The following is a 57671-nucleotide window of genomic DNA, read 5'->3' on the forward strand; positions in this document are numbered from 1 at the left end:
AAAACGCAAACGCGCGGAAGAGCTGATTATCGCCAATAAAGAACTGGCTTTTCAAACCGAAGAAAAAGGAAAGCGGGCTAAGGAGCTAATTATTGCCGACAAAGAACTGGCATTTCAAACTAAGGAAAAAGGTAAACGCGCCGAAGAATTAATCATTGCCAATAAAGAGCTGGCCTTTCAAACCGAAGAAAAAGGAAAGAGGGCGAAAGAGCTAATTATTGCCGACAAGGAACTGGCATTTCAAACTAAGGAAAAAGGTAAACGCGCCGAAGAATTAATTATAGCTAATAAAGAACTGGCTTTTCAAACTGAAGAAAAAGAGAAGAGAGCCGAGGAATTACTAATTGCTGATAAAGAACTGGCTTTTCAAACCAAAGAAAAAGGAAAACGCGCCGAAGAATTAGTGATAGCTAACAAAGAGCTCGCCTTTCAAACTGAAGAAAAGGGAAAGCGGGCAAACGAGTTAAAAATTGCTGACAAAGAGCTGGCTTTTCAAACCAAGGAAAAAGGGAAACGGGCCGAAGAACTAATTGTAGCTAATAAAGAACTGGCTTTTCAGAATAAAGAGAAGAAAAACCGGGCTGCTGAGTTAATTATCGCAAACAAAGAGCTCATCTTTCAGAATAAAGAAAAGGAAAAGCGTGCAGCCGAACTGATTGTTGCCAACGAGGAGCTGGCTTTTCAAAACACAGAGAAGGAACATCGTGCGGCCGAGTTAATTATCGCCAATAAAGAACTCATTTTTCAGAATGGGGAAAAAGAGAAACGCGCCGCCGAGTTAATAATAGCAAACAAAGAACTCGCCTTTCAAAATACAGAAAAGGAAGATCGCGCAGCGGAGCTGATTATTGCCAACAAGGAACTTATTTTTCAGAATAAAGAAAAGGAAAAACGGGCAGCTGAGTTGATTATAGCTAACAACGAGCTGGCATTTCAAAACACTGAAAAGGAGCACAGGGCAGCGGAATTGATTATAGCCAATAAAGAACTTGTTTTTCAAAATGAGGAGAAAGAAAACCGCGCAGCCGAGTTGATTATTGCTAACAAAGAACTTGCGTTTCAAAACCAGGAAAAAGAAGACCGGGCCGCCGAACTGATAATTGCCAATAAAGAACTTGTTTTTCAGAACGAAGAGAAAGAAAAGCGGGCCGGCGAATTGATTGTAACCAATAAAGAGCTTAAAAAAGCAGAAGAAGAGGTTAGAAAGTTTAATGAAAAACTGGAAAAGAAAGTAGTTGAGCGCACTGCGCAACTGGAAGCCGCCAACAAAGAACTGGGGTCATTTTCATATTCAGTGTCTCATGATTTGCGTGCTCCCATAAGGGCCATAAACGGTTACGCACGTATTCTGGAGGAAGACTACTCGGAAAAGTTTGATGAAGAAGGAACGAAAGTGCTGCGCTCGATTATGCGAAATTCAAAAAAAATGGGGGAGCTGATCGACGACCTGCTGGCTTTTTCGAAATTGGGCCGGAAACAGGTGGCGGTTACGGACATTAATATGAATGCCCTGGTAACCACCGTAAAGGACGATTTTTTATTTGAGGACAACGAAAAAAGGACAACGTTTAAAATGGCAGTGCTGCCGCCGGCAAAAGGCGACCCATCGTTAATTAAACAGGTTTGGATAAACCTTATTTCGAATGCAATAAAATATTCAAAATATAAAGATAAAACGTGTATTGAAATTGGCGCCTATGAGGAGGGAAACTTAATTGTTTACTACGTGAAGGATAACGGCGCCGGTTTTGATATGCAATACTACGACAAGCTTTTCGGGGTTTTTCAGCGCCTGCATTTGCAGGAAGTGTTTGAAGGAACCGGTATAGGACTGGCCATTGTACAAAAAATCATTCAAAGGCACGGCGGCACGGTTTGGGCGAAATCGGTGATTAACCAGGGGGCCGAATTTTATTTTAGCCTGCCAAATATTAATGCTTAAAAATCAAAAAATATATGCCTTACAGCAACATAGAGATTTTATTTGTTGAAGATAGCACTGACGATGCGATGTTGACAATAAGAGCCCTTAAAAAAAGCGGCTTTGCAAACAACCTGCATCATGTTAGCGATGGCGCCGAAGCGCTTGATTTTATTTATTGCCGGGGCGTTTACGCTTTGCGAAACATAAATGAGAACCCAAGACTAATATTGCTTGACCTTAAAATGCCCAAAATATCGGGTATGGAAGTGCTTGAAAAAATCAAATCAGATCCTGCTACCAGTTCAATCCCCGTAGTAATTCTAACATCATCAAAAGAAGACCCGGATATTCAAAGATGCTACGCCCTGGGCGCTAACAGCTACATAGCCAAACCCGTTGAAAGTGACAATTTTTTTAATACGATAAAGGAAATAGGCCTGTACTGGATGATACTGAGCCAATTGCCCAACTAAATAAACATAAATAATTTGAATACCATTAACACGCTGATTTGCCAACCCTAATTTGCAGATGCCGAATAATTTTAAATGTTGGCAGGCATAATACATGCCTGCATAACAGAGCTGATTCCCAAATTTAATTTTCATGATCAACACCTGTAAAATACTTATACTAGAAGATAATCAGAGCGACGTTGACCTGCTCTGGCGTGAATTAAAAAGGAACGGATTAAACTTTAGTAGTGAAGTTGTTCAAACCCGCGATTCGTTTGTAAGCGCGCTTGATAATTATATGCCTGACATAATACTTTCGGATTATACGCTACCTGCCTTTGATGGTGTTGCGGCTTTCAAAATAAAGCAAATAAAATCGCCTGATACCCCGTTCATAATCGTTTCAGGCTCAATTGGTGAAGAACGGTCGGTTGAGTTGATTAGGGACGGCATAACCGATTACGCCCTGAAAGAAAAGCTATTTTCTTTATGCCCCAAAATTAACCGCGCGCTAAAAGATGCCGAAGAAAAAAAGGTTAAACGAAACACCGATGAGGAGTTAAAAGCACAATACGAAAAACTGTTAAAAATTGCGTTTTTACAATCGCACCAGGTTAGGGTATCAATAGCTAATATACTCGGATTACACAACTTGTTTAATTTTGATGATCCAACAGACCCTGTGAATGGCAAAGTGCTCAATATGCTAAAGCTTGTGGCTGAAAACCTGGATATAACCATCCACGAAATTGTGAAGAATACTAGTGAAATAAGGGAGATCATGAAGTAATTTTTGCTTGTTGACCCGTTGCAAATGTTTCTTTTCATTTGCGTAAAACACAGTTTTGATATAGTAATCCGGCTATTTGGAAGAGATGGTGAATTGTTTCCCATAGCGTCCCGCCCATAATTCCAGCCATACATCAGCGAAATCAACGTAATCATTACAAATCAGCGGTTCAAATCTGTGTAATCCCCATAAAAAATCATAAATTTGCCGCATAACTAACAAATCACTTTGTAGGTGATTAATAACAATTCAATTTTTATAAACTTTAAATCATAGTTGTAGATGATTAACATTACTCTCCCTGATGGATCCCTTCGTCAGTACGAAAAAGGAACATCGTCCATGCAGATTGCGCAGTCAATCTCCGAAGGATTAGCTCGAAACGTATTAGCGGCCGAAGTTGACGGCCAGGTTTGGGATGCAGGCCGCGCCATTGAGCAGGATGCCCACGTAAAACTATTAACCTGGAACGATTTACAAGGTAAGGCTACATTCTGGCACTCATCAGCACACTTAATGGCCGAGGCTTTAGAAGCGCTTTATCCGGGCACTAAATTCGGCATAGGCCCAGCAATCGAAACAGGTTTTTATTATGATGTTGATTTTGGCGACCGCGTGTTCTCATCTGACGAGTTTAAGCAGATTGAAGACAAGATGCTGGAACTGGCCAGGACAAAAGAAGAATTTTCGCGCAAAGCAGTAAGCAAGGCCGATGCCATTGACTATTTCACCGAAAAAGGCGACGAGTACAAACTTGACCTGATAAAGGATTTGACAGATGGCTCCATCACTTTTTATACACAAGGTAACTTTACCGACTTATGTCGCGGGCCACATATACCCAATACCAGCTTTATAAAAGCTGTAAAACTGATGAGCGTTGCGGGCGCCTACTGGCGTGGCGATGAAAGCCGCAAGCAGCTTACCCGCATATACGCTGTTACCTTCCCTAAAGCCAGCGAACTAACCGAATACCTGCACATGCTGGAGGAGGCCAAAAAACGCGATCACCGCAAATTGGGTAAGGAAATGGAATTGTTTGCCTTCAGTGAAAAAGTGGGCATGGGCCTGCCTTTGTGGTTGCCTAAAGGTGCTGCTTTGCGTGAGCGTTTAACAAACTTTTTGCAAAAGGCACAAGTAAAAGCAGGGTATGAGCAGGTTATCACCCCACATATCGGGCATAAAAACCTGTATGTAACTTCGGGCCATTATGAAAAATACGGCGCTGATTCATTCCAGCCTATAAAAACACCGCAGGAAGGCGAGGAGTTCTTTTTAAAACCGATGAACTGCCCGCACCATTGCGAAATATACAAAACCAAACCGCGCTCGTATAAGGATCTCCCGGTACGATATGCCGAGTTTGGCACTGTTTATCGTTACGAGCAAAGCGGCGAATTGCACGGTTTAACCCGCGTGCGTGGCTTTACACAGGATGATGCCCACTTATTTTGCCGGCCCGACCAGGTGAAGGATGAGTTTAAAAAGGTCATTGACCTTGTATTATATGTATTTGGTGCTTTGGGTTTTGAGGACTATACCGCTCAGGTATCGCTTCGCGACCCTAATAATAAGGCCAAGTATATCGGTACCGATGAGAACTGGGCGTTGGCCGAATCGTCAATTATAGAAGCGGCGGCGGAGAAAGGCCTGCGTACGGTGGTAGAGTATGGCGAAGCGGCGTTTTATGGGCCGAAACTTGATTTTATGGTGAGGGATGCACTAGGCCGTAAATGGCAGCTGGGCACCATTCAGGTCGACTATAATTTACCTGAACGCTTCGAGCTGGAATATACCGGTAGCGATAACCAGAAACACCGCCCGGTGATGATTCACCGTGCTCCGTTTGGCTCACTGGAAAGGTTTGTAGCTGTGCTAATTGAGCATTGCGCGGGTAATTTCCCGTTATGGCTTTCGCCCGAACAATTTATTATTTTGCCTATCTCTGAAAAATATGAAGATTATGCAAAAAAACTTTCAGAATCGTTAAAAGATTCCGATATTTGCGGGCTTATTGATTTCAGGGACGAGAAGATTGGTCGGAAGATCAGGGACGCTGAAGTCAAAAAAATTCCTTACATGTTGATTGTGGGCGAAAAAGAGACTGCCGAAGGCTTGGTTTCTGTACGTAAACACGGCGAGGGCGATTTGGGCAGTATGAGCATTGAAGAATTTAAAAAACAAATAATTAAAGAAATAACAGTATAACTTGGCATTAAACAAACCTTTCAACAGAGGACCCAGGCTACCATTTAAGAAAAAGGAAGCCGAACACAACATTAATCAATTTATTAGGGCCCAGGAGGTCCGTTTGGTAGGCGATAACATTGAACAGGGGATTTACTCCCTTCGTGATGCGCTGGCTTTAGCTGAAGAGCAGGAATTGGATCTTGTTGAGATATCTCCCAACGCGGTACCACCAGTTTGTAAAATAACCGATTACAATAAGTTTATTTACGAGCAAAAGAAAAAGCTTAAAGAGATTAAAAGTAACGCCAAGCAAACCGTTATTAAAGAAATACGGTTTGGACCGAATACTGATGATCATGACTTTGAATTTAAATTAAAGCATGCCATTAAGTTTTTGGAAGCTGGCGAAAAGGTGAGGGCTTACGTACACTTTAAAGGCCGTGCGATAGTTTACAAAGAGCAGGGCGAGATATTGCTGCTGCGCTTTGCACAGGCACTGGAAGATGTGGGTAAGGTTGAGCAATTGCCGAAACTTGAAGGAAAACGGATGTTTTTGACCGTTACGCCGAAAGCAGCGAAAAAATAGATTCAAGAATCAAGAGTCAAGAACCAAGAAAGAATTTTAAAAAATCTTGACTCTTGGCTCTTGGCTCTTGGCTCTTGACTCTTGACTCTCAAAAGAGTAATTAATTAAAATAAATATATACAAACAAGGTTATGCCAAAAATGAAAACCAATTCCAGTGCCAAAAAGCGCTTTAAGCTTACTGGAACAGGTAAAATCACAAGGAAGAACGCCTATAAAAGCCACATCTTAACCAAGATGTCGACAAAACGTAAGCGTAACTTAACTCACACCAGCTTAGTTTCTGATGCTGATATGGGTAACGTTAAACGTATGCTTTGCATAGGTAAGTAATTAACAATTTTTTTAACCAGGTATTAGAGTATTGCAAGTTCATTAAATTGACACTCACTACCAAAAAACAACAACATGCCACGTTCAGTTAACGCAGTAGCGTCGAGAAGACGCCGGAAAAGAATCATGAACCTTGCAAAAGGTTATTGGGGTTCACGCAGCAAGGTTTACACTGTTGCAAAAAACACAGTAGAAAAAGGTTTACAGTACGCTTACCGCGACCGTAAGACCAAGAAAAGAGAATTTAGAGCTTTATGGATACAGCGTATTAACGCAGGTGCCCGTCAGCACGGAATTTCTTACTCACAATTAATGGGTAAATTAACAGCTAAAGAAATTGGCTTAAACCGTAAGGTACTTGCTGATTTAGCTATGAACCACCCAGATGCTTTTAAAGCAGTTGTGGACGCAGTTAAATAAAACTAAGATTCTTTGGATCAAAAGATTTTAGGATTAAAAGTTCTATATTAAAAAAGCCCGCTTGATGCGGGCTTTTTTAATATAGAAACTAAAATGGCCCGACCCACCCGAAATTGTAGATAAGTGTGGATTTAACAAGCCCAAATATTTCACCAAATCGTTAAACAAGAATTTGACAAGTTGCCCCGTGATTATAGAAACGACCTGCAGCATAAAAGTAACGACCTGGTTGCGGTAAAAAAGCAATAATCTTTATGTCGTATGAATTTCTTATATTAGTTTATTCGTCTACCAGATAAACTTGCTTATGAATAAATTCATCACAGCGGTGAAAGAAATTAATCTGCCGGTTGTTGAAGAAATGCTGAGTCGCGAGCCTAAATGGGTTACATGGAGTGAAGACAGTGGCAAAAATGCACTTCATTTTTTATGCGGGGTTGATGTCTCAAATTCAATTGAAAAAGCTGAAAATAGCTTGCAAATGCTTAAGCTATTGTTAAACCTGGGGATGGATATTAATTCAGTTCACAACATCCCCGATCCTAATTGTGATTTTCCGGCCACGCCTTTGTGGTATGCTTATACCCGTGGCCGTAATGACAAAATATACACTTACTTGTTAGAAAACGGGGCTAATCCCGATAATTGCATGTACGCCATTGCCTGGTACGATGATGTTGAAGCCGCTGGTTTTTTTAAAAAACACGGTGCTGAAATTGACAATGATACGGTAGGGGGCACCCCATTTTTGGCTGCGTTTAACTGGCGAAGGTTTGAAATAGCCGAATGGTTTCTGAAAAATGGTGCAAATGTTAACGCAGCTGACCCAAAAGGTAATACAGCGTTGTTTTACGCGGTAAAAAAGAAATATAAAATTGAACAGGTTGAAATGTTGCTACAATTTGGCGCGGACTTTAACCAGGAGAACAAAGAAGGACTTTCAGCTATAAAATTAGCAACAGCGAATAAGCAAAGGAAACTGCTAAGCTTGTTTAAACAGCATTGAAACCATACTACCGGCCCCGGTAACACTTTATCATCATCAATAAACGTATATCTTTTACAATATCTTCAATCCAAATAACCGTAAGAGCCCACAGGTTTGAGTGATGCGGGTGACGTGGCGTCGTAAACAAATATTTTTCATAAGCAACGTTTTACTTAATAGGCACGTTTTATATATAAAAATAGTATCTAAAGTGCTATTTTTTTAATTTTTACGTAAATAATTTGTGACTTTTGTTGCATAAAAGGCAATTTTTTATTAATTTACCACTTGTTACGCCTCTGAACAATAATTAACTAATCACATATGAAGAAAACTCTACTCTCGTTTTTTCTTTTATTTTCCTGTTTATCACTAGCATTTGCTCAAAGTAAAGTGGTAAAAGGTAAAGTAACAGATGTAAAAGACGGATCGCCTTTACCCGGGGTAACGGTGATCGCCAAAGGTGCCAAATCAGCCGGCACGCAAACAGATTTAAATGGTTTATATTCTTTAACTGTTCCGGATGGAGCAACCGCGTTAACGTTTAAATACATTGGCTATAAAGACGCCAATTTGCCCATAACCGGTGCCACAGTTGATGCGCAGATGGACGTTGACCCCAAACAGCTGACTGAGGTAGTTGTGGTTGGTTACGGTACACAAAAACGTGCCAGCATTACGGGTTCTATTGCAACAGTATCAGGTAAAGAAACGGAAAATACACCGGTAACCAGTTTTGAGCAGGCGTTACAGGGCAAAACCGCAGGTGTTAATATCCAGGCCAATAACGGTAAACTGGGGCAGGGTATCAAAATTAGCGTTCGCGGTACAGCTTCAATATCGGGCGGCACACAGCCTTTGGTTGTAATTGATGGCATCATTGCCAATCAGATTGATTTGTCGAGCAATGGTGCTACAACCGACCCGCTTGCCGACCTTAACTTTAACGATGTTGAATCGTTCCAGGTGCTGAAGGATGCATCTGCATCGGCGATATATGGCGCCAGGGGTTCAAATGGTGTAATTATTATCACCACAAAAAAAGGAAAAATAGGCGCTGCCAAAATCAGCTTTAATGCCCAGTTTGGCTACAGCAAACCATCGGGAGAGCGTAAATTTTTAAATACCGACCAATGGTTAGCGCTACAGGAACGCGCCGCGATGGGCGCGGCCACGCAGGACGTGTTGCAAGGATTTGAGCCTGATTTGGCAACTGCTCAGGCTGATGAAAAAGCTTATATTGAAGGCAAGTTTACTACACTTTCCGCAGGGAATACCAACTGGCGCACTTACAACACAGATTGGGGCAAGCAGGCCTTTCAAACCGCACCGCAACAACAGTATGACCTGAATTTTACTGGCGGCAGCGAAAAAACCACCTATTATATAGGCGGCCAGGCGCTAAACCAAACAGGTATTCTCAAAGGCAACCAGTTTCAACGCTACAGTGGCAGGGTAAATATCGACACTAAAATATTTAGCAATTTTAATATTGGTATGAATTTGAACTTTACACATACCTATAATAAACGAGTAGCTAACGATGACAATTTTAACACGCCGCTGCAAATTGTAGCGCTATCGCCCATAACACCAGTAATCGACCCGCGTTCGGGCTTAATAAGTGGTACGCCGCCAGGTTCGAGCAGTAGCTTCCCGCTTTATTATAACCCGTTGATAAGCGTCGATAACGAATATTTTCACACAAACGTTTATCGTACGCTGGGAAATGTTTTTGCTAACTGGGATATTTCAAAACACTTGAATTTTCGCTCGGAATTTGGCGTTGACCAGACCAACCAAAATGAGGATAGCTATGCTAACAGTTTAACTATCAGGAACACAGGTACTCCGCATGGTTTTGGCGAAAACAGAAATGCCGACGTGGTTAACTTTACAGTAAACAACTATTTAACGTATAAAAACGTTTTTGCGCAAAGCCATTCGCTTGATGTCACTGTTGGCAATAGCTATCAATACAGTCACGCCACTACTAACGACATTCAGGGCAAACAATTCCCGTCAGATTCCTATCGTGAGATAGCTTCGGCTGCCGAGAAATCCGGAGGTTCATCTACCCAGGCCGAATTTAGTTTTGTATCTTATTTTGCAAGGGCAAATTATGCATACAAGGGCCGATACCTGCTTTCCGGAAGTGTTAGGACCGATGGCTCATCGAGATTTGGTGCAAACAACAGGTATGGGGTTTTCCCTTCAGGCTCGCTTGGTTGGGTGTTAACCGAGGAAGACTTCATGAAGAAGTTCAACTCGCTAAGCAACTTAAAGCTGAGGGTTAGTTATGGTTTAACAGGTAATGCCGAAATTGGCAACTACGCTGCACTCGGTTTGTTTTCGGGAGATGCTGGGTACAACGGCGTTGCCGGCCAGCGTTTCTTCCAACTCGAAAATCCTAACCTGAAATGGGAGAAAACAACCCAAATCAATCTTGGTTTAGATTGGGGCTTTTTCAACAATCGGCTTTCGGGAAGCATCGATGTTTACCGTAAAAACACTTCCGATTTATTATTAAATGTCAACATACCCGAAACGCTTGGTTTAGGCTCGCAACTGCAAAACCTGGGTAAGCTTTACAACAAAGGTATTGAGCTGACTGTATCGGGCGATATTTTCGTAGGCAAGTTCAGGTGGAACGCAAGCTTTAATGCCGCTTATAATAAAAACGTAGTAACCTATGTGCAGGGTCAGATAATTGATGATGGCGCCGATTTAAACAGGGTTATTGAGGGGCAGCCCATCGGTGTGTTTTACGGTCGTGAATTTGCAGGCGCCGACCCGGCTAATGGTGACGCATTGTATTACCTAAATACCAAAAATGCAGATGGAACCCTAAATCGCACTAAAACAAATGATTATAATACCGCCCAAAGCGTTCCCTTAGGTAACCCAACGCCACCGTGGACAGGGGGCTTCACCAACACCTTCGGATACAAAGGCTTTGACCTTACATTTTCAATTTACGGTTCGTTCGGCAACAAAATTTATAATGGCGGCGGCCAGTATATGAGTTCATCAGCAAGTAACGGCCTGGACAATCAAACTATTGACCAGTTGAATTACTGGAACAAACCAGGTGATATTACCATGGTGCCCGAACCCCGCTTATTTTATCCGAATGGTACCGACCCATCCAGCAGGTATTTATCGGGCGGTTCATACGTACGTTTAAAAACTGCGTCAATCGGCTACACCTTCGCTTCAGACATGCTTAAAAAAATTAAAATAGATAAATTAAGGGTGTTTGTAAACGGCTACAACCTGTTTATCATAACAAAATACAAAGGATGGGATCCTGAAGTAAATACCGATTTTCTTGCGAGCAATATCAACCTCGGAAACGACTTCTACTCGGCCCCGCAGCCGCGTACCATTACTTTTGGAGTGAATGTTGGATTATAATTTAAAAAGTAAGGACATGAAAAAACTAAATAAAATATACATAGGGGCCTTAAGCACGGTGCTGATATTAAGTGCCTGCAATAAACAGCTTGATTTAAAGCCCTTTCAGCAAATACAACAAAGCCAGGCTATTTTGACTGCGCAGGATGTGCAAATAACGTTGGTTGGCGCTTATAACCGTGCAGGTTTATCAGACTTGTATGGCGGTGGGGCATTATTGTATGCCGACCTGATGGCGACGCAAACAGTGCTTGACTGGCAGGGGACTTTCCAGGGTTTAACACAAATGGTTAACCAAAGCATCCCGATTGATAATGGGTTTGTAAACAGCACCTGGTCCGATGGTTACCAGGTAATAAACCAAGCCAATAACGTATTGGCTAACCTGAGCAAAGTCTCTTCGGCCAATGCACCGCGTACGGAGGGTGAGGCTAAGTTTTTGCGAGGGCTAACCTACTTTGACCTTGTGCGACTTTACGGCAAAGCGTGGAACGATGGCGACCCTAATACCAATCTTGGCGTGCCGATTGTTTTAACGCCAACCACGGTTATTACTTCAGCTTCATACGTATCACGATCAACGGTGGCGCAGGTCTACCAGCAGGCGATTACCGATTTAACCGATGCCGAAAACAAGTTGCCTGCAACCAATAGTTTTTATGCAAACAAATATTCGGCCTCGGCGATACTGGCGCGTTTGTATTTGCAAAAAGGCGATTATATAAACGCAGCGACAGAAGCGAATAAAGTTATATCATCAGCCAAATTTAGTCTTAACGCTAATTATGCAGACGAGTTTCCATACCCTGGCGGGACAGCGGTCCATGTGGATAATACTTCGGAGGACGTTTTCGCAATACAAGTTACCGGGCAACAGGGTACCAATGCATTTAATACCTATTTTGCATCGTCGGATAACGCAGGCCGTGGCGATATCATCATTAAGGATAGTTTTCTGGGTGATTTTGAGGATGCAGACGCTCGTTTGGGTATCTACAACCCGGATAGTGACGGTAATTTGCGGTGCGACAAGTTTGATAACGAGTTTGGAAATGTCCATATCATCAGGCTTGCCGAATTGTACCTGATAAGAGCAGAAGCAAACTTCCGTTTAGGAACTGCCACCGGTGCTGCACCAGTTGACGATGTCAATGTTATCAGAACGCGCGCCGGACTGGGCGACTTAGCTGAAGTAACTCTTGATGATATAATGTTGGAAAGAAGACATGAGTTGGCATTTGAAGGCGGTTTCTTTTTACATGATGCAAAAAGGCTGCAGCAGGATGTTGGCGCATTGCCATTCGGTTCGAATAAATTGGTGTTCCCAATTCCGTTGCAGGATATTAACGCCAACCCTAAACTGATTCAAAACCCGGGTTACGGCAACTAAAAGCGATTTGATAATTTTTAAACCGGGGCGACATTGGTCCCGGTTTTTTTTATACCATAAAGATTTGTAAATTACCACATCTATTAAATCACAATGAAAAAAGGAGCCCTTTTAGCAATCTCGTTTTGCTGCTTAACTTATGCTTATGCCCAGACAACAAAGACCCCGTTTAAACCCGCTGATTTTTTAAAAATCAAAAGCCTGAGCGACCCGAGGGTATCTCCCGATGATAAATGGGTGGCCTACAGCCTTTCGGAAGTAGATACTGCAAAAGATGCCCGCGTTTCGCATTTATGGATGCAAAGCCTTACCGGCGCCGAATCGATAGAGTTGACACATGGACCTGAACCGGCGTCGAACCCGCGCTGGAGTCCCGATGGCAGGTACCTGGCTTTCCTTTCATCGCGCGAGTCAAAGAACGGTTCGCAGGTTTGGTTGCTCGACCGCAGGGGCGGGGAAGCGAAAAAACTAACTGATATTAAGGGTGATTTGGGCGACTATTCCTGGTCGCCTGATTCAAAGCAACTGTTGCTTAGTATTGAAGACCCGGAAAGTAAAGCAAAAGAAGAACCTAAAAATCCGTTGCCCATCAAAATAGATAGATATCATTTTAAACAGGATATAGAAGGATACCTGAAACACCAATACACGCATCTTTACCTGTTTAACGTCGATGCCAAAAAACTTGATACATTAACCAAGGGAAATACTGACGAGCGGGCGGCAGAATGGTCGCCGGATGGGAGCAAAGTTGTTTTTGTGAGCAACCGTACGCCCGACCCGGAAAGAAATGACAACGAAGATGTTTTCACTATTGAAGCTAAACCAAACGGGCAACTAAGCCAGCTTACTACGTGGAAAGGGCATGACATAAGCCCAAAATGGAGCCCAGATGGCAAATATATCGCTTACCTGCGCTCAACGGCAGGAGAGGAATATACGATTTATGACCAGGAAATACTTTGTATTATGGATGCTGACGGCAAAAATAGCCAAACCATTACCGGGCAAATGGACAGGCCCGTGGCAAACCCAACCTGGAGCAAAGACGGTAAGAGCGTTGCATTTTTAGTTAGCGATGACCGGCGGAATTACCTGGCCCGCTATGACATGGACACAAAGAAAATTACAACTGTAAACAGTGGCGACTATGGCATTTTAAATATAGTGCCTTATATGGCAAATAACTGGGTGATTGAATTTAGCACGCCCTATGTGCCTATTGAATTATACAAGGTGGAAAACGGCAGTCTTCGTAAATTAACCCACCACCAGGATTGGTTGGCTAATGTTAAGTTAGCTCACGTCGAGGGTTTCAAATCCAGGAGTAAGGATGGCACATCTGTTTCCGGTTTGGTTTATACGCCGGATAGTTTGCGTACAGGAAAACTTCCCTTTATATTGTTCATCCACGGTGGCCCCGTTGACCAGGATGATTACACTTTTGATGCCAGCAGGCAGATACTGGCGAGCGCCGGTTATGCTGTAGCCGCTGTAAATTATCGGGGCAGTAATGGGCGCGGTTTAAAATATATTAACTCCATAAATGCCGACTGGGGTAACAAAGAAGTTGTTGATTTATTAGGCGCTGTAGATGAACTGGTGAAAAAAGGCATAGCCGACCCTGACCACCTGGGTATTGGTGGCTGGAGCTACGGCGGTATATTAACGGATTATACCATAGCTACCGATACCCGTTTTAAAGCAGGGGCAAGCGGCGCTGGCAGCGCGTTGCAAACTACCATGTACGGCAGCGATCAATATGTATTACAGTACGAACACGAACTTGGCCAGCCATGGAAAAGCCAGGACAAATGGATAAAACTTTCGTATCCGTTTTTTCATGCAGATAAAATAAAAACACCGGTTCTCTTTATGTCTGGGTTGAAGGATTTTAACGTTCCCACTGCGGGCAGCGAGCAAATGTACATGGCGCTTAAATCGCAAAATATACCGACAGAGTTGATACTATATCCAAATCAATACCATGGCATAACTGTACCCAGCTACCAGGTTGACCGGCTACAGCGGTATATTGCATGGTTTGATAAATATTTAAAGTAGAAAGAAGTCCGAAAGTCGGGAAAAGTCAGTAAAGTCCGAAAGAAGAAATTAACTAAGGCGTAACGTTTAAGTGGTCACTGTTTAATTACTTCCGACGGTTCATTTAGTTTGTAGTATACACCCTTGGCCGTTTTTAAGCTATCGGGTATAACTGTGTTGGCTAATTTAAGTTCCTGCAGGCATTTGTAGGTTTTCTGCCAGTCTTTGGGGTATTCTCTGGCCATTGTCGCGGTGTCGACTTTACTGTAAAAATTAAGGATATTTTGTTTTAGCGGTTTGGTGAGGTTGTTAAACTTTGTTTCCTCCAGGTTTTCAACCAATTTAGCGTAAGTTTTGTCGGCCAGGTGATATTCGCCGATAGCGGTGGGTTTGCCGGTGTCATAGTCAACATCGGCCAGGTTTAACTTGCTATGGTGTAACATTGCAAGAGCGCCGCTGTAGTGAACTAAAACCGTGTCGAAGCTTTTCACAAAAAGTTCCTCAGCTTTCGGACCGGGGTCCTTAAATGTTAATGCTTTTAAAGGCCCCACTTTGGGAAGTATACGTATCAGGAAGCCAACAAATCGTTCACCAAAATTTCCTTTAGTTCGCGACGAGCCAAATTCTTTAATGTAAGCTTTCTTCTTCATTTTATAATGAAAAGTATGGCTGTTAGCGCTCGGGTTTGCTTTTAGTATTTCGTCTTTCCGCATCTTCCAGGCTGCGCGGGTAACAGTAGGCATCAGGCTTTTAACCGACCACCGGTAAGTTGATATAGCAAGGTCCAAATCGCCAAAAACACTGTTAATATCTTCGCCATAGGTTTTTAAAAATGCTCTTTCAAGTACAGGTTTTGCTACTTCAAATCCAATAAAATCGTGGTAAGCTTCTGCTGCGTAATTGCCCTTTGCGGTTTCCAGCACATCAAACGAAAGTTCAACTTTGCTGTGGGACGAATGATCTTCTTCGTAAGTTACCACCTTGCCGTATTTCTGGGCGATTTTGGGATAAACCAGCGGTACAGCATGATTGGTTCCTATAGAATGGCCGTATTTATCTGCCATATAGTGACAAAGCGAACCAAGTGCAAATGCATATTCATTGATGTTTTGCGATTCGCCTATTAAATTCTCTACAAAATCTCCGCTACGAACATAGTGCGACAGGTTGGTGAAGTACTTGCTGCCAAAGGGGAAGTAACCCATATCAGCCAGTAAACAGCCGCCGTAGGCATATGCATGTGCTTTTTTCAATTCGTCATCCGTGGCATTTGGGAACTTTAGTTTTAATAATGGTTTGATACTTTTATTCCAGCTAGCGTCAATAAGCGCTTCATGGGTTAAAACTGAATACCCCTTTGATGATATGGGAATAAAAAAAATAAACAATGCAAGTATAAAAAACCTGCCGGGTCTGCGTATCTTCATTATAATTGGGACAGATTTAATTATAAATGTAAAAAGGTTAAAAAGGTTTCATTTAACAAAAAAAGTTATAAAAAAAGCCCTACCGTTTGTGGGCAAGGCTTTTGTGAATGGGTAGTTGAAAATTATATCGATTTTTATTTACCGTTTAACCGGCTCATCATTTTGCTCTTCATTTCCTGTTCAAAGTCCTGGTATTGTTTGTATTGCTCTGTTGTGAAAACTTGTTTTAGTTCGGCGTCTTTTTGTTTTTGTAGCGACATCGCCTCTTTCATTTTTTTCATGCGTCCGTCGCTGCCTTTAATTATTGGCTCAAACTTATGTGCGTATTTTAAATTAATGGCCTGTACTTTTAAAACCTGGTTGGTGTCAAGTTTTAATTTGCTCTTCATCATACCGGTTTGCATTTGCGCCCGTTGCTCTGGCGTGGCATTCTTTAAGTCGCCAGGGTTGGCTTGCGCATGTAAAATCCCCGTGGCAAATGTGCTTATTGCGACAAAAAACAATGTGATATAAATTTCTCTAATCTTTTTCATGTGGCTTTTTTTAGGGGTTTACGACCATTGAATATTATAAGTTACACCGCTATTTAAAACTATGGTAGCTTTTTTGTTGCCAAGGAAGGTTACAATGCCGTTAAAGATGAAAGTTTTACCGGAAGTTGATGTGGCTGCAATAGTTACAGTAGCCGTTCCCGACACAATTTGCTGGGTAGTTTTATCGACAGCAATATTGCTGGATGTGATTTTTATATTGCTGGTGAAGGTGTACTGTCGTGCAATTTTAGAGGTTGTTGTACCGGTACGGGTATAAGTTGAAGAGAAAAGATATTGCGACGAAGCGGGAGGCAGCCCGGTAAGCGTAAACGCACCCTGGCTGTTATCTTTTGATGATAACCGCGTCCCATCATAGCTGCCGGTACCTGTGAAGTTAAAAGTTAGTTGGCTGGGTATAATTCCATTACAGGTAAGCATGTAATTCCAGTTCAAATTGTAACTGTACGAAGGGGAAGCCCCGGCTGCACTCGATTTGATAATAGTCGAATCTTTGGATACCCCGCACGATAGTACAACTGTCTTTTCAATAGTGGTCGAAGTGCTTAGCTGGGCCGTCATTCCACCGGTTTCTGGCGTTACGGCATCTGTGGTTAACTCCGCGGCATCGGCTTCTGTCACTGTCGCGGCAGTTGTGCTGGTACTGTCTTTTTTACATGACGCTACAGTAAAAGTTAGACCTGCGGCTATCAATACCGTAAACAGTAGTTTTGTGTTGATGATTTTCTTTTTCATGATTTTAATTGTTTAGTTATTTATGTTGATCTGATATTTTAATTGTTAAACGGGCATTGTTGGCGACGGTTTAAGCACTTATGGTGAACCGTCCAATTCGGGGGGTGAACTAACTTTTAAGCTTCATTTTTCCGGTAAACAGGTCGGTAAAGCCTTTAAAGACCAGCTTAAACGGGTTGTAACCCATCGAACCCGTAGTAAGGCCATAATTCACTTTTTCGGTTTCGGGCTGGTAGGTTTTAAATAGCTTATCCCAGGTAATAAGTACGCCACCAAAATTCTTGTCGATATAGAGCGGGTTACTCCCATGGTGCACACGGTGAGCTGATGGGGTGTCAATTATGCCTTCCAGCCAGCCTATTTTGTCAACTGCTTCGGTGTGCAGAAAAAACTGGTAAACGAGGTTAAGCGCATAAGAAATTACAATAAAATCGGCGGGCATACCCATCAGGGCAGCGGGGATAAAAAACAGCGGACTGATAATCGCCGACAGCCAGTTTAAACGATACGCCGCAGTTAAGTTCATGTGCATTGCGGAGTGGTGCACCATATGAAAGGCCCACAAAGGTTTCCATATGTGCGACAACCGGTGGAACCAATAGTAAATAAAATCAGTCGTTATGAATGTGAGTAAAAATACCCAGGCGTTGTTGGGGAAGGTAAACGGCGCTATTTCTGTAAAAAATCCAAGCACGGCCAGTTGATATCCTGTAAATAAAACCTTGGACAAGTGAAAACCGGTTAGTACAGCCAGGTTCGAAAATGTCTCTTTTATCTCGTATGCCTTTTTATCGTTTCGCCAGCTCCAGGCTATTTCAGCCAGGATAAGCACTAATAAAATCCCAAGTATCCAAAATCTGTAAGGGCCAACTGTATGTTTCATTTTTTTTTTTTTTTAAGTCAGTTTGCGCTCAACTTCCACCACGACAGTTGAGTGGATTTGTTGAACGATGTAAAATTGACTCAAAAAAATAGCAGGGTTGGCGATAAACCAGGCGAGGCTGTCAATACCGCAGGTGAAGCTGCTAGTTATTCATCCAGACCTTGAATTCGGGGACGCGGGCTTTGCTGATGATGATATTTTCAGGAGGGGCAGGCTTGATTTTTACCGACAATCTGCCGTTAAAATAAAAATCGACTTCGGTAATTTGTTTGCGATTGATGATGAACTGGCGGTTTGCCCTGAAGAACGCGGCCGGGTCGAGCTGCTTTTCCAGTTGCTCCATCGTAAAATCGATAACATATTGACGCGCATCGTCGGTTTGTGCGTAAACGAGTTCGTTTGCGGTATAAAACCAGGCGATTTTTGCGGTTTCGACAGGAATAAGTTTATCTCTGAAATGAACCAGGAACGATTTTTTATAGGATTTGGAAGCCTCGTTTAATTGTTCCATCAGCTGTGAAAGATTAATCGCTCCGGCGTCCGAAAGTGCACTGCCTAACAGGTTTTTAAATTTATTGAGCGCTTGCTCAACTTCCTGCTGGTCGAAAGGTTTCAATATATAATCAATCCCATTGTTCTTGAAGGCTTGTATAGCGTAATTGTTATAGGCCGTCACGAATATTACAGGCTTTGACAGGCTAACGCGTTTAAAAATGTCAAATGACAAACCGTCGGCCAGCCGGATGTCCATAAAAATAAGGTCGTAATTGTTATTGTTTAACAAGAACCAGTTTACGGAGTCGTCAACGCCCGTCAAAATAGCCATTATTTGCACCGATTCGTCAATTGATTGCAGCATAAAAGCGAGGTTACGGGCTGTTGCCGGTTCATCTTCAATTATCACTAATCTCAATTGCTTCATAACTTTAATGGTAATTTAATGATGAAATTTTCTGTGGTCTTTTCAATTAATAACTCCTGTTGCATTAATATTCTATATCGGCTGGCTAAATTAACAAGCCCGATGCCAGTACCGCTTTCCGGGTTAGCCAAAACCTGTAAATTATTACTTATCACCAGCATGCTATCTTCAATAAATATTTGGACGGCAAGTGGACTTGATAGAGTTACTGAATTATGTTTGGCCGCATTTTCAACCAGGGGTTGTAAGCTTAAATGGGGGATTTTCTCACCGAGGAATTTTCCGTTTACATTGATATTTAGTTTAAACGCATCCTCGAATCGCATGATAAGTAGCTGTTCGTACGAGCGTACCATTTTTAGTTCTTCCTCAATGGTAGCCATTTGACCGCCGGATTGAGTTAACGCATACCTGAATATCTTAGACAAATGATTAATAAAATGCTGCGCTTTCACCGGATCTTCACGTACAACACCCGATAGTGTGCTTAATGAATTAAACAGGAAATGCGGATTTAGCTGCTCTTTTAACAATTCAAGCTCAGCTTCCAGGTACGCCGTTTTGAGCTGTTCATTTTCCGAATCCTTTTGTTTGCTTTCGCGGAGTAATAGCACGATTTTTATGATAATGGCAGCGAGCATACCGCTTAAAAAATATCTTGATATATAGCCCGACCAATAAATTTGAGGAAGTTGATGACTTAAAAATAACCGGTGCTGTATTGCCCCCGCAAAAATGCAACAGGTTAGTACCAAAACAAGATTCAAAAAAAGCGCAATGATATATCGTTTTTGGCTGCGATAATTGAAGAACGTATTGTTACGATGAAGATTTAGATGGAATAGCAGATAGCAAAAAAACAGATTAAGCGCCACCTGTAAAATAAGCTCGGCAAGGTTGAAACGCCAGTAGTGGGCAACAATACCGTTCTCGCGCAGGGCAAGCAACCGCGGGCTGCTAACCAACAATGCAATTAAAAGCGAACTGTACCAACAAATCCGTTTTTCGGTTTTATCCATCAGGTAAATTTAACGGCTTAAAGTACAAGTTATAAAAATATGCGGATGAAGCTGCAAAATTGAGGGGCGAACGAATAAAAAAAGGGCAACCCGCAATCCGGATTACCCTTTGTATTAAAATCTATATCCTTTAGTTTTGAGGCTCGTCAGCAGGGGTACTTACAACTTTGTAAACCCTGTTCCCACCTGTATCGGTTGTTTCCTGGTAATAAACATCGTCTGGCGATACATATAATGTTTGGCCGTTAACATGTATGGTTCTTGAACCTTGTGGCAAATCGTTGTAAATATCGCCTGTTTTAGGTAGCGGGGCACCCTGGCCGTTATCACCCTGATCTTGTCCACCCTGAACATTGGTTTCAAGCTGACCGTCTTTACCTGCAATAACGTACACCTGCGAACCATCGTCTTTTGTAACCGGCTGGTAATAAACACCATTCAATTCGTAGTATTGTTCGCCATTTATTGTAATGGCTTGTGCATTAGCAGGTAACTGGCTTATTTCTGCACCCAAAGGTGGTTCAACTACTGTATATTGGTTGTTTTCGTGTTGGTAGTAAAACCCATTGCTGTAATAGTATTGTGAATCGCCCCAATAGAAGGGATAATACCCGAAAGGTAAAAATCCTAAACTAAAACCAAGACGTGGATAATATAAGCTGGCATAAAAGCCGCTGTGATAAAAATATCCGCCGCGATAACCCCAATAACTGCGACCGCCCCAATAGCTTGGTCCGTAATAATGTCCGCGGCCATAGTAGCCTCCGCGATATCCGCCACGATTGTAGTAACCTCCGCGATATCCGCCACGCGCACCAACATAACCACGTGAACCGTTATAGCCACGAGCACCAACGTAACCGCGCGAACCATTGTAACCACGGTTACCGCTGAAGCCACGATTGCCATTTACGCCAACCCTGCCACCATTAAAACGATTGTAACTTTGTGTAGATGGGCGTGCACCGCTAAAGCCCGGCCTTTGGCCAAAACCGCCTGAGCGTGGGGGCGACACCGCTGAACGGTTGCCACCTGAGAAACTACGGCTTGAACCGCCGGAGAAGCCTGAACGACCGCCACCGCCCGAAAAACCACCGCCAACATGGCTACCGCCACCACCACCACCGAAGTGACCGCCACCGCCACCACCACCATGACTTCCGCCACCGCCGCTGCCGCCCCTGTGTTGTGCATTAGCCGGAAAAGCTAAAAACAAACACAATAGTCCGCTTAAGCTTGTGGATACTAAATATTTTAATGCCTTTTTCATAATTGATATTAATTGAAACAGTTTTTTGATGCTGTTTTTGTTTATAGACTCCTAATTTTACAAACGGTTTAACGCATGTATAATTATTTTATTTCAACAATTATGCCCGCATTGATTTTATAGTTTTTTTTAAGTTTATTTTGACAAGCCCCGTACAAAACTGCTAATGTTTATATATTAGCGCCGGCTGGTAAACAATGCCCTGGCCTAAAATTAAGCAAATAAATATGACTATTAAGGACACTAACTCATTGAACCAGGTTGCCGAGTTTCACTCAACCTTTAAACATCCGATTATAGCACAGCCTGCGATACCGTCAAAGGAACGTTGCACCTTGCGAATCTCCCTGCTTGCCGAAGAACTTAAGGAATTACAACAGGCTGTGGATGACAATGATTTGGTTGAAGTTGCCGATGCGCTTTGCGATCTACAATATGTATTGTCTGGCGCAATACTGGAGTTTGGCCTGGCAGAAAAATTTAAAGAATTGTTTGATGAAGTACACCGCTCAAACATGAGTAAAGCCTGTCAGACTGTTGAAGAAGCCGAAAAAACTATCAATCATTATAAATCTACGGCTGATACCGACTCGTACCATAAAGAAATTGATGGTCTGTTTTTAGTTTACCGTACTGCGGATGATAAGACGCTAAAATCCGTTAACTATTCGCCGGCATCGCTAAAGGCGATTTTGGATAAGTAGAATTTGAGATTAATGCTGTATGAGTAAGAATCGGAAAGATAAGGATGATTTGCCGAAGGGGAAGCCTCCTGTCGGCGGTCGAACGCGCGGGTCAAAGCCGGTAACAGCCCCCAAACCCGCTCCCCGTAAGCCATCGCAAAAAAAGCAAATTCAGCCGAAAGCAAATCATCCGGTAATTACTACCGAACCCGCGAATACTCAAAACCCATCAACCGAAACTGCAATGGAAGTACATCATCACCCGCAACTTGAGCACAAGCATAAACCCTGGAAAGAGTACCTGCTGGAAGGCTTCATGATATTTATTGCAGTAATGATGGGTTTTATTGCCGAAAATGTAAGGGAAAATATCACCAACGGCGAACATGCAGAGCAACTAACCTCGCAGTTGGCGCAGGATTTAAGAGCTGATATAACGCAGTTAGACCAGATTTACCAGGGCGAAACGCAGATAGTAAAGAGCAACGATACGTTACTCAACCTGCTGCAGCAACCATTGAAGCCGGCAAATGCGCAAAGAATATTGTGGTTTGTAGCAAGGTCGCATAGTTTATGGCCATTTCATCCTTCTACTGGTACAATCTCGGCCATTAAAAGCGAGGTGCACCTGAAACAGTTTTCAAACTCAAAAATAATAAGTCACATCGCTGCTTATGAAGGTCATACCGAGCTTCTGCATACTGTGCAGGACATCACCCTACAATATCAACGCAATTATCTTGAACCGTTTTTACGGCAACATTTTATGGCAGCCGATATAGACATGGTATTTCAACGCCTACCTGTAGAAACAGCGGAAACTCGTAACTTAACACAGGAAAACTTAACCCAACTCGCGGCGGATATGGTATTGATAAGGATAAACACCAATGAACTGCTGGAAGATAACCGGAAAGCAAGGAACGATGCCCAAGCGCTTCTTCAATATATAACTAAACAATATAACCTCGACGACAAATGAAAAAGTTAGGCGTATACCTGTTGTTATTACTAACTTCGTTTAGTTTTTTTTCAGTTACACCGGACGTAAAAAGCTGGACGGCGATTGGTGATTCGATTACCTATCTGAACGATCACCTTGATGAAACCGGCAACCGGGTTACCAAAGGTTATTTGACCCGGGTAACCGAACAATTACCAAACATCAAATACAATAACTAGGGCCATAACGGCTGGAGCATAGTTGGCATAGCCAGGGAAATTGAAAAACTAGGCCTCCAGAAGTCGGATATCTACACCGTATTTTTAGGAACAAATGACTGGGGACAGGGCCTGCCGTTAGGTACTTTTGACGATTACAGAAACAATACCGGGTTGAAAACGTCCTGCGGTGCTTACAGGATAATAATTGATAAAATAAAAAGCCTTAACCCCAACGCCCGGATTATATTGGTAACGCCGATGCAGCGTGAAGATTTTGTTTACATCGCTGATAAACATAACAATGCCACAGGTTCATACGCAGCAAAAAATGGACAATGGCTGTCGCAGTTTGCCGACGCTGTAAAACAGATAGGGGAGTACGAGCATGTGAAAGTAATTGATCTTTATTACAAAAGAGGCTTGAAATTAAGCAACATGGTGAAGTTTAAGCGGCTAAAAGATCCGCAAACAGGTGAATATAAAAATTTCAGCTACCCCGATTTTCAAGGTATACCTTTTAATCCCGATACGGATGAGTACCCTTACCCAGTGGAGGCAATCGATAACACTTTCGACGGCTTGCACCCATCTGATAAAGGAAACCAGGTTATTGCCGATATGTTGGTTAGCGCGCTAAAAAAGCAATAAATTGTAGTAGGGCATATTACGCGCCGGCAAAGCGTTCCATTTTTGCACGCGGAACACCCCGAACGCTATGGAACATGCTGATTATGAGTGTTTTTACCTTTTGCTTAAATGTAAATAATTGACAATCAACTGTTATGCGATTTGCGTCTTTTTAATGCGGAACAGTTTACGCTAAAAATACCGGTCTTTTTTGCTTGTACATATAGACAGTAAAATCGTTCGGATCATAGTCTTGTATCAATTTTACTTCCGGGCAGATTGATGAACAATAGCTAGTAATCTGCTCCGGAGTGTAGGCAACCAGCAGCCCGTTGGGGACGATGTAATTCAATAAGTTAAATGCAAAACCATAATTGCAGGCTGCGTACAATTTATCAATCGCCTTAAAAATAAAATCCGGGTCGGTACTTCGGTAGTTTAGTGAGCCGCTTGCAAAGACGTAATCGACAGCCGGTAGCAAGGTTGTAGTAAAATTACCCTGGATAAAGTTTGCTGCGGGTGAGTGTCCATGGCGTACAATGGCTTCTTTTAAAAGCTCTGGAATTTGCTCCAAGCCTGCATAAGTAAAATCCTTATAACTAGCTGAAAGATATGGAAGAAAGTCGCCATAGCCGCAACCGGCATCAAGTACAGAGCAATTACCCAAATCGCCGATGCCTGCAAGAGCTTTAAAACGGATTTGCTGGCTTTCAATATCCTTCCATCCCAAAGCAAAACTGCTTTGGCGGCCATGAGTGTTTATCATCCACCGGTGGTAATTGAAAATGGCAACAGAATCGGTAAGTGAACTCATTAATCGCCGGCAATACCCAGTGCTTGCGCCAGGCGCCTGGATGCCGCATCAAAGCTCACATTTTCAATCCACATTACAAACTCCACCGGACCGCCTTCTTTGCCGCACCCGAAACATTTGAAAACGTTTTTTTCGGGAGAAACCATAAATGAATCTGATTGATCGGCATGAAAAGGGCAGTTGCCTCTTAATGCTTTTCGGCCTTCGCGGAGTACAATGTGTTTAGAAATAATTGCAGCAAGGTCGGCCTTTGACTGGATAAGCGATAGTGACATACGGCCACAAAACTAACCATCGGCAGGGGGCTAGCCAAGGCCGTTTCGGGAATGTTGAAAATTTAGAGTTTGTTGGCAATTCAATATCAAATTTTGGCCTTTAAATTGTATACAATTGTTTATGAAGAAAACAGTACTGGTGATAGAGGACGAACCTATCATTGCCGAGATGATGAGTATATTATTGGAAGAAGACGGTTATAATGTTACGAGCCTTGCTGATACGGTAAGGGCGCGCCAGAAACTGCATGCCAATGAGGTTGACCTGGTTATGCTCGACCTGGGTTTGAAAGGGGAGGACGGAGGATCGATGTGTGCCTACATTAAAGGGCAGGATGACCTGAAACATATACCCGTAATACTGGTGTCGGGCAACGTCGACCTTGAAAAAATAAAACATGAATGTGGCGCCGACGACCATATTGCAAAACCGTTCGACCTTGACCATTTTATGGGGAAAGTGCAGCGGTATTCGGCCGTGGTTAATTAATAAAACTAGAATTCATCAGCAGTGCTGCGGCTGTCTGCGTAAGGCGAACCGGAGAATGTTATGGCGCTACTGTAAGGGTGAACAACAAATGTCCATTCGGAAGTTTCATTGTTTTTTGAGTCACCAGGTCCTCACAACCAAAGGTATAAGTTATATCCAGCAACACCCGGAAACTTCCCGTTGCCGTAATGCTGTCATATTTTATGCGGTCGACAGTCATTCTATTAACCTCCGGCGCACCGTTATGCCTGAATTCACGTGCTATCGAGCTTTTCAATAACTCATAAGCCCTATTTCCGGGGCGAAACAAATCGGCAAAAAGGCTTTCCAGATTGTTGGCGATATCTTCTGTTTTAATTTCGAAACTCTCCATATAATAGTTGAGCAAAATACTCAAATATTGCCGGGATTCAATGGTGGTTCTTCCGGTGGTGTATTGTACGGCGGAAATTCATCAGGCACTATCTGCGGGTCTTCGGTTGGTACATCCGGCTCGCTTGGGTCTGATGGCCGTTTAATTTCCGGCGTTTCTTTAGGAACCGGCATTTCGGGTTGTTCGTTTGGAAATGTATCGTGTTGCTTCCCCATTTTATTTAATTTTATATTCAATTAACCCGTTTACCAGTTTTTGCCACTGTGCGCCCGACAATCCAACGCGGGCCATAAGGGCAATTGCCGTGTTTCGAATCTTGTCATGCAGGTCCACATCCTGGTTATTTGGCGTTTCGTTGCGTCCGTGGGCGCCCGCACTAACAGTCCTGCCGTCCCGCCTTATGATGAAAGTACTTGTTGATACGTCGGTAAAAAAATGTGCTATCTCTAAATCTGCTTTTTTTGGATCAGGAACCGGCCGCACTGTCATGGTCAAATATTCTTCTGCTGTTTCACTGCTGCCGTCTGCCGCCAGTTTCTCAATCATTACCCATTCCAGCCCGTCGCCGGCATCCGGTCCTGGTCCTGGCAGATCAATGCTGATGTAAAATCCTTCGGCTGCAAATCCGGACAATTCGTTACCCTGGTTATTACTAAGGGTGAATTTTGCTGTTCCTTCACCAGCATATTCGTGCCAATTATTAACGCTAAGCAAGCGTCCTGCTGCAGCTCTAAACTCCTTATTTGCTGACGTTAAATCGTCGAATGTCTTTTCGTGCGTAAAATCGGTTTGCCTGCCCGTTTCCTGGGCGGGTAATTGCGCTGCCGGCTGTTCCATAATCTTCTTTTTTAAGGATAACCCGTTGTTGGCATTCTTGTTTTAGGTTTATATTTGCCCTATGAAAAAAATCCTTCTGCTTTCGCTTTTAATTTTGAACGCCGGGTTTTATGCAAGTGCTCAGACACCAGGTTATAAGGTTTATGCCATTAAATTTGCCGGCACCTCGTACCCATTTACAGCAGCCGACTGGTCTAAAGGCGGCCCCAAGACTGATAGTGTTAAAATTAATTTTATGGTATGGCTGGTAAAAGGCAATGGCAGGAATATTTTGGTAGATGCAGGTTTTCTGAACGATATTGAAGACGCAAAAGAATTTAAAGTAATTAATTATACACGCCCGGATAGTGCAGTAGCAAAACTCGGGCTAAAGCCGGGAGACATCACAGATATAATTTTCAGCCACCCACATTGGGATCACATAGATGGCGTCGGGTTGTTTCCCAATGCTCACATTTGGATACAAAAAGAAGATTTTAATTATTTTGTAAGCACCGCGTGGCAAAAAGGGCAAAACAACGGTGGCTTCAACAAACGGGACGTCCGAACGATGGTGGACCTGAATATAGCAGGCAGGGTAACGCTGGTTGACGGTGATGATAAGGAGATTATTCCCGGAATTAAGGTTTTTACAGGCTCGAGGCATACTTTTAATTCTCAATATGTGCTGGTTAACACAGGTGTCAATAATATAGTTCTCGCATCCGATAATATCTGGATTTATTATAGCCTCGACCACATGGTGCCTGCTTCGGACGGTGGCACGCTCGATCCTGCAGGCTATGTAAAAGCTATGCAACGGATGAAAACCATGGTAAAAGATGTGAAATACATCATCCCGGGGCACGACGCAAAGGTGTTTTTGAAATTTCCGGCGGTAGCCGATGGAGTAGCGGAAATTAAGTAATGTCAAAGGAAGCAATAAGCAGGAATAAATAAAGGACGGGATTTTATAGCTAAGTGTACGTTTTTTGATAACTTAGAAAATGAAACGCACAATAACACTACTTGCCATTGCGGTGCTGGCAATTACAAATGCATTTGCCCAGCAATTTGTAAAAATTGAAACCGCACAAGGTAGTTGCATCGTTAAACTTTACGATAAGACGCCGGTACACCGTGATAATTTTATCAGGCTGGTGAAAGGCCATTATTTTGATGCAACTACGTTTAACCGGATACTGAAGGGCTTTGTTATACAGGGCGGCGACCCCGATTCTCTGTACAATAAAGGAAAAAAGCTAAACCCGGAACAAAAATGGATAAAACCTGAATTCAATACTGCGCTGTATCATAAAAGAGGTGTATTAGCCATGGGCAGGGACAATAATGCCGCCAAAGAATCCTTTACCACCCAGATTTATTTTGTCGACGGCAAAACATGGACCGATGCTCAGCTCGATGCCACTGAACAGAAGCTGAATATTAAATTTACCGATGCCCAGCGGACCGCCTATAAAACCATTGGCGGCACCCCATTTCTCGACCAAAATTATACCGTTTTTGGCGAAATTGTAAAAGGAATAGATTGGATCGATAAAGTAACTGCCCTAAAGGTTAATAAGGACGGGAACCCGGACAGCGAAGTTTGGATGAAGGTGAGGGTTTTAACGCCGAAAGAGGTGAAGGATGAATTGAGATAATTCCGGGCTTGATAATCCTGGCATTCTCATAAATCATGTCACGCTTTTTTTACATCATTTTGGGCTGCTTAATAATTTGTTAATACCAAAATACGGTTTGAGTTGATTGCGCGCTTTTACTTTTGAAGCCAAAAGAAAAGTACATACATCAACTTACATGAAAGCAAAATTAGACCTAAAACGCAAGGGGAATTTCAATATATCTTTAGCAAATCGTAAAATAAGGACGATCGCAAGTTCCATCTGTTTTGTATTACTGGTGATTGCAACCGTTTGTACAAGTGGTGTTGCCTTGGCACAGACGGGGCACGTTAATCCATGGGCACCTGCGGAACTTGCCCCGTTGCCACCGCCGGCCAGCCTAACAAACGGGGTATGGTTAAAGGGCGACCTGCACGTACATTCGCGGCATAGCAAAGAGTCGTCCAATAATCCAGTTGCAAAAATCATCTCTTTTTCAAAATCTGTAGGTATCAATTTCCTGGCAATCACCGATCACGACAATCATGTAGACGGTGATGTTGCGCACCATACCTGGGCCGACCCCGATTTTAAATCGGACTCCGTATTGCTTTTATACGCTGCCGAATGGACAACTACACGCGGTCACGGCAATGCCTTTTCGGCCAGGCCATATGATCACCAGCGGCTGTATGATGTACGCGATCAGCGCGACGTAGTGGTTGGTGCAGTGAAGAAGGAACTTGGCATTCACCTTTCGGCTAATCATCCCAGCGGGAAAGACCATTTTGGGTACTCTTATGACATGATTGAATCCATCGAAGTTTGGAACTCTGCAGTATGGTCAAAAAATGCCAATGCCATTATGATTTGGGACGATATGCTTTCTTCAGGGCGCAAACTAACCGGCAGGGGTGGAAGTGATGCACACCATGGCACGCCGGAAACACCAGCACAGGAAACAAAGAATAGCTACCAGGCGAAGGCGAATTATGTGGGTACCCCAACCACCTGGGTATTTGCGACTGCAAGAACTACACAGGCGGTAATAGACGCATTGACAAACGGCAGGGTTTCAATAAGCGCAAACCCCTATGCGCCCCGCGTAGAATTTTATGCCGACATTAACCAGGACGGCAAAATGGACATGATGATGGGTGACAACGTTAAAGCCACAGGCAAACCTGTTAAATTTCGTGTTCAGCTAAGCGGAAATACCGTTCCCGACGGCGAGTATACTATCAGCATTGTAAAAAACGGCGACCCGTTTAGTACCCTTAAAACAACGGGTAAAATACTTATTGTTGAATTTATCGACACGCCGGCAACAATTGGCCGCACTTATTATCGTGTAGCAGTTGAGGGGCCGCCCACAGTATATCCGCAGGTTCCCGGGTCAATGGCGCTGAGCGGCAATATGGTGGGCTTGTCGAACCCTATCTATTTTAATTTTGATCCTAACTTTTAAAGTTAGTTCGATATAAGAACTGGTACTAATAAATCCACATCGTTTTACTTAACGGCTTGCGTTTCGCCTCACCTAAATCCTCTCCAAAGGAGAGGACTTGAGCTTCGCTCGTCGGAAATTCCTTTTCAGAACCCTCTCCTTTGGAGAGGGCAGGGTGAGGCGACGACCAGCTATTGTGGTGTCGCACGCAATTCAAAGCATCGTGTTCTTATATCGAATTCACGCAACTTTTAATATCCCTGGCGGGATTTAAACGATAATACCATACCGATCTGGCATTTCAATAATCGATTTTGAAATGAATTCAGCAGAAATTTCTTTTGTAACCCCATTTTTACCACTTTTGAAAACAAAGATCGGGCGTGCAATCAAATCTGAAATTTGATTTTAGCGTTTTAATATTCATGGGCAGCATTTTTCAAGAGATAAAAAAACTGGGTGAAATACCTTCGTATTCCAAGCATGACAGGTTAGTCCAGGGCATTATTAATGCCATCGACGAAAAGATAGTCACCCAGGAAGAAATGCTTCCTACCGTGAATACCATGATGAAAGAGCTCGGGTTTTCGCGGGAAACCATCATCAGGGGCTATAAAGAGCTGATCGAGCGGGGTATTGTGGTATCCAAAAACCGGCAGGGGTACTTTGTTGGCGCGGGTAGTACAGACAGGATCATGAACGTAGCTTTGCTGATGTACAATCTTGACACCTTTGAGGAGCAATTCTATCGGAACTTCCGGCATGAGATCGGCCCGAACATTAGCCTCAATACTTATTTCCATCATGGCGACATAGAAATATTCGAAACTATTTTATCGCAGATAAAGGGCAAGTACGGGATGTATGTTATTGCGCCTATACCTCATCCCAAAACCAAAGAATTGCTGGAAACTATCCCGCGAAACAAACTGTTGGTCTTTGACCGTTATGAGCCATTGGACGGCGCTTTTAACCATATAACACAAGAGTTTGCAAACTCATCCTACCAAATATTTTCAAAACTTGCGCCCAGGATACGAGATTTTGGTGAATTTATTTTTTATCATTCGCCAGCGTCGCTAGACCCTAAAGAGATTGTAGGATCATTTAAAAAATTTCTCAAAGATTTTAATATCAACGGTCGCATCGAAAAAGAATACATACCCGGTACTGTTGAGAAAGGCAAAGTATATTTCACCCTGGATAACTTTGCCCTTTGGCAAATAATGCGGGATTGCCTCAGCAAAAAGTTTGAACCGGGAAAAGACCTTGGCGTGCTTTCTTCAAACGATGAACCGGCGAAGGAAATTACAGGCATCACCACCTTCTCCGCAGATTTTGCTGAAATGGGTGTATTGGCCGGACGTGCTGTTTTGAAGAAACAGGATATACAGTTAACAGTTCCAATGCTTCTGTTCACCAGGGCTACGCTTTAAACATACATGGACTGGATAGTTATATCGAGCTTTTTGTTTTTTACTTGCTCGGCGGCCTTCCTTTCGTGGTATAAATCCCGGAGTAAAAAGCATATTACTTTAAATAGTTTTTTCCTTGCCGACCGGAACCTCGGTTTTTTGCTGGTGGGATGCGGCTTGCTTTTTACCAACATCAATACATCAACCATAATAGGCGAGAACGAACTGGTCTATACCCATAACATGACCGTAATGGCGTGGGGGATAACCTCAGTGTTTGCTATGCTGTTGGTGTCTGAATTCATTATGCCGATGTATATCCGCCTGGGCATTTCAACTACCCCCGATTTTCTTACTGCACGATACGGCCACAACGTAGGCAAGATAGTATCGATAATTTTTTTGGCAGGCTACGTAATTAACCTGCTGCCGTCGGTATTGTACAGCGGGGCGCTGGGCTTAAACGGGTTGTTTAATTTTTCAGGTGTACTTAAAACCGATTATGGCACTACCATCCTGATCCTGGTTTGGGCAATAGGGACAGTCGGCTGTGTATTCACTATCCTGGGCGGATTAAAAGCCACAACGATATGGGACACGTTCCTCGGCCTGGGCCTTTTCGCCGTGGGCCTGGTACTGCCCGTTTTTGGGCTTAAATACCTTGGGCACGGAAGCATACAACATGGTTTAAGTGTTTTATTAACAAACCATAAAGAACATTTCAACAGTATAGGTTCAGCAACTGACCCTATCCCGTTTGGTACTCTTTTTACCGGGATGTTACTGGTGAACCTTTATTACTGGGGGACAGAACAATACATTGTTCAGCAGGCGTTAGCATCAAAAGACCTCAAAACCTGCCAAAAGGGGATCGCAGTAGCCTGTTTGGGAAAACTAATCTCGCCGATATTTTTGAATATACCGGGACTTATCGCCGTACCCCTCTTCCTTCATATGCATAACACGGCAGAAGTATTTCCAATGCTCGACCGTTTGGTATCACCGCCAGTTATCTCGGGATTTATAGCCGCCATAATTTTCGGGGCTGCATTAACCACGTTTAACGCGGGTTTGAATAGTTCGAGCACACTATTTATACTGAATGTTTATAAACCATGGCTGGAAAAGCGGTTGCAACCGGTGACGGAGAAAAAAATGATCAGAACTGCCAAGCGCTTCGAGATAGTGGTTTGCCTAATTGCCGTGATGGTGGCGCCTCTAATTATTTTTGTTAAACATGGCTTTTATACTTATGTGCAAATGGTAAATGGTTTTTTTAATGTGCCTATTTTTACCATTATGTTTATTGGTTTGGTAACTAAAAGAGTGCCCGCCCTGGCAGCAAAAGTAGGGCTCACGTTTTTTATAGTTTCTTACGGATTAACGCAACTTGTGTTCGACCTCCATGTCCACTTCCTACACATCCTGGCCATCCTTTTCGTGCTGACCTGCGCCATCATGTTCGTAATCGGCAAATTCTATCCCATGCCGATACCTTATAACCACAAAACAAACAATTTAGTGAGCCTTGAGCCGTGGAAGAATCGCCATTTGTATGCTGGTATACTCATCTTGCTGATGATATTAATGTTTGTCGTCTTTTCCCCATTGGTTCTTGCTAAATAAAATTTGCACATATAAAAGTATTTACCTACTATTGTAAAGTAGACCAGAATAGACCAAGAAAAAAATATTTACTTTTTGTACTATAAACTAATGCGGGCAATTGAGAAAAACTGTGTTTTGTAGTAACGCGTGACCGGGAACCAGGATCAAACTGCTTACCGGTGTCAAGATGCTTTTAGCCGTGAGATAGCTGGAGGTTAGCTAATTAGTTTCCCCCTGTGTGGTACAGGGGGACTTTTTCGTGGCAGGAGCGTCACAAACCAGGATCTATAATAAAAACCGGGGATCAAAATTAGACAGGGGCGATACAAGTAATTCAATTCGTACACAATGATTTTACGTCGATACAAATTAGTTTTTTTTGCGCTGATATTTTACGGCTTTTCAGGTGCATGGGCACAAGTTAGCTTCACATCTTCGGACAAAGAACTTGAACGCGCTTTTGCCTGGGCCAAAGAAATGGCGCTGCATTATAAAGGGGCGGAAACAGACCCGGTTGGGCCTTGGTATGAAGCGGCGCTACCATCGCGGTATGCATTTTGCATGCGCGATGCCGCGCATCAAAGCATAGGTGCCGAAATACTGGGATTGAGCAGGGAAAACCGGAACATGTTTACATTGTTCGCCAAAAATATTTCTGCAGAAAAAAACTGGTGCTCGTACTGGGAAATCAACAAATGGGGAAAGCCTGCTCCTGCAGATTACAGGAATGATAAAGAATTCTGGTATAACTTACCCGCGAACTTTGACGTGCTTTTTGCAACCTGGCGACTATATCAATGGACCGGTAACAAACACTATATCAATGATCCGGCATTTATGCGTTTCCAGCAAAAAACTGTCGGGGAATACATTGACACTTGGGTGCTCACTGCCGATTCCCTGTTAAAAAGGCCTGCGCACCTTCATACCCCGATCCCGTATAACGGGAAAGATGATTTTCAAAGCTGCCGGGGGCTGCCGTCGTACTCGGAAGGCATACCAGATATGAAAACCGGTGTCGATCTGGTGGCTGCGCTTTACCGTGGGTTGCAAACCTATGCAGACATACTTGCGTCAAAAGGACAGTACAGTGAAGCGAAAATATACGCCGCGAAAGCAGAGCAATACAGGCAAGCGCTGGAAGCTGATTGGTGGAACAACAAAGAAGCCCGTTATTTTGCTTATTATGGCAGCGACGGCAAGTTCAGTAATGATAATCCGGGACCGTTTCTGCTTTGGTTTGATGCGTTGAGAGACACAGCAAGGGTCAGGGCCAACCTGGCACAAATTGCCGCTACAAACATCAATGTAGAAACCACTTCCTATTTACCCTTTCTTTTTTATAACAACGGTGATTGGGCCACGGCCCGGAAATACATCCTTTATCTTTCAGACCCCGCCACACCCAGGAGAGAATACCCCGAGGTTTCGTTCGGGGTAATCGAAGGCATTGTGCAGGGTTTAATGGGTATTGCCCCTGATGCCCAGGCCGGTACACTCAGTACTTTGTTTAAAACGACCAGCCGTGGAACCGCTTCTGTAAAGAATTTACCGGTATTGCAAACAACTGTCAACATCACTCATATTGACGACCATCACTCGGCCATCAAAAATTTAGGGCGCCGGTCTTTTAAATGGAAGGCTATCTTTACGGGGAATTATAAATATGCTGCTGTTAACAATGTGTTGCTGGCAACGACGCGGGAAACGGACAAACAAGGCAAAGCCATCAGTTGGGTACAGGTGGTTGTGAAGCCCGGCAGGCATGTAAAAATTGGCGTCAAACAATAATCAATTCTTAAACGATCAAGAAAAATTAATGAAAATCCTGAAAAAGAAAACTTTCCTCACGTTAATACTTTTAATTGTTAGGTTGACAGTATATAGTCAACAAACCACTTTACCCGAACAAAAAGACCGGTGGGCAATACAGCCAGACGGCAGTATCACGTGGAATATAACTAACAGGCTGCCACATGCGGACCATATCGAAATGTCCGGCGAAAAAGTTTCCCTTTGGGTTGGTTACCGTGTTGACAGCGCCGGTGTCACAAGCATAACCCGTAAGGTAGTATTTCCTACGTTCCGGATGCTGCCTGATGATACCAGGAGCCATATTGCTTATACCTTCCAGGATAATGAATTGCCGCGGATATACATTAATAACAAGCTCCTGAAATTTAAAATTTCACGGCGCGAACAAGGCGGCGATCTTGCATTCGTTGCCAAAAGCATTAATCATCATGGTGTGATGCGAATTATGGCAGAAACCGGAAAATCGGACCCGGTAAAAATCGAACGCACATTATTCCCTTCTGTAGATAAGCCGATGGCCATTGAAAAGTTTGTGTTTACCAATACAGGGAACAAACAGGTAACCGTATCCATGGAAAAATTGTATCGCGCAGTTACCACAGATACGCTCCGCAGTAAGTCATTGCCACATACTGTTGTGATGAAAACAGTGAATGATGGCAGCCGCGTTTTACAGCCCGGCCGGTCTGCTGTTTTTGCTGTGTGCTATTTCGCTACAGACCACCCCGAACAACCATTTCCGGTTGATCCCAGCGCGGAAGAGAATGAAAGGATTAAACGCATAGCCAAAATCCAGTCACCGTTACAATTGGAAACGCCGGACAGTATACTGAATACTGCCTTCGCTTTCGCCAAAATAAGGGCGACGGAAAGCATTTTTAAAACTAAACGGGGTTATCTCCACGGTCCTGGCGGGCTTGAGTATTATGCAGCGATATGGGCAAACGACCAGGCCGAGTACGTTAGCCCGTATTTTGCTTTTTCGGGGGATAGCATCGGCACCATGTCAGCAATGAATTGTTACCGGTTATTTGCCGGCTATATGAACCCGGAATACAATCCTTTGCCAAGTTCTGTTGTAGCAGAAGGAGATGCGATTTGGAAAGGGGCAGGGGACAGGGGCGACCAGGCTATGATAGCCTATGGTGCTTCGAGATTTGCACTTACCTATGGTAAAGCCGACTCAGCCAAAGCTTTATGGCCGCTCATCAGCTGGTGCCTGGAATATTGCCGCAGGCACATTAATGAACAGGGTGTAGTCGAATCGCAAAGCGACGAACTGGAAGGCAGGTTCCCTTCCGGCAAGGCCAACCTGTCGACCAACTGTTTATATTACGATGCCCTGGTTTCCGCGACCATGTTAGCCGGCCAATTGCAGCTACCCAAAAAGCAGGTTGAAGACTATAAGGCCCGCGCAATTGCGATTAAGCTTAACATCGAAAAGTATTTCGGAGCTAATGTAGCAGGCTTCGATACTTACAAGTATTATGAAACTAATAATACGCTGCGCGCATGGATCTGCGTACCCCTTGCAATGGGAATTTATGACCGCAGCAAGGGAACAATAGCCGCCCTGTTTTCCCCCCAGCTTTGGACCGCCGACGGTTTGGCGACCGAGGCCGGCGAAGAAACTTTTTGGGACAGGTCCACCCTGTACGCGCTTCGCGGTGTATTACAGGCCGGGGCTACCGACCAGGCGATGGACTTTCTTCACTACTACTCCCGCCGGAGGCTTTTGGGCGAACACGTTCCATACGCTGTTGAGGCCTACCCGGAAGGCAGTCAAAGACATCTTTCAGCTGAAAGCGGCTTGTATTGCAGGATATTTATTGAAGGCCTTTTCGGCATAAGGCCCACCGGGTTCAATAGTTTTAACTGTACGCCGCGGCTGCCCAAAAACTGGAAACAGATGACATTGAGCAATATCCATGCATTCGGGACAGTATTCGATGTGAAAATTGCAAAGGTGAACGGCGAAAAAGTAGCTGTTACAATAACAAAGGTGGGTATCGCACATACCCACATCATTAATGATGGAGAAACGGCTAACATTAAATTATAACCAAAAGCGAGTAACAATATCGACTGAAATAAGTGATCTGCCTATATAAAACCAATTAAATAACCCAATTATTAACCTAACTATTAAAAACTATGAGGAGAAGGATACGAGTATAAAGACAACCATCGGGTAACCGCTAAGTAAAAAGCCGGAAAGTGTTCGTACCACTGCCCGGCAAGTACCTGGGTTACCATCAACCAATTGAGCAATTGACATAATTTTTTAACCCAAAGTTTTCAAAAATATGAATTTTAATTCGAAAGCTAAGCTTTTGCTATGGCTTTATTTACCTAAAATATTATCCCCAATACCTCTTACTGCGCTGATTATCATCACAGTTTTAACACAGGCAAACGCCGGGACAAATACCAGCCACCCCATCAGCCGAGCGCGAAAAATAGATGAGTCTGGCCCAACTTTCGCGGCAGAAGTTATAAAAATAGAGGGCAAGGTAACCGACGAAAAAGGCGCGCCACTTCCCGGCGTTAGCGTGAAGATAAAAGGCTCTGCGAATGGCACCATAACCAACAGCGAGGGTAAATACACCATTACTGTACCTAATGAGCAAACCATATTAGTGTTCAGTTATATCGGCTTTAACAGCCAGGAACGAAAAGTTGGCAACTCAACGGCAATTAATATTGCTTTAACAGGCAAAAACTCCACCTTGAATGAGGTAGTGGTAGTCGCCTATGGCACCCAGAAAAAAGGAAGCGTTATAGGTGCGGTAAGCACCTTAAAAGGCGAAGAAGTACTTCAAAATGCATCGCCTTCTGTATCTAATTCACTGGCTGGTCACATTCCGGGACTAATCATCAACAACCGTTCAGGCGAACCGGGTAATGACGGTGCGAGTTTATTGATAAGAGGATTGAACTCGTTTGGCGGAGGCACCGGCCCGCTAATTGTGGTGGACGGGATACCCGACAGGGATCTGAACCGAATTAATCCCGACGATATTGAAAGTGTCACAGTTTTAAAGGACGCGTCAGCGGCCATTTATGGGGTGAGGTCGGCCAATGGTGCCATTTTAATTACAACCAAAAGGGGCAAATCAGGCAAGCCGGTTATCCATTACGACGGTTCATATGGTCTTCAGCAGATAACAAGGCTTACACAACGCGTTAATGCCTGGGAATATATGACTTACTTTAACGAGTTAAACCTTAACCAGGGAAACAGCGCCCCTTATCCGCAAAGCGACATTGATAAATACAAAGCGGGTAACGACCCCAACTACTCCAGCACCGATTGGGTGAATGCCGTGTTCAGGAAAAATGCACCCCAAAACAATCATTCCCTTTCGGTACAAGGTGGCGGCGAACAGGTGAAATACTATTTCTCGGTACAATCGCTTGATCAGCAGAGCAATTTAAGAAACAGCGATGAGCGGTTTAAGCAGTTCAACATTCGGTCGAACATTGACGCTACCATTTCACAAAACCTGAAAGTTAACCTGGATATTGCCGCCCGTAAGGAGGACAGAAATAACCCGGTTATCTCCATGTCGCAGATATTGCACGAAGCAGTGAGCATGTACCCATTCCTGCCGGTATACTGGCAAAATGGGTATGCTGATGCGGGTGTATCAAATGGACGAAATCCGGTAATAATGACCTCGTCATCAGCCGGTTACGATAAAACCAATAACTACATTTTAAACCCTAAGCTTGGTTTTGATTTAAAATTACCCTACATCACCCCGGGCCTGTCAGTAAATGGCTATGCTGCATTCGATTATAACTACAGGGCGGAGAAAACCTTCAATCAGCCCTGGGATGCTTACACTTATGATATGACAACCAAAACCTACAATAACCAAAGGAGTGGTACGAGTATTTTGAGCCTGGCACAGGATGGACGATTAACAAACGAGAATACTTACTTCATTAAACTGGCTTATGACCAGCAATTTGGCAAGCATACCATCAATGCATTTGCCGGCTTCGAGCAAAATACAACAAATTGGAATGACACTTACGCGTATCGCAGAGACCTGTTAAGTAACCAACTGGATCAGCTTTTCACCGGAAGTGCAGTAGGACAAAATGCGACAGGTTCGGCTTACCAGGATGGTCGTGAAAGCTATTTGGGTAGGGTAGCTTATAGCTATGCCAATAAGTACCTTGCTGAAGCAACATTCCGCTATAACGGTTCATTTAACTTCCCTGCCGACAAACGTTGGGGTTTATTCCCGGCGGTTTCACTTGGGTGGCGAATTTCGGAAGAAGATTTTTTCAAGAATAATTTTAAAGGTGTCGATCAGTTAAAACTACGCGCCTCCTGGGGATTGATGGGTAATGATGCTGTAGCCCAGTATTTGTATGTAACCCGGTACCAGTTGCAGCAAAGCCCCGAGTACTATAGCTATTTTGGCGACGGCTACACCGAGGCGAAGAACCTGTACCTATCTGCAACACCCAACCCCAATATTACCTGGGAAAAGCAGGATACAAGGAATATAGGCTTTGATGCGGCTTTCTTATCCAATAGGTTAACGGTTAGCTTTGATGCGTTCAGGTTTTTAAGAAAAGACATCCTGGCGCAGCGAAACGCTTCGGTGCCATTGTACACAGGCCTGTCACTTCCCGCCGAAAATATTGGCAAATCGCTAAATCGCGGTATTGATTTCTCTATCAACTACAATGAAACAAAAGGCACGGTCAAATACCACATCGGGGGCAATTTTACCTACGCCAAAAGCAAGATCATTTTCCGCGATGAATCGCCTAATATCCCGGCCTGGCAAAAATCAACCGGCTATGCAATCGACTCATGGTTAGTATACCAAACCAAGGGCATCTACCATACACAGGCCGAGGTTGACAATTCTCCGCATATGCCGGGGGTAAAACCCGGCGACCTCTGGATAATTGATAAAAGTGCCGACGGGCAGATCACCAGCGACGATATGGTGAGGATCCCGGAATCGGCCACGCCAAAGATCATGTATGGTGTATTGATGGGAGCTGAGTATAAAGGTATCGCCCTAAACTTGGTTTGGTCGGGGCAGGCTATGGCCAAACAAATGATATTGCCACAATTGGAAGGTTCATTAGCAGCGCCGCCCGCTTGGTTGTATAATGGACGCTGGACCTCACAAAACCCCAATGCACAATATCCACGGGCTTTTAACTATACGGATCCGCGAAATTCAGTGTATGCCGATTTTTGGCTACGAGATGCTTCATTTATGCGTTTGAAAACCGCAGAACTGTCCTATACACTGCCTGCAAATACGTTCGAAAAATACGGCATCGGTTCGGTGAAGGTATTCGTTGGGGCCACCAACCTGTTTTCAATCGATGGGTTGAAGAAATACAATGTCGACCCTGAAACCAACAGCATAACCGGGGTTAACTATCCGCAATCGCGCATTTTCAGGTTAGGTTTAAATGTTAATTTATAAAATCGAGATATATGAAAAATAAAATATTCATCTGTTGTTATATCCTATGTGCTATAATTACTTCCTGCAAAAAGGATGTCTTAAATAAAACGCCGCTTGATTCGTATACCGATCAATCTGTGTGGAGCGATTTAAGTCTTGCAGAGGCCTTCGCAAACAACTTGTCCAATGTGTTACCCAATGCTGAACATAACTGGGATAACACAACCAACAGAACATGGGCCTTATCTTCAGCAACTGATGAGGCTTTCAACAAGTTTGATGACTATAATGCTTCGGTAATGAACTCTGGTTCACTTACTCCGGACAACCTTGGAGTATTTGACATTTGGGCACCAACTTATAAAACTATCCAAAACTGTAACATTTTTTTATCGAAGATAGACAATGTTCCGGGCGACCAGGCGCGCCGGAATGGCTTAAAAGGGGAGGTAACCTACCTGAGAGCCTATGCCTATTTCAAGCTCACCAGGGATTATGGAGGCGTTCCATTAATCACCAAACCCTTTGACCTGAACAGCGATTTTAAGGCGGCACGCAACAGCTACGACGAATGTTCAGGCTTTATTGCAAGTGAGTTAGATAAGGCCGCTGCACTATTGCCTGTACAGCAAGGTTCAACCAGTTACGGTAGGGCAACGAAAGGGGCCGCGCTTGCATTAAAGTCGACATTGTTACTGTACGCTGCCAGCCCGCAGTGGAACCCAACAAACGATATGGGGAAATGGCAAAAGGCATCTGACGCTGCCAAAGCGGTGATAGATTTGAATGCATTTCAATTATTTAACGGTAATTATGCCGACCTGTTTACCACCAAAAATTCTGAATTGATAATGGTACGGGAAACAAACAAACAGTATATGTGGAGTGCATTTCAGGGGGTAGAAGTGTTTTTATCTCCAAGTGGTTTCCACGGATGGGCCTCATTCGCCCCAAGCCAGAACCTGGTTGATGCATTCGGAACAGCAGACGGAAAGGATGTGACTGACCCGACGTCTGGCTATAATCCGCAACATCCATACGTAAACCGCGACCCTCGTTTTTACCAGGATATTGTTTTCGACGGAAGACCATACGGGCAGCCGGCGTTTTGCCAGGATAGGTATGGTGTAGGCAGCACTAACGTCGCCGAGTTTTATGAGGGAGGGTTGGACTCACCACAGGGATGGGATAAATGGAATAACAGTGTAACGCGCTATACATTCAGAAAATACTGCGATACTACTTACAACTTCAATTCCGAAACCCAAACCAATAAATTCTGGATCGTCAGCCGCTTAAGCGAAATTTACCTGAATTATGCAGAAGCCCAGTTTTATCTTGGGAATAACGCAACGGCAATCCAGTATTTGAATTTAATCAGGCAACGGGCAGGCGTTAAAAATCTGTTGTCAAGCGCACTATCAGGCGCTGCCCTCGAAAATAAGATCAGGAATGAAAGACAGGTTGAGTTATGCCTGGAGGGACATCGTTACTACGACGTTCGGCGGTGGAAGATTGCTGACGTAACGGAGAATAAGCCATTAATGGGTGTGGTAATCACCAAAAATGGCAATGGCAGTAAAACCTACAATTACACCCAGGTGCAAACCAGGGCGTTTAAGCCACAGCATTACTTGTTGCCCATCCCAACAAGCGAAATTAACCGGACAAAGCTTGTGCAAAACACAGGCTATTAAAAACTAATTGAAAAGAATGGTCTGCAAGGCAAACCATTCTTTTCATTACAGGCTGGTTCGGGAGCCTGCCTATAATTTCATTTTAATCCAATATTTATAGAAGCAACTATGCGTAAGTTATTGTTTTTGACACTGTGTATCTTTTGTTGCTCGGTAAAAGCACAAAAGTTTGAAGGATTAGCAAAAAAGCCACCCATGGGTTGGAACAGCTGGAACAAATTTGAATGTAAGATAAATGAAACTATTATCAGGGAAATTGCCGATGCCTTAGTAAAGACCGGCATGAAGGATGCCGGGTACGAATACATCACTGTTGATGACTGCTGGCAAATTGGCCGGGATAGTTTGGGTAATATCCTTGCTGACCCTGCAAAGTTCCCATCCGGGATGAAAAGCCTTGTTGACTACGTTCATTCCAAAGGTTTAAAATTTGGTATTTACTCAGATGCTGGTACTCAAACCTGCCAGGGCAGGCCGGGCAGCCGCGGGTATGAATTCCAGGACGCCAGGACCTATGCCAAGTGGGGCGTCGACCTTTTAAAATACGATTGGTGTAACCACGGCAAGCAAAATGCAGAGGCATCATATACCATAATGAGAGATGCCATTTATAAGGCAGGGCGGCCGATGGTATTGAGTATCTGTGAATGGGGTACCAACAAACCATGGGAGTGGGGTGCAGCGATCGGCCATACATGGCGGACAACAGAAGACATCATCAACTGTTTTGACTGCAAGAATAATTGGGGCGGCCTGGGCGTGTTGCAGATTATCGATCTGCAGGTTGAGATAGGGGGATATTCTGGCCCCGGCCATTGGAATGATCCTGATATGCTTGAAATTGGTAATGGCGTTTTAACTGTGAATGAGGAACGGGCGCATATAAGTATGTGGTCTATGTTTTCGGCTCCGCTGATTGCCGGTAACGACATTAGGAACATGTCTGCCGGGACCAATGAGGTATTGACCAATAAGGAAGTGCTGGCTATCGACCATGACGGCCTTGGCATTTCTGCAACAAGATGGATGAAGTATGGCGAGCTCGAAATATGGTTCAAGCCCTTGAACGATCATGATTTTGTTTTTTGCTTTTTAAACAGGAGCAATCAACCAGTAACAATCAACCAGGACCTAAAAACAACGATCAAGAATTATAAAGTCGACGGTTCATACAACGTTAGGGACGTTTGGAAACATAAAGACAATGGAACCACGGAAGATAATATCAAAGGCACTATTGCTGGTCATGATGTGCTCATGCTTAAATTGACAAGGAAGTAATATTCGGTGTGCATGCACCAAATTAAAATAAACGGCCGCTTCATAAGTAAGTATGAGGCGGCCGTTTGTACAGATGTCGAACTCTTTTGAGGAAGAACGAAAGAAAATAGTGGCATTAAATCTGGTTGCCGTCGCCGACAAGTTATATCAGGCGACTATTAGGTCATCAGATCTTTAAAATTCATAACTAAGCCCACCCTGGAATATAAAAGAATTTTGACGATAGGAGATATTGGCCATCCGGTCGTTGAGTTTATTGAATCCCTCAAAAGGTACTTTTTGATCCATATTAAATGTTTCAAGTCTCTGCGAAAAAGTATGCCCAGCGATCAGGTTCAATTTCCATCGCTGGCTAAGTTTAAGGTCATAAATGAGGCCAGCGCTATTTTGCCGCAATTGTACATATTGGTCCTTCCCATCCTCGTTAAGGCGGAACATGCTGCCGTTGAATGACGCTGTAATACCCAGCGATTGCATTTCTGACAGTTTATACTTTAAAGATGCCCTGGCAGGTATAATACCTGTAAGGCTTAGTTTGTTACTGATCGTCCAGTCGATATCAGGGAGGGGAATCAGGAACTTACCGGAGTAGTTGCTGGTATAAATGAGTGTGATGCCGTATTTAAAAAACTTGTTTGGTCGAAAGCCTACCCGCACACCGGCAGTATAAAGTATATCCTCTGTGCCGATACTTCGTTTAAAGTCGGAGCCAATGGTTGCCAAACCCACAAAAGAGATACTGGTGGTGCGCGAAAGCGAATAATTTACCAGCAAAGGAACGGTGATGGAATGAAATTCGTTGTCGCCTATATTTTGTTCGCCTGAAAGAAAAAGGCCCTGGTAACGGACGCCTGTTTTTATTAAAATGGGATGGGCCACCGAAAAATCCTTATAGACTGGGAAACCAACATCAACAATAGGTTGCTGCATGGTGAAGGTACCTCCATCGGCACTAATCGGGGCAATAATATTGGTTACGGTAACACCGCCAAGCAGGGGGGATGTGGTAGTCAGTTTTTTGTGCGTACTACTGCTGTCAGCGCTTTGGCAATAGCCAAGTAAAGGCAATAGCATGCCCATAAGAAATAAGCTTCTTTTCATTTTTTGTCGATTTGTTCTTGTAGATGAAAAAGTAGTTACGCTAGCAGGGGGTAACTATCCCGATTAACTTCAGCATTGTTTTGTCAAAATCTGTTCTTTCTTCTACTCTCAGTTCTGAAGACAGTACCGCATCAAATTTTCCAAGAATAGCATCAGCCTGTTTTGCTGTACTTTGGCCGCTTGCTGTCAGTTCTACATGGTTTTTCCGCTTATCAACGGGGTCCTGGATAACTTTTACAAAATCTTTTTTAAGTAAAAACGATATTGTTCTGTTAATTGACGCCTTATCACGCCCAAGCGATGTGCCGATAGTTTTCTGAGATGCCCCGTCTGAGTAATACAGGTGCATCAAAACCGGTATCTGGTCCATCTCGAGCGGAAAATCGTGCCCCCGGAAAATTTTATCACATTCCTTGTATATTCTATGATAAAGAGCACCTATTTGTGCAACCAGTGAAGGTGGGGCAGGATGGTCATTTTTGCGATTCATGATACAAAGGTACAAATAATAGTTGATATATCAACTATTATTTGTAAAAATTATATCCCCAATGATATCAGGCGATACTCTACAAGTTCGATATCTAAAGTGTATAAAGACAAATAAATAAAATTATTGAGCGCTCAGGGGAAATGGGTTCAGCACAAAACAATAAAACCTTCCAGCTTAGGCTGAAAGGCTTCTGTGACCTGGGAGAGGATCGAACTCTCGACCCACTGATTAAGAGTCAGTTGCTCTACCGGCTGAGCTACCAAGTCATTTTATTTTTTTCCGGGCTGCAAATAAAAGACTTTTTTTTCAAAAAAAAGTCTTTTATTGAAGATTAGAGACTTGTGATTAGCGATTAGTTTTCTAAAATTCTCCTAATCTCTAATTAACTAACCTCTAATCTCTGTTTACGCCATCGCGTAAAGCTCGTCCCTTTGCTTTTGCACTGCATCGCTATTGATGTATTCATCATACGTCATCAGCTTATCAATAGTACCGCCTGGCGTTAACTCGATGATGCGATTGGCAACGGTTTGTATAAGTTCGTGATCTCGCGAAGTAAACAGGATGGTTCCCCTAAAATCCTTCATGCCGTTGTTCAACGCAGTAATCGATTCCAAATCAAGGTGGTTGGTTGGCTCGTCAAACATCAGCAGGTTGGCCGATTGCAGCATCATGCGACTAAACATGCAGCGCATTTTTTCGCCACCCGATAGTACATTGCTTTTTTTCAATACTTCCTCGCCGCTGAAAAGCATACGGCCCAAAAATCCGCGGATAAATTGATCGTCTTTTTCACCCGGAGAGTATTCACGCAGCCAGTCGATCAGGTTATCGTCTTTGCCTTTAAAATATTCGGCGTTATCAATAGGTATATCAGCGGGATTTATGGTTACGCCCCATTTAAATTCGCCTTTATAATCCTTGTCACGACCGGTTAATATGTTATAGAAAGCAGTAGTAGCAAGGCTGTTTTGTGAAAGAACCGCTATTTTGTCGCCTTTATTTACCATCAGGCGGATATCATTAAATAACACCTCGCCGTTTAACGATTTGCTAAGGTGCTCAATCTGCAATATCTGGTCGCCGGCTTCGCGGCCCTGGTTGTTAAAAATAATACCCGGGTATTTACGGTTCGACGGCTGGATCTCGTCTATATTAATTTTATCCAACGCTTTTTTACGGCTGGTTGCCTGTTTTGATTTTGATGCATTGGCGCTAAACCTGCGGATAAACTCCTGTAATTCCTTTACCCGGTCCTCGGTCTTCTTGTTCTGGTCCGAGCGTTGTTTCAGAGCCAATTGGCTCGATTCGTACCAGAAGCTATAGTTACCGGTATAAATAGTCATCTTGGCAAAGTCGATATCCACCACGTGGGTACAAACCGTATCCAGGAAGTGCCTGTCGTGCGATACTACCAGCACAATAGCCTCATATCCCGCCAGGAAATCTTCCAGCCAGCTTACGGTATGTATATCCAAATCGTTGGTAGGCTCATCCAGCAGCAATATATCAGGTTTACCAAAAAGCGCCTGGGCCAGTAACACACGAACTTTTTGTGTGTTATCAAGGTCTTTTACCAATTGATAATGAAATTCTTCTTTAATGCCAAGGTTGCTCAATAGGGTAGCGGCGTTGCTTTCCGCATTCCAGCCATCCATTTCGGCAAATTGGTTTTCCAATTCGCCTGCGCGTTCGCCATCGGCATCGGTAAAATCTTCTTTAAGGTAAATGGCGTCTTTCTCTTTCATCACGGCATACATTTCTTTATGCCCCATCATCACAGTTTCAATTACTGTAAACTCATCAAAAGCGTAGTGGTTTTGGCTCAATACGGCCATGCGTTCGCCAGGGGTAAAGCTTACTGAGCCGCTTGACGGATCAATCTCACCCGAAAGTATCTTTAAAAAAGTTGATTTACCGGCACCGTTAGCGCCAATAATGCCATAGCAATTGCCCTGGGTGAACTTCAGGTTAACGTCTTCAAATAGTGTGCGTTTGCCGTAGCGCAAAGATAAATTAGATACCGTAATCATTCTGCTCCTTTAATTTGCCGCAAAAGTACGGTAAATCTCCATACTTATTAACATCGTGTTATTTATTAGTTGATAAAAATGTTTTAGTCACTGTAACAAACTTATTGCGCCAAGCGTTATATAGTTATTTAGGCGCTAATTTCCACAATAACAAGACGTTAATAATGTGTTAATAAATTTAATAAATTATTATGCGAATATGTTTGGAATTAAGTTTTACCTAACTATATTGTACTAGTTTTTAATCCCTAATTAATAAACTGATATGGTAATTGTAGTAACGCTATTATTTGTTATTAATGTACTTGCCGTAATTCTTCATTTAAACGCCAAACGGGAGTATTAATACCCCGGCGCAACGATTGGAGAAGAACGGAATGGACTTAACTAAACAGAAAAATTAAACTATTGGTTTCGTGTTCGGCAAGCTTTTTGAGTTGGCCGGACACGGCCATTTTCATCATGAAATTCAGCTCGGCTGCTATGGTAAATGTTACTTCGGTGCTGTTACCTGATGATGAAAGCACCCACTTAAGCTCTACATCAAACGGCGGTTTCTCTGCCGGTAATATTTTCACCTCTTTATTTTCCACCCTGCTATCAACTTTTAAACTTAATACAACCATTCCGCGCAGGTTAAAACTTGCATCGTTATAGGTTGATTGCCAGTCACTGATATCCTCGGCAGGCATTAGCTGCCGGTGATTGTTCATATCAGCAAGGAAGTTGTAAATTTTATCAACAGGCTGTGTTATTGTTACTGTACTTTCGAAGGTAGTCATTGGTAGAGATTAGTGATTATAGAATGGAGATTAGTTTAGCAAGGTTGGAACGAGTGCTGTAGAGTGGCGTCTGCCAACTGCCCACTCATAACTGCCCACTGGTTATTTTCCCCATTCCGAAGGGTTTTCGCGCCATTTTTTTAATACTTCAACGTCAGCTTCTGTAATATAATGGTTGTTACCAGCATATTTTATAAGCGCGCTGTAATTTGATAAGGTGTAGAAGGGGCAATTTGCCAATTTGAAATTTTCGACTGCAACATCAAATCCATAGGTAAATATAGCGGCAAGGCCGGCTACGTCGTAACCAGCGCTGCGCAAAGCTTCAACGGCCTGCAGGCTGCTTTTGCCGGTAGATATTAAATCCTCTATCACAACAACTCTTTTACCTGTTAATGAGGAGTCGCCCTCAATCATGCTGCCGGTGCCATGTTCTTTGGGTTTTGAGCGTACATATATAAATGGCAGCCCCAACTCTTGTGCAACCAGCGCTCCCTGGGGGATACCTGCAGTCGCCACACCAGCAATGCAGCCAACCGGGCCAAACTCTTCCTGTATAAGGTGGGTTAGCTGTTGCCTTATATAAGTGCGTATGGTTGGGTGCGACAACGTAACCCGGTTATCACAATAAATTGGCGACTTCCAACCGCTGGCCCATGTAAAAGGATTATTAGGTTGTAATTTAATTGCTTTAATTTGCAGCAAAAATTCGGCAACTTGCCCTGCTATCTCAGTATTATCAAACATGGCCCAAAAATACAGAATTTATATTAACGAAAAAGTTATTCTGCTAACAGAGTCGCAACCCAAGAAAAGCAGCGGGTTCAGGCAAATTGACGCGGCTGCTTTTGATTTAAAAATACTTTACACCTGGATTTTAAGCCACCCCGGTGTTTTTTATTATGTGCTTTGCGATGATGCAAAGGCATTTTTGAAAGCCATAAAGAAAAGTGTTCGGTTGATAAAGGCAGCCGGCGGCCTCGTTAAAAACGAAGACGACGAGTACCTGTTTATTTTCAGAAATAACAAATGGGACTTGCCGAAAGGGAAAATTGAAAAACAGGAAGGCACCAAAGAAGCTGCCGTGCGCGAGGTAGAAGAGGAGTGTGGTATTAAGGTTAGCAAACTTGATGAACTGGTTTGCAAAACGTATCACTCATATTTATATAAAGGCGAGGTAGTGCTAAAAAAAACCTGGTGGTTTAATATGCGGTGCCGCGGTCAAAAAAATCTTGTCCCGCAAAAAGAGGAAGGCATAACCGATGTGCGCTGGTTTAAAAAAGAAGATATTGGCCCTATAGTTGAAAACACATTTCCTTCAATTATGGATGTGTTGGTGAAGGAAAAGCTGGTTGTGAAAGCTAAGAATTGACGGAAGAGAGAGGCAAGAAGTCAAGAGCCAGGAATCAAGATAAATCTACACGCGATCTTGATTTTTGTATCCTGACTTCTTGATTCTATAAATATGCGAGTGCTTCCTTCGGAATAAATTGGCTCACATCGCCATTATAGCGCATAATTTCGCGAACGATGCTTGAGCTGATGGATGAATAACCAGGCTTGCTCACTATAAAAATACTTTCAATTTCAGGGTCGAGCGAATGGTTCATTTGGGCAATTGCCTTTTCATATTCAAAATCGGAAACGGTACGTATGCCTCGGATCATGTAGGCCGCATTTATACTTTTGCAAAAGTTAACTGTCAGGCCTTCGTAAGCAACGATATGTATCCGGTCATCGGCCCCAAAAACTGCCCGTAGCATTTGCTCTCTCTTGCCAACGCTAAGTAATCCAGCCTTTGAACTGTTAACACCTATCCCTATGTACACTTTATCGAACAAACTTACAGAGCGTTTTACTATATCAACATGTGCTTTTGTAACAGGATCGAACGATCCCGGAAAAAGGGCAATTTTCATTGTAGCGATTGGTTATATCGCAAAGTTATAAATCATTATTTAATATCATTGATTAAATAGTCCATGGGGATAATTACCGGGGTATTTGAGTAAATTGCCTTGCCTGATTTATCACAAATTCGTAACTCTTAACGGCGTTGGTGCGTAATAGGCATAACTTATAACAATGAAATATTACATAAAGCTGTTACGACCAAAAGACTGGGCAAAAAATCTTTTCCTTTTTGTGCCTTCTTTTTTCTCGAAGCATATTTTTACATCTTCAAAAATCGAACTGCTGTTAGCCGGTTTTGCAGCGTTTTGCTGTATAGCCAGCAGTATTTATATAATCAACGACTACCGGGACATTGAAAACGACCGCAAGCACCCCACCAAATCAAAGCGGCCGCTGGCATCGGGCCACGTAAAGCCATCGCATGCTATTTTAATTTGTGTTTTATTAATTATTACCGGATGTGGCCTTGGCTATATTGCAAATCCGCAGTTGCAGTTTTTGCTGGTGCTGGGCGTATATTTTGTTGTAAATATTGCGTACTCATTTGGCTTGAAGAATATTGCTATTTTAGATATGCTGTTACTTGCCTCCGGCTTTGTGTTCAGGGTAAAAGGAGGTGCAATTATAGCGCATGTGGACAGTTCAGAGTGGCTAATTATCATGACCTTCCTGTTAGCCCTGTTTATGGCCATAGGCAAAAGGCGCGACGATGTGCTGTTAAAAGAAGCGTCGGGTACTGACATGCGTAAATCAGTAAGCAGCTATAACCTCGAATATTTAAATACCATGCTGGGGCTGTTCAGCGCTATAATTATTGTTGCTTATATCAGTTACACACAATCGCCCAAAACAATTCACCGGCTGGGTACCTACCGGCTATATTACTCCAGCGTTTTTGTAATTGCGGGTATTATGCGCTATATGCAGGTGGTTTTTGTGAAGAAAAACTCCGGTTCGCCAACAGACATTTTGTATAAAGACCGCTTTATACAAATAACCATTCTTTTATGGATTTTAAGCGTGTATATAATTTTATATTTGCTTCCAAGTACTCCAATATTTAATTAATGATTAAACCGATTGCCAATTGGGGGAACTACCCCGTTATAGAAAGTAACGAGGAAAGCTTTGTTTTTGATGAGCAGCTGGATGCGCTGATATCAAAAGAACAGCCATTTATCGCCCGTGGAAACGGTCGCTGTTATGGCGACGCCTCGCTGGCGGATAGAACAATCTCGACACTTAAATTCAACAAAATACTTTCATTCGATGCTGCATCCGGTATTTTTGAATGCCAGAGCGGTATTACTTTAGATCAAATACTTACTGTTATTGTACCACAAGGATGGTTTTTGCCCGTAACGCCTGGTACGAAATTTATTACAATAGGAGGGGCCTTAGCCAGCGATGTGCACGGCAAAAATCACCACGTGGACGGGGCTATTTCCAACCATGTGCTTGATTTTGATTTGGTGCTGGCATCGGGCGATATAATTACCTGCTCACCATCTGTAAACCCCGACCTTTTTGAGGCTAGTTGTGGCGGCATGGGTTTAACCGGTGTTATCAGCCGGGTAAAGTTCAGCCTGAAAAAAATTGAAACATCGTTTATTAAGCAAAAGCAAATTAAAGCAGTAAACCTGCAGGAGCTGATTGAACTTTTTGATACTTATAAAGACTATACCTATTCAGTAGCATGGATCGATTGCCTCAAAAAAGGGGAGCATTTTGGTCGCAGTATTTTAATGCTGGGTGAGCACGCTTCTGTTAGCGAGCTTGGTGAAAGCCAAGGGATAAATCCATTAAAGCTTCATGGTAATAAACAAATAACGTTCCCTATAAATATGCCATCGTGGGTGCTTAACCAGTTTACGGTTAAGGCTTTCAACTTTTTATATTATGGCAAAAACTTTAAAAAGGAAATAAACAATGTGGTTTCGTACGAGCCATTTTTTTACCCGCTTGATAAAGTTTTACACTGGAACAGGCTATACGGTAAAAAAGGTTTTGTGCAATACCAGTTTGTACTACCGCTGGATGCCAAACAAGGGCTGATCGAAATATTAACACGGATATCGGATGAAGGGCTGGGCTCATTCCTGGCTGTGTTAAAAGTTTTTGGCAAACAGGAAAGCATGATTTCGTTTCCTAAAGAAGGATATACCCTGGCGCTTGATTTCCCGGTGCGCGGCAATTTGCTTGCATTCTTAGATGAGCTTGACCAGCTGGTACTTAAATATAATGGCCGGCTATACATGTCGAAAGATGCCCGGATGAAACCGGAAATGCTGGTAGCTGGTTACCCTGAACTGGAAAAGTTTAAAAGCATCGTAAAAAAATACAACCCGTACGGGAAAATAAGGTCGGCACAATCTGACCGATTACTGTTAACTGATACTAAATAATTATACATGGAAACCGTACTTGTACTGGGTGCAACTTCAGATATCGGCATCGCGATAGCAAAAAAGTTTGCCGCTGCAGGCTATAATATACAACTCGCTGCCCGTAAGCCGGAGCTGCTTGGACCACTAAAGTCGGATATTGAAATACGTTATAAGGTGGCTTGTAGTACTTATGCCTTCGATGCGCGCAAATACAACAGCCACGCGGTTTTTTTTGATGCTTTGAAACCGGATGTTACCATCACCATCTTCGGTACCATGTACGAGGAAGAAGACGCCTTTAACGATTGGGCGCTTGCCGAAACAATGATCAATACCAACTATACCGGTGCTGTATCAATTCTTAACATTGCTGCTAAATACTACATTGCGCAGCAAAAAGGCGCAATTATTGGTATCAGCTCAGTAGCCGGCGACAGGGGCAGGGCCAGTAAACTGATTTACGGTAGCTCGAAGGCGGCTTTTACCGCTTACCTTGCCGGTTTGCGCAATAAATGTTTTAAGGACAATGTACACGTGATGACAGTTAAGCCGGGCTTTGTTTATACCCGCATGACGGAAAATATGCCCCTGCCCAAGCCGCTTACATCAACGCCGGAAGAAGTTGCAGATATTGTTTACAATGGATTTACCCAAAAGAAAAATACCATCTACGTAAAATGGTTTTGGCGGTATATTATGCTCATCATAAAAAATATACCGGAGTTCCAATTTAAAAAGATGAAACTGTGAAAAAAATCGCTTTTTTTGATTTTGACGGGACTATCACAACCAAGGATACCCTGCTTGAGGTTATAAAACACCAAAACGGAAAGACAAGTTTTTATATAGGTTTTTTACTAAATTCGCCGGTGCTTATTGGGCTTAAGCTGAAGCTGATATCAAACCAGGCAGCTAAGGAATGTATGTTAAAATATTTTTTTAAGGGGATGGATTTCAAATCATTTCAACAAGGTTGTGACAGCTTTATTGACGACATTTTGCCCGCTATCATCCGCCCGGCTGCTGTTGACGAAATCAAGAAGTTGAAAGCAGAAGGTTTTGAAACGGTAGTGGTATCAGCGTCGCCGGAAAATTGGATAAAAAAATGGGCCGAAGCAAACGGGCTGGGGTTGATAGCTACCAAACTCCAAACAAAGGATAATTTATTAACGGGCTACATCGACGGCATTAATAATAATGGGGATGAAAAGGCTGTAAGAATAAAGGCGGAATTCGACCTGGTTGAATACAGCGATATTTATTGTTATGGCGATTCAAGTGGTGACAAGGCGATGCTTGCAATAGCGACAAAAGCGTTTTATAAGCCGTTTCGCGCTTAACTAAAATCACCTACTCCCCATATTCCTTTTTAATCTCCTTTTGTATTTTTTGTCCTTGTTTAATCATTCCATCGTAGCCGGCTATTACCGCAGTTGCATAGCTAAGAGAAAACATAACCACCATTTTGCCATGTGGCGACACGATTTTTCGCAATACATCGGTCTCTTTAAAATCCGGCGTTTCAGATGCCGAAAGTAACACGTCTTCTAAACGTGCCTGGTTGGTGTTGAATGCGCTTTCGGAAAAGTCGATAAAAGGAATATCTTCCTGGTAGAGTTTTAAAATATCATTCCGTAACGAATCATTACCAATGGTTTGTATTTTACCGCTCGATTTAAACCCCTCATACCTTCCGTTCAAGGGCCGGGTGTTTAATTTAGGGATGAAAAGACTTTCCCTAATATTGTTTTTTTCTATGCTATCGATATCTTTAGTCTTATAATGCTGCATCCGGGTATAGGCTTTTACCATATTATCAAGTTCGGCTTTAGCGCGCTTTACCTGGGCCAGTTCGTTTTTAAGATCGGTGCTGAGACCTATTAAAAACTCTTTAGCCTCACCGCGTTCTTTATATTGTTCCCGTGTCCGCTCAATAAAAGCAGCAAACGATACGGCAAAAATTATGATAACAACTTCAATAAGTATCTCTTTAAACTTCTCTCCGAAGCCTTTTTCTTTGTTGCTGGCAATTTTTAACGCTTTTTTGGTGTGCCCCATTATTTCGTGCTCCATATTCGGCAAAATTATTCCATTGTTACTTTTTTCAAATAATAACTATCTGCATCAACAACCGGCATGGTTTTGCTGTCAACCCGGATGCCTTTGCTGTCAACCATCAGGCGTTTAGTGCCAGCATCGGTGGTTACATCAACAGGAAGGGGCATGGCCATATTTTGCAGCTGTATCAAATACTTGCCGCCGCGTTGTGCTTTTATGCTGATGTCGAGTTTGTTAACCGAGCGCAGATACAAATCAAACAGCGGCTTTAAATTCTTCCCCGATTCCTGGCTGAAAAACTGCTCCACATCGTCGGTATTTACCAGGTTATCATAGGTGTATTTTGGCGATGTGGCAAACTTTTTAATAGCGGGATAAAATACGCTGTCGCCCATTACATAGCAAAGGGTATGCATAAAAAATGCGCTTTTGCCATAAATGTCGCCGTTATAGGCGGCTTCTTCATCAATATCCTTGCCCATTACAATGGGTATTTTGTTTTCAAATGTTGGTGCGGCTTGCTTCCAGTGTTGTATGTAGGCAGCGTTGCCTTCAAATTCTTTGATATAAAGCGCATCGCCAAAGGTGCAGATGCCCTCGTGTATCCAATAGTCGGCCCAGTCTTTCGCAGTTACTTTATTGCCCCACCATTCATGGCCAAACTCGTGGTGCATCAGCCAGTCGTAATCATCGCCGCCAATTTTAGCATATTTAAATTTATTGCCATAGGCTACCATGCTCTGGTGTTCCATCCCTAAGTGTGGCGTTTCCACCATGCCGATTTTTTCCTTTGCCCAAGGGTATTCGCCAAAATATTTTTCCTGCTCATGAATAGTCTTCACAAATATATCCAGGAAATGGGCCCCTTTATCTTTATGCTCTTTCAGTACATAAAATTGTATGGGTACTTCATTCCCGTCGCAGGTGGTGTATGGGCGGCCGGCAATCGTATAATCGCCCACGTTAAATATGATGCTGTAGTTGTTGATGCTGTAGTTTGTTTTCCAATGAGTAGTTGACGTTTCGCGGTGATTTATTACGGTTTGCAGTAAACCGGGGCCGGCAACCATTAAATCCCGGGGCGCGGTAATATACATATCCACGCCTTCGTTCGGCTCGTCTGAGGGGTGGTCTTTACAAGGAAAATACAGCTTGCCGCCGGTGCCTTCGGCAGTTATGGCCATCCAGGGGTGACCGGTAGAGTCTCGTGTCCAAATAAAACCGTCATCCCATGGTGGTCTTTTGGCCACATGCGGTTTGCCGCCGTAAATTACTTTCACGCTGGCTTTACCCGCCGGTAACTCATTGGCAGTATTTATCCTGATAAGGTTGTTTTTATACTCAAACGCTGCCTTTTTATTGTTCACCAAAACCTGGCTCACCTTAAACGAATCCAAAAGGTCGAACAGCAAGACATGCGTTGGCTGCGCCATTATCACATCGATAGTAGTATAGCCGTCGATGGTTTTTTGCTTAAAATCGACATTCAAGGCAATGGTGTAATGCCTTACATCCATTATGGCCTGTTCGGGTTTTAGCTTGCCGCCGGAGGTTAATTCCTGGGCATATGTTTTACAGGTAACCAGTAAAACAAGTATGATGAATAATTTACGCATATGGTAAAATGTCAATTTAGTTTGAATGTAACCGGTACTTTAAATGATTGAGAGACAGCCTTTCCATTTTGGATTGCCGGGTCCCATACCGGAGAAACACTGATTAGCCTCAACGCTTCTGCATCAAGTTCCGGTGATACACTTTTCTCAACCTTTATATCTTGTAAACGACCGTCTTTCAGTACGATAAATGAAACGGTTACGATTCCCTCTATGCCTTTTTCCTTCGACTCTTTTGGGTATTTCAAGTTTCTCCTGATATAACTGAATAGCAAATTTGTCCCCCCGGGGAATGATGCTTCCTTTTCAACCAAAATTTGAACAGGAAGGCGCGGTGTATCGGGTTTTGCCTTCGGCTCAAGTTCTCCAACATCCGGGTTAGTTGTTTGTCCTTTGGCTATTATAAGCAAAAAAAGCATCGATGCGGTTAATAATAATTTTTTCATTGAATTATTTCGCCCTGGGTAAAACTAATCGGCACTGTATATCTTGACTTTATTGGTTTGTTATTCTTTATTGCGGGTATCCATTTTGGAGAAAGGCTAATCACCCGCAACGCTTCATCGTTAAAGGCCTTCGTCATTCCTTTTTCAATTGATATGCCCGTTAACTTGCCATCCTTTTCAACAAAAAAGCCAACGATAACAACGCCCTGTATGTCATCCATATTATCAGACGGCCACTTTAAATTTTTATGCAGAAAATTACTGAACGCCTCTTTTCCACCCGGAAATTGCGGCGGCGTTAAAGTTTGCGAATAAACAATTGCCGCTAAGGTCAATAGAAGTAAAGAGGTTATAATTCGCTTTTTCACGCACTAAATGTAATCAATTCCGCATATTTTGCATTAATTGTTTGGTTTAGTATTTACAGGAACAGAGTATGCAACCCTAACAGGGTGACCGTTTTGGGTACCAGGTTCCCATTTCGGCGATTTTTTCAAAATCTTAAGTGCAATCGCGTCTGCCGCCGCAGAGACGCTGCGTACCACTTTAATACCTGTTAAGCGTCCGTCGCGTTCAACAACAAATGATACAATTACTTTACCTTGATCTTCTTCGGTAAATTTCTCGTTTTTAAGGTTTTCGTTAATATATTCGTAAAACTTTACCATGCCACCGGGAAACTGCGGTACTCTTTCAACCGAAGTATATATTTTGGTGGGGTCGTAAGTATCAGGCCCCGGTACCCCTACAGGTTCGTCAATTACTACATCGGCATCGTGACCCGGAGATAAATGAACATCTGGTACGCGTACAATACGTGCGAACATCGGGTCCCTGAATCTAATGCCAATCTGAGCTAACGTGCGTACCGGTTGCCCGTTGTTATACCCCGGGCGCCATGGGGGGCTGTTTTTTAATAAGATTACGGCCGTTGTATCATCCTCGGCGTTTAACCCTTGCAGGATTTTTGCCCTGCTAATTTTTCCGTTTTTTTCAATTAAAATTTCGGCTACCACAAGACCATATTTGTAATTGGCTTTTAAACGGTTTACAATTGCTTTATCGGCATAATTGTTAAACAACTCATTACCACCCGGAAAGCTCGGAGATTGTGAAACCCGGCTATAAATTTTTCCAGTATCCGTTCCATTTTTATTTGGCTGCGCGCTTAACGCAAATGCACAAAACCCTGCTATAAGGGTAAATAAAAGTCGTTTCATGCAATAAATATAATTAATTCTCCCTTACCAACAATCCATCAGCAAAATTGCGCAGGTATTGTTTATGTTCTTCGGGCAAATTAATGGCATCAAGCGCTTCGAAAGCTTTGTCGGCATACTGCTGCATTACATCTTCGGCATATTGCCTAATGTTTAGCGCGTTGTAAATTGCAGTTACCGCCTCAACTTTTTCGACTGCGTCAAATTGCTTTAAGGCTGTCCAGCTATCCAGTTCGGCAGCCTGCTGCTTGTTTGCAAGTTCAAGTGCTTTTATTTGCAGGTAGGTTTTTTTGTTCGATATAATATCGCCGCCAACTTGTTTGCCGAACTTTTCCGGGTCGCCGTAAACGTCCAGGATGTCATCCTGTAATTGAAAGGCAAGACCTATGTTTTCACCAAACCCACTTAACAATTCCGCATCTTTTACATCAGCGCCACCGATAAGTGCGCCAATTTTCAACGCGCCGCCTAATACGACTGCTGTTTTAAGGCGAATCATGTTCAAATACTCATCAATGTTTACGTGATCCAACTCCTCAAACTCCATATCCAGTTGCTGGCCTTCGCAAACGCCGACTGCAGTTTTATTAAATATATCGAGTATAGGGCGTAACAGGCGGTCTTCCACCTGCATCATCAGCTTGTAGCCCTCCACCAGCATTACATCTCCCGACAGGATGGCTGCATTTTTATTCC

Annotated in this window: 54 protein-coding genes, 1 tRNA gene and 1 pseudogene (1 of these 56 running past the window's edge); 31 read left to right on the forward strand and 25 right to left on the reverse strand. The window is 43.2% G+C overall.

The window, feature by feature from the left end; translation table 11 throughout:
* The 11 genes from Q0R52_RS15200 to Q0R52_RS15250 all read left to right on the forward strand — a co-directional run.
* Positions 1–1942, forward strand: a 1942-nt coding sequence (locus Q0R52_RS15200) for an ATP-binding protein (RefSeq protein WP_295795753.1), incomplete at its 5' end; no start/stop codon positions are given.
* A gap of 14 nt (positions 1943–1956) precedes the next feature.
* Positions 1957–2397, forward strand: a complete 441-nt coding sequence (locus tag Q0R52_RS15205; RefSeq protein ID WP_295795754.1) for a response regulator — start codon at positions 1957–1959, stop codon at positions 2395–2397.
* A gap of 133 nt (positions 2398–2530) precedes the next feature.
* The gene (locus Q0R52_RS15210; RefSeq protein ID WP_295795755.1) at positions 2531–3169 is read left to right on the forward strand and encodes a response regulator; all 639 of its coding nucleotides are present in this window, start codon (positions 2531–2533) and stop codon (positions 3167–3169) included.
* Between the two features lie 282 nt (positions 3170–3451).
* Positions 3452–5377 carry a threonine--tRNA ligase gene (thrS, locus tag Q0R52_RS15215; protein ID WP_295795757.1) on the forward strand — a complete coding sequence of 642 codons (1926 nt, stop codon included), beginning with the start codon at positions 3452–3454 and terminating at the stop codon, positions 5375–5377.
* A gap of 1 nt (position 5378) precedes the next feature.
* Entirely contained in the window at positions 5379–5945 is a 567-nt protein-coding gene (gene infC / locus Q0R52_RS15220; RefSeq protein WP_252790597.1) for a translation initiation factor IF-3, read from the forward strand.
* A 131-nt stretch (positions 5946–6076) separates the two neighbouring features.
* Entirely contained in the window at positions 6077–6277 is a 201-nt protein-coding gene (gene rpmI, locus Q0R52_RS15225; RefSeq protein ID WP_094570984.1) for a 50S ribosomal protein L35, read from the forward strand.
* A gap of 75 nt (positions 6278–6352) precedes the next feature.
* Positions 6353–6697, forward strand: coding sequence for a 50S ribosomal protein L20 (gene rplT / locus Q0R52_RS15230; RefSeq protein ID WP_252790598.1), 345 nt, complete (start codon positions 6353–6355; stop codon positions 6695–6697).
* 307 nt (positions 6698–7004) lie between these two features.
* Positions 7005–7703, forward strand: a complete 699-nt coding sequence (locus tag Q0R52_RS15235) for an ankyrin repeat domain-containing protein (protein ID WP_295795758.1) — start codon at positions 7005–7007, stop codon at positions 7701–7703.
* A 306-nt stretch (positions 7704–8009) separates the two neighbouring features.
* Positions 8010–11102, forward strand: a complete 3093-nt coding sequence (locus Q0R52_RS15240; RefSeq protein WP_295795759.1) for a TonB-dependent receptor — start codon at positions 8010–8012, stop codon at positions 11100–11102.
* A gap of 16 nt (positions 11103–11118) precedes the next feature.
* Positions 11119–12492, forward strand: a complete 1374-nt coding sequence (locus Q0R52_RS15245) for a RagB/SusD family nutrient uptake outer membrane protein (protein WP_295795761.1) — start codon at positions 11119–11121, stop codon at positions 12490–12492.
* 93 nt (positions 12493–12585) lie between these two features.
* Positions 12586–14556 carry a S9 family peptidase gene (locus tag Q0R52_RS15250; RefSeq protein WP_295795762.1) on the forward strand — a complete coding sequence of 657 codons (1971 nt, stop codon included), beginning with the start codon at positions 12586–12588 and terminating at the stop codon, positions 14554–14556.
* A 74-nt stretch (positions 14557–14630) separates the two neighbouring features.
* On the opposite strand, the gene Q0R52_RS15255 is transcribed toward Q0R52_RS15250, so the two are convergent.
* The 7 genes from Q0R52_RS15255 to Q0R52_RS15285 form a co-directional block, all read right to left on the reverse strand.
* Positions 14631–15962, reverse strand: coding sequence for a zinc dependent phospholipase C family protein (locus Q0R52_RS15255; protein WP_295795764.1), 1332 nt, complete (start codon positions 15960–15962; stop codon positions 14631–14633).
* Between the two features lie 134 nt (positions 15963–16096).
* The gene (locus Q0R52_RS15260) at positions 16097–16495 is read right to left on the reverse strand and encodes a hypothetical protein (protein ID WP_295795765.1); all 399 of its coding nucleotides are present in this window, start codon (positions 16493–16495) and stop codon (positions 16097–16099) included.
* 18 nt (positions 16496–16513) lie between these two features.
* Positions 16514–17248 carry a hypothetical protein gene (locus tag Q0R52_RS15265; protein WP_295795766.1) on the reverse strand — a complete coding sequence of 245 codons (735 nt, stop codon included), beginning with the start codon at positions 17246–17248 and terminating at the stop codon, positions 16514–16516.
* Positions 17249–17357: 109 nt separating this feature from the next.
* On the reverse strand, positions 17358–18131 hold the full coding sequence (locus Q0R52_RS15270) for a sterol desaturase family protein (protein ID WP_295795767.1): 774 nt from the start codon (positions 18129–18131) through the stop codon (positions 17358–17360).
* Between the two features lie 142 nt (positions 18132–18273).
* Entirely contained in the window at positions 18274–19053 is a 780-nt protein-coding gene (locus tag Q0R52_RS15275; protein ID WP_295795768.1) for a LytTR family DNA-binding domain-containing protein, read from the reverse strand.
* The gene (locus Q0R52_RS15280) at positions 19050–20072 is read right to left on the reverse strand and encodes a histidine kinase (RefSeq protein ID WP_295795769.1); all 1023 of its coding nucleotides are present in this window, start codon (positions 20070–20072) and stop codon (positions 19050–19052) included. The genes Q0R52_RS15275 and Q0R52_RS15280 overlap by 4 nt, the downstream gene beginning before the upstream one ends.
* 130 nt (positions 20073–20202) lie before the next feature.
* A complete protein-coding gene (locus Q0R52_RS15285) occupies positions 20203–21342 on the reverse strand; it encodes a DUF6515 family protein (protein WP_295795770.1) in 1140 nt (379 codons plus the stop codon).
* Positions 21343–21569: 227 nt separating this feature from the next.
* On the opposite strand from Q0R52_RS15285, the gene Q0R52_RS15290 reads away from it, so the two are divergent.
* The 4 genes and pseudogenes from Q0R52_RS15290 to Q0R52_RS15305 all read left to right on the forward strand — a co-directional run.
* On the forward strand, positions 21570–22046 hold the full coding sequence (locus Q0R52_RS15290) for a nucleoside triphosphate pyrophosphohydrolase family protein (RefSeq protein ID WP_295795771.1): 477 nt from the start codon (positions 21570–21572) through the stop codon (positions 22044–22046).
* A 19-nt stretch (positions 22047–22065) separates the two neighbouring features.
* Positions 22066–23007 (forward strand): hypothetical protein, encoded by a 942-nt coding sequence (locus tag Q0R52_RS15295; RefSeq protein WP_295795773.1) that lies wholly within the window; start codon positions 22066–22068, stop codon positions 23005–23007.
* On the forward strand, positions 23004–23207 hold the full coding sequence (locus Q0R52_RS15300) for a hypothetical protein (RefSeq protein ID WP_295795775.1): 204 nt from the start codon (positions 23004–23006) through the stop codon (positions 23205–23207). The genes Q0R52_RS15295 and Q0R52_RS15300 overlap by 4 nt, the downstream gene beginning before the upstream one ends.
* 12 nt (positions 23208–23219) lie before the next feature.
* Positions 23220–23837: pseudogene (locus tag Q0R52_RS15305) on the forward strand (SGNH/GDSL hydrolase family protein); the annotation flags it as partial.
* A 166-nt stretch (positions 23838–24003) separates the two neighbouring features.
* Here the strand turns inward: Q0R52_RS15305 and Q0R52_RS15310 are convergent.
* Positions 24004–24630 carry a class I SAM-dependent methyltransferase gene (locus Q0R52_RS15310; protein ID WP_295795776.1) on the reverse strand — a complete coding sequence of 209 codons (627 nt, stop codon included), beginning with the start codon at positions 24628–24630 and terminating at the stop codon, positions 24004–24006.
* Positions 24630–24905 carry a CHC2 zinc finger domain-containing protein gene (locus Q0R52_RS15315; protein WP_295795779.1) on the reverse strand — a complete coding sequence of 92 codons (276 nt, stop codon included), beginning with the start codon at positions 24903–24905 and terminating at the stop codon, positions 24630–24632. The genes Q0R52_RS15310 and Q0R52_RS15315 overlap by 1 nt, the downstream gene beginning before the upstream one ends.
* Before the next feature lie 121 nt (positions 24906–25026).
* On the opposite strand from Q0R52_RS15315, the gene Q0R52_RS15320 reads away from it, so the two are divergent.
* Positions 25027–25395, forward strand: coding sequence for a response regulator (locus tag Q0R52_RS15320; RefSeq protein WP_295795781.1), 369 nt, complete (start codon positions 25027–25029; stop codon positions 25393–25395).
* Positions 25396–25453: 58 nt separating this feature from the next.
* On the opposite strand, the gene Q0R52_RS15325 is transcribed toward Q0R52_RS15320, so the two are convergent.
* Genes Q0R52_RS15325 through Q0R52_RS15335 form a run of 3 tightly spaced genes read right to left on the reverse strand, consistent with a single transcriptional unit; the run spans position 25454 to position 26605 of the window.
* Positions 25454–25768, reverse strand: a complete 315-nt coding sequence (locus tag Q0R52_RS15325; RefSeq protein WP_295795783.1) for a hypothetical protein — start codon at positions 25766–25768, stop codon at positions 25454–25456.
* A 20-nt stretch (positions 25769–25788) separates the two neighbouring features.
* Entirely contained in the window at positions 25789–25983 is a 195-nt protein-coding gene (locus tag Q0R52_RS15330) for a hypothetical protein (protein WP_295795784.1), read from the reverse strand.
* A 1-nt stretch (position 25984) separates the two neighbouring features.
* Positions 25985–26605, reverse strand: a complete 621-nt coding sequence (locus Q0R52_RS15335; RefSeq protein WP_295795786.1) for a hypothetical protein — start codon at positions 26603–26605, stop codon at positions 25985–25987.
* Between the two features lie 61 nt (positions 26606–26666).
* Here Q0R52_RS15335 and Q0R52_RS15340 point away from each other — a divergent pair, with 61 nt between their 5' ends.
* The 10 genes from Q0R52_RS15340 (at position 26667) to Q0R52_RS15385 (ending at position 42925) form a co-directional block, all read left to right on the forward strand.
* Positions 26667–27512, forward strand: a complete 846-nt coding sequence (locus tag Q0R52_RS15340; RefSeq protein WP_295795787.1) for an N-acyl homoserine lactonase family protein — start codon at positions 26667–26669, stop codon at positions 27510–27512.
* A 79-nt stretch (positions 27513–27591) separates the two neighbouring features.
* Complete coding sequence (locus Q0R52_RS15345; RefSeq protein ID WP_295795788.1) at positions 27592–28248, forward strand: peptidylprolyl isomerase; 657 nt, start codon at positions 27592–27594, stop codon at positions 28246–28248.
* A gap of 157 nt (positions 28249–28405) precedes the next feature.
* Positions 28406–29677, forward strand: a complete 1272-nt coding sequence (locus Q0R52_RS15350) for a CehA/McbA family metallohydrolase (protein ID WP_295795790.1) — start codon at positions 28406–28408, stop codon at positions 29675–29677.
* A gap of 404 nt (positions 29678–30081) precedes the next feature.
* Positions 30082–31092, forward strand: coding sequence for a winged helix-turn-helix domain-containing protein (locus tag Q0R52_RS15355; RefSeq protein ID WP_295795792.1), 1011 nt, complete (start codon positions 30082–30084; stop codon positions 31090–31092).
* A gap of 6 nt (positions 31093–31098) precedes the next feature.
* Positions 31099–32697 (forward strand): solute:sodium symporter family transporter, encoded by a 1599-nt coding sequence (locus tag Q0R52_RS15360; RefSeq protein ID WP_295795795.1) that lies wholly within the window; start codon positions 31099–31101, stop codon positions 32695–32697.
* A 330-nt stretch (positions 32698–33027) separates the two neighbouring features.
* Entirely contained in the window at positions 33028–34470 is a 1443-nt protein-coding gene (locus Q0R52_RS15365; protein ID WP_295795798.1) for a hypothetical protein, read from the forward strand.
* Positions 34471–34498: 28 nt separating this feature from the next.
* Positions 34499–36556 carry a hypothetical protein gene (locus Q0R52_RS15370; RefSeq protein ID WP_295795800.1) on the forward strand — a complete coding sequence of 686 codons (2058 nt, stop codon included), beginning with the start codon at positions 34499–34501 and terminating at the stop codon, positions 36554–36556.
* A 244-nt stretch (positions 36557–36800) separates the two neighbouring features.
* Positions 36801–39965 (forward strand): TonB-dependent receptor, encoded by a 3165-nt coding sequence (locus Q0R52_RS15375; protein WP_295795801.1) that lies wholly within the window; start codon positions 36801–36803, stop codon positions 39963–39965.
* Between the two features lie 11 nt (positions 39966–39976).
* The gene (locus Q0R52_RS15380) at positions 39977–41644 is read left to right on the forward strand and encodes a RagB/SusD family nutrient uptake outer membrane protein (protein WP_295795803.1); all 1668 of its coding nucleotides are present in this window, start codon (positions 39977–39979) and stop codon (positions 41642–41644) included.
* Positions 41645–41752: 108 nt separating this feature from the next.
* Positions 41753–42925, forward strand: a complete 1173-nt coding sequence (locus Q0R52_RS15385; protein ID WP_295795804.1) for a glycoside hydrolase family 27 protein — start codon at positions 41753–41755, stop codon at positions 42923–42925.
* Between the two features lie 174 nt (positions 42926–43099).
* Here Q0R52_RS15385 and Q0R52_RS15390 read toward each other — a convergent pair whose 3' ends face one another.
* The 6 genes from Q0R52_RS15390 to pyrE form a co-directional block, all read right to left on the reverse strand.
* Positions 43100–44026, reverse strand: a complete 927-nt coding sequence (locus Q0R52_RS15390; RefSeq protein WP_295795806.1) for a DUF6268 family outer membrane beta-barrel protein — start codon at positions 44024–44026, stop codon at positions 43100–43102.
* A 40-nt stretch (positions 44027–44066) separates the two neighbouring features.
* On the reverse strand, positions 44067–44516 hold the full coding sequence (locus Q0R52_RS15395; protein WP_295795807.1) for a MarR family transcriptional regulator: 450 nt from the start codon (positions 44514–44516) through the stop codon (positions 44067–44069).
* A gap of 196 nt (positions 44517–44712) precedes the next feature.
* Positions 44713–44785 (reverse strand) — tRNA-Lys (locus Q0R52_RS15400).
* A 138-nt stretch (positions 44786–44923) separates the two neighbouring features.
* A complete protein-coding gene (locus Q0R52_RS15405) occupies positions 44924–46552 on the reverse strand; it encodes an ATP-binding cassette domain-containing protein (protein ID WP_252792214.1) in 1629 nt (542 codons plus the stop codon).
* Between the two features lie 383 nt (positions 46553–46935).
* The gene (locus Q0R52_RS15410; protein WP_295795809.1) at positions 46936–47334 is read right to left on the reverse strand and encodes an SRPBCC family protein; all 399 of its coding nucleotides are present in this window, start codon (positions 47332–47334) and stop codon (positions 46936–46938) included.
* A gap of 102 nt (positions 47335–47436) precedes the next feature.
* Positions 47437–48081, reverse strand: coding sequence for an orotate phosphoribosyltransferase (pyrE, locus tag Q0R52_RS15415; protein WP_295795811.1), 645 nt, complete (start codon positions 48079–48081; stop codon positions 47437–47439).
* Here pyrE and Q0R52_RS15420 point away from each other — a divergent pair.
* Positions 48080–48706 carry an NUDIX domain-containing protein gene (locus tag Q0R52_RS15420; protein WP_295795812.1) on the forward strand — a complete coding sequence of 209 codons (627 nt, stop codon included), beginning with the start codon at positions 48080–48082 and terminating at the stop codon, positions 48704–48706. The genes pyrE and Q0R52_RS15420 overlap by 2 nt on opposite strands.
* An 85-nt stretch (positions 48707–48791) precedes the next feature.
* On the opposite strand, the gene coaD is transcribed toward Q0R52_RS15420, so the two are convergent.
* On the reverse strand, positions 48792–49253 hold the full coding sequence (gene coaD, locus Q0R52_RS15425) for a pantetheine-phosphate adenylyltransferase (protein WP_295795813.1): 462 nt from the start codon (positions 49251–49253) through the stop codon (positions 48792–48794).
* Positions 49254–49419: 166 nt separating this feature from the next.
* On the opposite strand from coaD, the gene Q0R52_RS15430 reads away from it, so the two are divergent.
* The 4 genes from Q0R52_RS15430 to Q0R52_RS15445 are packed head-to-tail and all read left to right on the forward strand — an operon-like array spanning position 49420 to position 52975.
* Entirely contained in the window at positions 49420–50316 is an 897-nt protein-coding gene (locus Q0R52_RS15430) for a decaprenyl-phosphate phosphoribosyltransferase (protein WP_295795815.1), read from the forward strand.
* Positions 50316–51653, forward strand: a complete 1338-nt coding sequence (locus Q0R52_RS15435) for an FAD-binding oxidoreductase (protein ID WP_295795817.1) — start codon at positions 50316–50318, stop codon at positions 51651–51653. Before Q0R52_RS15430 ends, Q0R52_RS15435 begins: the two co-directional genes overlap by 1 nt.
* Before the next feature lie 6 nt (positions 51654–51659).
* Positions 51660–52385, forward strand: coding sequence for an SDR family oxidoreductase (locus Q0R52_RS15440; RefSeq protein WP_295795819.1), 726 nt, complete (start codon positions 51660–51662; stop codon positions 52383–52385).
* A complete protein-coding gene (locus Q0R52_RS15445; protein WP_295795821.1) occupies positions 52382–52975 on the forward strand; it encodes an HAD family hydrolase in 594 nt (197 codons plus the stop codon). Before Q0R52_RS15440 ends, Q0R52_RS15445 begins: the two co-directional genes overlap by 4 nt.
* A gap of 10 nt (positions 52976–52985) precedes the next feature.
* Here the strand turns inward: Q0R52_RS15445 and Q0R52_RS15450 are convergent, their stop codons facing one another.
* The 6 genes in view from Q0R52_RS15450 to Q0R52_RS15475 are tightly spaced (at most 33 nt apart) and all read right to left on the reverse strand, a layout consistent with a single transcriptional unit that may run on beyond the window.
* A complete protein-coding gene (locus Q0R52_RS15450; RefSeq protein ID WP_295795824.1) occupies positions 52986–53708 on the reverse strand; it encodes a DUF6090 family protein in 723 nt (240 codons plus the stop codon).
* 11 nt (positions 53709–53719) lie between these two features.
* Positions 53720–55309, reverse strand: coding sequence for a M1 family metallopeptidase (locus Q0R52_RS15455; RefSeq protein ID WP_295795826.1), 1590 nt, complete (start codon positions 55307–55309; stop codon positions 53720–53722).
* An 11-nt stretch (positions 55310–55320) separates the two neighbouring features.
* Positions 55321–55755 carry an energy transducer TonB gene (locus Q0R52_RS15460; RefSeq protein ID WP_295795828.1) on the reverse strand — a complete coding sequence of 145 codons (435 nt, stop codon included), beginning with the start codon at positions 55753–55755 and terminating at the stop codon, positions 55321–55323.
* A complete protein-coding gene (locus tag Q0R52_RS15465) occupies positions 55752–56123 on the reverse strand; it encodes an energy transducer TonB (protein WP_295795830.1) in 372 nt (123 codons plus the stop codon). The genes Q0R52_RS15460 and Q0R52_RS15465 overlap by 4 nt, the downstream gene beginning before the upstream one ends.
* A 33-nt stretch (positions 56124–56156) precedes the next feature.
* Entirely contained in the window at positions 56157–56975 is an 819-nt protein-coding gene (locus Q0R52_RS15470; protein ID WP_295795832.1) for an energy transducer TonB, read from the reverse strand.
* A 13-nt stretch (positions 56976–56988) separates the two neighbouring features.
* On the reverse strand, positions 56989–57671 hold the 3' portion of the coding sequence (locus Q0R52_RS15475) for a polyprenyl synthetase family protein (RefSeq protein ID WP_366520907.1). It continues 361 nt past the right edge of the window; 683 of the gene's 1044 nt are visible here — the last part of the coding sequence; the start codon falls outside the window, past its right edge; the stop codon is at positions 56989–56991.

Origin of the sequence: Mucilaginibacter sp., from assembly GCF_025359345.1 — a bacterium.
In the GTDB taxonomy this organism is placed as follows: Bacteria; Bacteroidota; Bacteroidia; order Sphingobacteriales; family Sphingobacteriaceae; genus Mucilaginibacter.

Bases quoted from the DNA above. Each gene is read 5' to 3' on its own strand.
- Q0R52_RS15205 (WP_295795754.1), top strand. From the start codon at position 1,957: ATGCCTTACAGCAACATAGAGATTTTATTTGTTGAAGATAGCACTGAC.
- Q0R52_RS15210 (WP_295795755.1), top strand. From the start codon at position 2,531: ATGATCAACACCTGTAAAATACTTATACTAGAAGATAATCAGAGCGAC.
- thrS (WP_295795757.1), top strand. From the start codon at position 3,452: ATGATTAACATTACTCTCCCTGATGGATCCCTTCGTCAGTACGAAAAA.
- rpmI (WP_094570984.1), top strand. From the start codon at position 6,077: ATGCCAAAAATGAAAACCAATTCCAGTGCCAAAAAGCGCTTTAAGCTT.
- rplT (WP_252790598.1), top strand. From the start codon at position 6,353: ATGCCACGTTCAGTTAACGCAGTAGCGTCGAGAAGACGCCGGAAAAGA.
- Q0R52_RS15235 (WP_295795758.1), top strand. From the start codon at position 7,005: ATGAATAAATTCATCACAGCGGTGAAAGAAATTAATCTGCCGGTTGTT.
- Q0R52_RS15240 (WP_295795759.1), top strand. From the start codon at position 8,010: ATGAAGAAAACTCTACTCTCGTTTTTTCTTTTATTTTCCTGTTTATCA.
- Q0R52_RS15245 (WP_295795761.1), top strand. From the start codon at position 11,119: ATGAAAAAACTAAATAAAATATACATAGGGGCCTTAAGCACGGTGCTG.
- Q0R52_RS15250 (WP_295795762.1), top strand. From the start codon at position 12,586: ATGAAAAAAGGAGCCCTTTTAGCAATCTCGTTTTGCTGCTTAACTTAT.
- Q0R52_RS15255 (WP_295795764.1), bottom strand. From the start codon at position 15,962: ATGAAGATACGCAGACCCGGCAGGTTTTTTATACTTGCATTGTTTATT.
- Q0R52_RS15260 (WP_295795765.1), bottom strand. From the start codon at position 16,495: ATGAAAAAGATTAGAGAAATTTATATCACATTGTTTTTTGTCGCAATA.
- Q0R52_RS15265 (WP_295795766.1), bottom strand. From the start codon at position 17,248: ATGAAAAAGAAAATCATCAACACAAAACTACTGTTTACGGTATTGATA.
- Q0R52_RS15270 (WP_295795767.1), bottom strand. From the start codon at position 18,131: ATGAAACATACAGTTGGCCCTTACAGATTTTGGATACTTGGGATTTTA.
- Q0R52_RS15275 (WP_295795768.1), bottom strand. From the start codon at position 19,053: ATGAAGCAATTGAGATTAGTGATAATTGAAGATGAACCGGCAACAGCC.
- Q0R52_RS15280 (WP_295795769.1), bottom strand. From the start codon at position 20,072: ATGGATAAAACCGAAAAACGGATTTGTTGGTACAGTTCGCTTTTAATT.
- Q0R52_RS15285 (WP_295795770.1), bottom strand. From the start codon at position 21,342: ATGAAAAAGGCATTAAAATATTTAGTATCCACAAGCTTAAGCGGACTA.
- Q0R52_RS15290 (WP_295795771.1), top strand. From the start codon at position 21,570: ATGACTATTAAGGACACTAACTCATTGAACCAGGTTGCCGAGTTTCAC.
- Q0R52_RS15295 (WP_295795773.1), top strand. From the start codon at position 22,066: ATGAGTAAGAATCGGAAAGATAAGGATGATTTGCCGAAGGGGAAGCCT.
- Q0R52_RS15300 (WP_295795775.1), top strand. From the start codon at position 23,004: ATGAAAAAGTTAGGCGTATACCTGTTGTTATTACTAACTTCGTTTAGT.
- Q0R52_RS15310 (WP_295795776.1), bottom strand. From the start codon at position 24,630: ATGAGTTCACTTACCGATTCTGTTGCCATTTTCAATTACCACCGGTGG.
- Q0R52_RS15315 (WP_295795779.1), bottom strand. From the start codon at position 24,905: ATGTCACTATCGCTTATCCAGTCAAAGGCCGACCTTGCTGCAATTATT.
- Q0R52_RS15320 (WP_295795781.1), top strand. From the start codon at position 25,027: ATGAAGAAAACAGTACTGGTGATAGAGGACGAACCTATCATTGCCGAG.
- Q0R52_RS15325 (WP_295795783.1), bottom strand. From the start codon at position 25,768: ATGGAGAGTTTCGAAATTAAAACAGAAGATATCGCCAACAATCTGGAA.
- Q0R52_RS15330 (WP_295795784.1), bottom strand. From the start codon at position 25,983: ATGGGGAAGCAACACGATACATTTCCAAACGAACAACCCGAAATGCCG.
- Q0R52_RS15335 (WP_295795786.1), bottom strand. From the start codon at position 26,605: ATGGAACAGCCGGCAGCGCAATTACCCGCCCAGGAAACGGGCAGGCAA.
- Q0R52_RS15340 (WP_295795787.1), top strand. From the start codon at position 26,667: ATGAAAAAAATCCTTCTGCTTTCGCTTTTAATTTTGAACGCCGGGTTT.
- Q0R52_RS15345 (WP_295795788.1), top strand. From the start codon at position 27,592: ATGAAACGCACAATAACACTACTTGCCATTGCGGTGCTGGCAATTACA.
- Q0R52_RS15350 (WP_295795790.1), top strand. From the start codon at position 28,406: ATGAAAGCAAAATTAGACCTAAAACGCAAGGGGAATTTCAATATATCT.
- Q0R52_RS15355 (WP_295795792.1), top strand. From the start codon at position 30,082: ATGGGCAGCATTTTTCAAGAGATAAAAAAACTGGGTGAAATACCTTCG.
- Q0R52_RS15360 (WP_295795795.1), top strand. From the start codon at position 31,099: ATGGACTGGATAGTTATATCGAGCTTTTTGTTTTTTACTTGCTCGGCG.
- Q0R52_RS15365 (WP_295795798.1), top strand. From the start codon at position 33,028: ATGATTTTACGTCGATACAAATTAGTTTTTTTTGCGCTGATATTTTAC.
- Q0R52_RS15370 (WP_295795800.1), top strand. From the start codon at position 34,499: ATGAAAATCCTGAAAAAGAAAACTTTCCTCACGTTAATACTTTTAATT.
- Q0R52_RS15375 (WP_295795801.1), top strand. From the start codon at position 36,801: ATGAATTTTAATTCGAAAGCTAAGCTTTTGCTATGGCTTTATTTACCT.
- Q0R52_RS15380 (WP_295795803.1), top strand. From the start codon at position 39,977: ATGAAAAATAAAATATTCATCTGTTGTTATATCCTATGTGCTATAATT.
- Q0R52_RS15385 (WP_295795804.1), top strand. From the start codon at position 41,753: ATGCGTAAGTTATTGTTTTTGACACTGTGTATCTTTTGTTGCTCGGTA.
- Q0R52_RS15390 (WP_295795806.1), bottom strand. From the start codon at position 44,026: ATGAAAAGAAGCTTATTTCTTATGGGCATGCTATTGCCTTTACTTGGC.
- Q0R52_RS15395 (WP_295795807.1), bottom strand. From the start codon at position 44,516: ATGAATCGCAAAAATGACCATCCTGCCCCACCTTCACTGGTTGCACAA.
- Q0R52_RS15405 (WP_252792214.1), bottom strand. From the start codon at position 46,552: ATGATTACGGTATCTAATTTATCTTTGCGCTACGGCAAACGCACACTA.
- Q0R52_RS15410 (WP_295795809.1), bottom strand. From the start codon at position 47,334: ATGACTACCTTCGAAAGTACAGTAACAATAACACAGCCTGTTGATAAA.
- Q0R52_RS15420 (WP_295795812.1), top strand. From the start codon at position 48,080: ATGGCCCAAAAATACAGAATTTATATTAACGAAAAAGTTATTCTGCTA.
- pyrE (WP_295795811.1), bottom strand. From the start codon at position 48,081: ATGTTTGATAATACTGAGATAGCAGGGCAAGTTGCCGAATTTTTGCTG.
- coaD (WP_295795813.1), bottom strand. From the start codon at position 49,253: ATGAAAATTGCCCTTTTTCCGGGATCGTTCGATCCTGTTACAAAAGCA.
- Q0R52_RS15430 (WP_295795815.1), top strand. From the start codon at position 49,420: ATGAAATATTACATAAAGCTGTTACGACCAAAAGACTGGGCAAAAAAT.
- Q0R52_RS15435 (WP_295795817.1), top strand. From the start codon at position 50,316: ATGATTAAACCGATTGCCAATTGGGGGAACTACCCCGTTATAGAAAGT.
- Q0R52_RS15440 (WP_295795819.1), top strand. From the start codon at position 51,660: ATGGAAACCGTACTTGTACTGGGTGCAACTTCAGATATCGGCATCGCG.
- Q0R52_RS15450 (WP_295795824.1), bottom strand. From the start codon at position 53,708: ATGGAGCACGAAATAATGGGGCACACCAAAAAAGCGTTAAAAATTGCC.
- Q0R52_RS15455 (WP_295795826.1), bottom strand. From the start codon at position 55,309: ATGCGTAAATTATTCATCATACTTGTTTTACTGGTTACCTGTAAAACA.
- Q0R52_RS15460 (WP_295795828.1), bottom strand. From the start codon at position 55,755: ATGAAAAAATTATTATTAACCGCATCGATGCTTTTTTTGCTTATAATA.
- Q0R52_RS15470 (WP_295795832.1), bottom strand. From the start codon at position 56,975: ATGAAACGACTTTTATTTACCCTTATAGCAGGGTTTTGTGCATTTGCG.